Origin of the sequence: Methanobrevibacter sp., assembly GCF_017468685.1 — an archaeon.
GTDB lineage: Archaea > Methanobacteriota > Methanobacteria > Methanobacteriales > Methanobacteriaceae > Methanocatella.
This window is the reverse complement of sequence record NZ_JAFUHT010000077.1, coordinates 1-57,671: the sequence shown is the minus strand read 5'-3', so window position 1 is coordinate 57,671 and position 57,671 is coordinate 1. Positions and strand designations below refer to the sequence as shown.

Sequence of the window (57,671 nt, the reverse complement as noted above, 5' to 3'; positions counted from 1 at the left end):
TTAGCGAATGCATCTGCAAGAGCTTTTGCTCCACCCATTTTTGTTACCAATTGGATTATACCTCCAATAAGCAAACATTGAAGGATAATACCTGCGTTCCATGGGTCAGCCATACAAGAGATGATTTGTGAACCCATTTGCAGGAATGCGTTGATTGCTGTAGAAATAATGTTTAAATCATTTGCACACAACATGAATTCCCCAACGAATACACCAATAAACAATGAGAGAATTGTTTCTTTAGTAATGAATGCTAATGCAATAGCAATAAGAGGTGGCAGTAAAGTTAAGATACCAAATCTTACTGAATTGTCAGCATCCGCTGGTGTTGTGGAAATCCATAAGGATAAAACAAAAAGGGCTATAATTGAAACAGCTGCAATTAAACCTAATTTCATTTTGTCATTCATTTATTATCACACCATTTTCCTATACATCTATTAAAATAAATAAATTATTTTAAATTAATAAGTCAATTGAGATTAACTTAATATGTACATAATTATATTGATTTTAATAATATAAAAAGATTATAATTTAAAATAAACGACAATTATTGAATGATATATAATAATTAGTTTGGAAAATGAATAATTATCCAAAATATGATTATTTAAATTAATAAAAATAATTATAATGATTTATCATTTTAAATCATTGTTAATTTCATCAATTATCTCCGAAACAAACTCCTCATCAGAGAATTTTTTTAAATAATTCAAACAAATTTCCAGTGGATTTAAATCTAAATGCTGGTAAAAGTAATTCTCAAAATCAGTGTAATCAACAATGTCCATATGATACTTCTCCCAGAAATGTAGAGGATGATTATTTAAAAAATCATAGCCTTCAGAAGTTATCTTATCATCTGAAAAATAATTGTTTTTTGTAAGAAAACTTCTTAAAACATCCCAGCCAATATTATATGTATTTTCAATAGTAAAAATTGAGTATTCAAGTTCAATTTTTTCTTCAATCAGTTTAAGAAACTTATATGCAATGAATCTGATGTCTTCATCAAAATCACTTCTGCCAGTATCAATAGCGTCAAACAGGCTGTTCTGCATTTCATGAGCATCATAATCAAGGTTAATGCCACAGAAATGACAGTACTTATCATGGTCATCAATCGGCATGCTGCAGTAAGGACATGTCTCAACATGAGATGTGATAGTCGGAGCAGAATTTTCATTGAAAAGATAAGCCAATCTGATCAATAATGATTCATTTAGAATCATTCCTGCCTCATACTCTTCAATAATCTGCTGTTTGATTTCCAAAGCCTTGGCATGAGTGATATGGGCATCATCAATCAGTGATTCAATATAAAATGAGAAATTATCCTCATCACCGATTACATCCTCAAGAGTATAGTTTTTAATCGGAAGATTGTCCTCCAACTTTAAGATTGTTTCCATTAGCCTGACATCATTACTCTGATAAAATTCCATCAAATCATCTACATAATCATCATCAACTTCACCAATATCATCAAAATGAATAATGTCATAGTTTAGAGGAGCACTATATGCAATGTGTCTTTTAGTAAAGTCCAGAATGTGAATACAGCTGCAGATGCTTAAGTCATAATAATGTGTGGACAGCTCATCGTCGCCATATTCCTGATTGGAAAGGACATGATTTCCAGGAACAACGAATTCAATTGCGCTTGCAACAATATTGTCACTGATTTTAGAAGCAAATCCGTATTTGATTAGTATTTCCACTACCAGTCGTGTAGGCTCCATGATGCTAGGCTTGTTGTGCTCAAGCATTGTCTTTTCAAGTTCCTTTAAGAATATCCCTTTTCCTCTGAATTCTGGAAGGATGTAAATATTATTTAATGCTGCTGTGATGAATTCCCTTGAATGGTCATATGAACAGAAACCGACAACTTTATTTTCAAAAATCAATTCCTTAAACAGATTACATTTCCCATATTTTAATATGAAACCTTCTTCAAGGATAGAATCATAAATGTAGCCGTAATATGTCTTTAATGTATCAATAACATCAATGTCATTTTCACTTAGAAAAATCTTTTGAATGTTATTTTCTCTTATTAAGTAGTCCATATGAATTCACCTGTCTCAATTAGATGAATATTGGAATTAACTTATATTTAAATTAATCGATTTTAACAGCTTTTTTAGGTTAAACTAATTATAAAAATTTAATATTGCAAAAAATAAATATTTTAGGAAGACCTAATTTATTTTCCTTTGTTTACATTGGTTTTGTTATAATCAGTGTTGCCGTTGGTTTGGCGTGAAATGATTTGCCTTGCAACACCAAAAATAGTCTTTAAAAGAATCAGACCATCCTGAGAAACCTGTCTTGCTAGATAATTTGGCCTCAGGTAGAATTTTAAAAAAGCTTTTTTCTGGATGCTCCTAAGCTCATTACTTGAACAGTCAATTGTTTCCAAAACAGGATCAATAAGAGTGTACTTTGACCAATCCTTGATACTGATTAGATTTTTCTTGAATGTCTCATTGTAAAAGCGGGTGCCCGGATATGGGGTGGCCAGACTGTAAAGTGCATAATTAGGATTCAGTTTTTTAACAAAATTAATTGTTTTTTCCATATTTTCACGAGTGTCTTCAGGCATTCCAATAACACATGATGCAATTGACCTGATGCCAACTTTTCTTAAAAGCCTGAATGCATTCTCTGTTTTTGAAACCGTGATGTTTTTGTTCATCTTCTCAAGCATCTGCTGGTCAGCACTTTCAACACCGATAAATACTGTAATGCATCCGGCATCCTTCATAGTTTGAAGCAAATCCTCATCCAATGTGTCAACCCTTGAAGTGCATCCCCACCAGAAATTAAGATTTCTACGTTTGATTTCAGCGCAGAAATCATAAACGAAACGCTTGTTTAAAGTAAATGTATCATCCATAAATGCAATGGTGTCAATGTTCTGCTCTTTAAGGCGCATTTCAACCTCATCAACAACATTTGTATATGACCTTCTTCTCAATTTGTGACCATGCAGTGCAGCTGATGAGCAAAATGAGCATTGCATCGGACAACCACGGGTTGTAATGATTGTTGCGACATTAGTTGTGATATTTAAAATTCTATATTTCTCCATAGGGAATAAATGGAATGCAGGGAATGGCAGTTCATCCAAGTCATGAATTACTTCCCTGTCAGGTGTTAAAACCAATGAACCATCTGTTTCATCATGAAAAGCAAGGCCTTTGACATTTGCCAAATCACCCTTTGACTCAATAGTCTGAACCAGTTCAAGTAAGGTGTATTCCCCTTCACCTCTCACAACAATATCCACGCTGGGTTCGGCCAGAACACTTTCAAATTCAAATGTCGGATGATATCCTCCCAAAACTACAATGGTGTCTGGTTTTACTTGCTTAATTTTATCTGCTGAATCCAAGGCAACGCCAATTGTCGGTGTAAGTGCACTGATAGATACAATGTCAGGATTTCTCCTTAAAATCTCATCACCAATCTCTTCATAGGTCAGCTCCAATCTGAAGCGTCCAACACGTCAACATCATAGCCGTGCTGTTCTAAGACTGCAGCCATGTAACCAATGCCTAATGACGGTGCAACAACACCTAGAAACTTATATTTTGAATTTGTTTGTGGAGGGTTAAGGAATGTAACTTTCATTCTATCATCAATTTTGATTTATCATAAAATATTAAATTAATTTAGGTATATAAAACTTTTGAATGAATATGGTTAGCAATAGCTAATGAGTATATATAATGTTAAAAAAATAGAAAAAAATTGGAAAAATTAATAGTAATACACGATTACTTTTTAACAGTAATCTTATTGCTAATCTTAACTTTTCCATAACTGGTCTGGATTTTATACTTTCCGACCTTTAGATTTTTGATTTTAATGGTTGCAATACCTTTCCTGTTGGTTTTAGCAGAGTATTTTTTACCTTTAATTTTAAAAGTAATTTTTTTACCCTTGACTGGCTTGCCTTTGGTGTTGACAAGCTTTGCAGTGAATTTTAAGACCTTACCTTTCTTAATGGATTTGTTTTTAGCAGTTAAAGTAGATTTAACAGTGATTTTATTTGAGACCTTAAATCCCTTATATTCTGCTGTTACAGTGTATTTATTAATTTTAAATTTATTTAATTTTACATTAGCAAACCCATCATTTCCAGTTTTAACTAGATAAATTTTTTTACCTATAATTATTCTTACAACCTCACCAACAATAATTTTACCAGAATTATCAGTTAGTTTAACCTTATAAATTTTATTAGCACCATAATACATTACTATATCTTTATTATCTATTAATTGAGCAGTTAATTGAAGAATATTTGGATTAACACTCTCCTGATTGATTCTTTCATTTTTATAATCAATAATCATATGATTATAAGAACTATTATAATTGTCACATCCATATTCAACAAAAACATCATAACTGCCGTCTGCTAAACTTAATGGAATAATTAACTTATCCTCTTTTAAATCAAAAGTCTGTGACTTATTATCAATATTTATAGTTATTCTGCCTGTTTTAACAGTATTATTAAATTGATCAACGATTCTTACAGAAATCTGATTTTTATCAAAACTAATTGAAATAGTTGTATTATAGTTAGCCAATACTGTAAATGCCTTAATACATGCTACTTGAGATTTATAAGTATGTAATGCATAAGTTTTTGATAAGTAAAATAAATCCTGCCAGTTTTCACCATCATAACTCACATAGGATATTCCAGGATAGTAAATTGCCTTATTTAAAGATTCAATTTCAGAAATCGGAACACTTGATAACTTATCAGATGTAGTGTTAAATACAATTTCAAAAACATCTCCCTTATATAACGGCACTATATCATCTAATTGGAATGTATAATAACCTGCCTGTGAAATTCCACTTTTAGTTGATTTTAAAACGTTGTTAACATATACATTAAATGTCCAGTTAGTTAATTTCTCAAAGTATGTTGAAACACCCTTTAAAATTTCATTATCTGTTGCTGTGAACTTATTTTTATACCAAACCTCATTTCGATTATCATGCAGATAGTCAGTTTTACCGGCAATATCATACTGATAGTTTTTATCATATTTTACAGTGTCATTTAAAATAAAAGTATAAGCTATTCCTTCAACACCCGGTTTTGCAAAGGATTCATCATAATATGATACATAAAAGTATCCATCATCTCCCCAGCTTTCGCCCCAACTGTTTTTTACAATCCAAGCACCATCACCATCAGCATAACTTCCAAAATAGAAATTTTCTCTTGAATAATTGTCATCCCATCCGACAATTGTTACTGCATGATTAGACGGATATAATGCCCATGTGTAATAATCAGTACCATTTTTCAAATAATAACTATCAAAGTAAATTGAAGTTCCAACAGCACCGTATTTCATTATTGCAGTTTTTATTGCATCATTATCAGTATAATTATCTCTTTTTAAGAATAATATATTTTGAATATGTAAAATACTATTTAAAATAGGTGACAATACAGATTTGTCATCAAATAAATCTGACATTTCATCAACAGGCCCTAGCCAACTTGCAAAATAACCAAACGGCATAGCGTCATAGCCTCCTTCATTGGTAACCATGTTCCAACCGTAATCTGAATATAATGCAATGAGGTTTTTCATGTTTTCTTCTGATAAATCAAATTCATGCCCTGTTGCTTTTTTAAGACAGGATTCCAATACTGCAATGGCTGTAAATGCCCAACAGTTACCGCTTGATTGCTGGTCTTTAACTTGTGTTACAAAACCATCATCAACCAAACTATAATAACTTGGAAGATCAGTGACTTCTATATCTTCAATTGTATAAATGGAATAATTACCTGTTCCTATATTAATATTTAAATTCTTTGTATCAAAATAATCCTTATATTCTGGTGCATTATTATTCTTAAATGTATTGACTGATAAACTGTACCTTAAATTGTTTAAAATTGAAAATATTGCTCCTGCTGAAACATTTGCATTATTGTTTTCAAATATGTTTGAAACCATGAATAGATAAGATGAATTATCAATAAAGATTGCCCCTCCATTTCGTGCAGAGTTATTGTTGAAGTTTCCATATGTTGAATAAAATTTTCCAAACATGTGATAAATTGCTCCACCATCCCATTTAGCACTGTTATCATATGCATTCACATAATTTAAGGTAACTTCACTGTTTAATGTAGTGATTGCACCACCAAATGTTGCAGAACCATTTATAAAATCACTGCGTTCAACATTAAGCAGGGATGCTTTAACATATATTGCTCCACCGGCATCATCAATACAATAGTTTTTTATGAATTTAGATTTAGAAATTTTAACACTTTCAGTATTTTCACATGCAATAGCCCCACCGAAATTATAAGCACAATTATTAATGAATTGTGAATTAGATATATCCAAATAACCTGCAGCCATATAGATTGCTCCAACATATACTGCATAATTGTCCAGGAATGTGCAATTTTTTATTGTTACATGAGAATTAGAATTTAAATCTGTAGTATATACTGCCCCACCATAATTATTTCCGTAATCATCTGCTTTACTGCCATAACCATAACTGAAAATGGCATTGGTTGCATTGAAATTACCATTGTTTGTAATGGATAAGTCAACTAATGTAACATTAGTTAATGTTAAATGGGAATTGACATTAAAAGCAACACCATCATATTTAATTATAGTTTTTTGGGGATTTAATCCAATTATATTAACTTTTTCGATAGTTTTTGAATTATCCAGTTCATACTCGCCATCAGACAAATAGATATTACAATATCCTTTAATTCTATCTGAAGTTAAGTATTTATATGGATTATTGTATGATCCATCTCCATTATCGTTTTCCAGAGATGAATTGAAATAATAATCATTATCTGCTTGTAAAACATCATCATTCGTAACTGATATTTGAGATTGTGACTCTTCAATTTCAATCAGTTCCAATGTTTGATTATCCATTGCATAAGTTGACGGAATTATAAATATCACAAGTAATAATGATATGAATATTAAATTATGATATTTAGCCAATTTCATTCCTCCAAAAAATAAAAAAAGAAAATAGAGATTATCTAATCCCTATTTTTTTACTTTTAATGTTTTTTTAACAGTATCTTTACCATAAGTTACTGTGTATTTGTATTTTTTACCAGCTTTGAGTTTTTTAAGTATACTCTTTTTAATTTTAAAGGTTGCAACTCCTTTTTTATTGGTTTTTGCTTTGATTTTTTTACCTTTAATCTTAAGAATTACTTTTTTACCTTTAATTGCTTTTTTACCAGCTTTTAAGGTTACTTTAATCTTAAGTTTTTTAGCTGATTTTTTAACTTTAATGTTTTTAGCTTTAATAACATTTTTAACTGTTACTTTATATTTTTGAGAAATTCCATTATATGTTACAGTAGCAGTATATGCTTTAGGTTTTACAGCTAAATTAAATGTAGCATAACCATTAGCATTTGTAGTAGCTTTTAAAGTTTTTCCAGCTATTTTAAGAGTAACTTGTTTTCCAGCTCCAACTGATTTGCCGTCCAGAGTTACACGAATGGTATATCCATTTCCATAGTACACTTTTGCATTGTTTGTTGCAGTGATTTTAACTACAGGTTGTGTTGGAGTTGTTTCAGCAGGTTTTTTGTATGCTTCAGTGTTTCCAGATGAGGCAACATTTGAATTTATATTGGATATTGTGTTTTCACCGGTTGTGCCGTTAGCAGTTAAACCATTGTCTTTAATTGTTGCATTAGTATTTATTGCATCAATAGTGGAATTGCTTGTTGAAACAATATTGTTGTTTGTTATTAAGGCACTGCCTTCACTTGCAACGATACCTGTTGAATTTACATTAACACCACTTTGTTGAGATACAATACTTCCAATATCCTTACCATTTACTGTAATGTTATTTCCATCAATGATTGCATCTGTTTGATGGGTTATAATACCATATACATGATTTCCATCAACTTTTATATCATTGTTTGAAATAGTGGTTTTGTTTTCTTCAACATAAACACCGTATACAGTATCGGATTCACCTTTAATTTTATTATTGGTAAGGTTGACCTCTTTATCATTGCCCCAATCATCAAAGTAAACCGGATAAGTCACATTAACTGCTTTAGCAAGAATATTGTTATTCACTACGTTTCCAGTTGAAGAACCTGCTACCTGTACACCATCAGCATAATTACCTTCTGAAATTGCATTAATAGTGTTTCCTGAAATGATTATATTATCACAATCATTAGTTATTAATCCATATGCATATTCATGACCATTTACATTAATTTCATTATCAGTGACTTTTGAATCATCACATCCGTCAACATAAACACCATAAATTGAATCAAAACTACCAACAAATCCATTATAATTCACTGTTATGTCGTTTTTATTAACAGATACTTCATCACTGTCTTTAATGAATACACCAACAGAGTAATATATCATATTATCTTGAACAAAACCATTTGGAACAGATGAAATGTTAGCATTTAACTTGTTGTCTTCAAATATTAAGTTATCTGCTTCATCTGCATTAATTGCCATAGTTTTAACATCACCATTGGATTTAGCAGTGTAGGTAATATTGTTACCGGTGATTTTTACATCACTTGCCACATCAATTCTAATGACATAACTTTCTACATTATCAGGAGCATTGTAGATAATTTCATTATCTTCAACAACAGCATTGCCTGCTCCGATGTATATTAATGAATTGTCATTGCCAATAAATTCTTCATCAGCAATGAATTTAATACCTTTAACTTTAACATCATATGCAGTAATTGCAACTGAAGTATTGTTGAATATCGCACCATCACCTTTAATTGAAATGGAATCGTCCAATACAATTCTTAAGTTTTTAAACTCACCTTTGAATATTAATTCATCAAATGGCACATCATATCTTAAAACACCGTTTTCATCAAAGAAATTACTAAATGTTTCAGGTGTAACAATATCATTGTTGCCGGTAACATTTAAAGCTGCAGTGCCACTGCTTTCACCATATTCCTCACTGCCATCTATATATATAGCGGTAATTACAGATTCACCAATGTCTTTTGCAATTGTAATGGTGTCTTTTGCTTCACCATTAATTACATCAATAATTTTAACTAAATCATCATCAAAGTATAATTCAACATTACCCTTATTGATAATGGTACCATCACTGGAAGTTACTTTTATTGTGTATTCTACCCTGTCACCTTTATTTGCAGTAATATTTTCAATTGCTACAGTTGTAGATGTTGTTATAACAAACAATACTTCATCTTCATCATCAACTGATGCAGAAATGAATTTCAATCCTTCAGGAACAGTATAATCATAGGTAAACTCACCATTTGTTAAAACACCATTAATCGGACCTAAGTTAGTGGTAATTGTAATTGGTGTTTCAATATTTATTGGATTTGCTAATGTAGATCCATCATTTAAAGTGTTTATTGTAGCAGTTAAAGTTACAGTTTCTCCCACTTTAATTTCAGAAGAATTGGAAACAGTCAATACTGCCCATGTTGAAACAGAAGGAGTGAATCTGTATCCTCCTACAGCTGACTCAGGACCTTCATTAGTACCCCACCAGTTGGTGTTTACATTAACTGAAGGGTTAATTTGTTCTGTACCGTAACCATAAATTGCATAACCGTTTTCATCAGAATTGTTAATTAAAACTGAACTTGAGATTTTAAGGTTGGTTGCTCTAACATAGACTGCACCACCATTTGTATCAGCAGTGTTTTCCTCAAATAAAGTGTTGGAAATGGTTAATGAACCTTTTCTTTCATAATTTGAAGTACCTGCCATGTAGATTGCTCCACCACCATAATCCTCTTTGGAATTAGCATGGTTTTTAATGAATCTTGAATTTTCAATATTGATATTGGCGTCTGATAATGAAACAAAGATTGCTCCACCACTGGCTGTGGTTTGAGCCTGATTGTTTTCGAATGTTGTGTTTTTAACATCAATACCTGTAATTTGTTGAGCAAATATTGCTCCACCACCGTTAGCTTCATTACCGGATGCAATATTATTTTCAATTATTGAATTTTCAATTGTAATAGTAGGCGATTTTGCTAAACCTGAACCACTATATATTGCTCCACCGACTTTAGCAGTATTGTTTGCAATTGTGGAGTTGATAATTGTCAATGATGCAACATTATAGATTGCTCCACCATTATTTTCACCAGCACTGGAGTTAGCTAGTGTACAGTTAATGATTGTTAATTTATTTGAGTTTCCTAAAAGTGCACCGCTTTCATCAGCACCAAATCCATTAATCATTATTAAGTTTTTAAGTACAACATTTGCTTCCTGACCAACATATAAAATTCTATTGGAGTTTTCAGCATCAATGATTACTTTACCTTCACCAGTAATGTTTAAATCATCTGAGATAATTCCTAAATCACCGGTTTTATAATTGCCTTCACGAATGATAATTTGTCCATTTTTGGCTAATTTAATTGCTTGATCAATAGTTGCTACAGGAGTATCAACATCACCATCATTATTATCATCAGCGTTTTCGCCACCAACGTAAATAATATCCAAAGTCTTATTAACTTTCAGTGAATGAGTTGCATCATTTGAACTAGCAGTTAAATATTTATCTTTTTCATCAACAGTGTAGGTCACTTCAGCCTTTTTGTCTTTAACTGTTTTGACTTCATTTAAGTTTCCACTTGTTGAAGTGAAAGTAACATCAAATACTTCAGGTAAGTCACCAGTGTATGATTCCCCATCATTGGTTTTGTCAAATGAAGCTGTTAATGTAATTTCATCTCCTACTTCAATGTTAGTGTCATTTGAGGATACTGTCATTACAATCCATTTATTTACAGTTACTGGAGTATTTGGTGTGTTTGCTCCCCACCAGTTATTTTCTGCAGTTACACTAGCGGAAGATTCTTTTTCAATTGAGTAACCGTTAGTGTTTAGTAATACTGAATCAGAAATAGTTAATTCACCAGATGATACATAAATGTCTTTTCCTAAATCATCAGCATTATTATTCATAAATACTGAAGTTTCGACATTTACCTTTTCACCATTTACATATATTGCAGATCCTTCACCATTAGCAGTACTGGATTTTTTAACAACATTGTTGGTAAATGTTGAATCCTTAATATTGGTGTTTGATTTTTCTGAGTAGATAACTCCATATCTTACTAATTGGTTATTTTCAAAGGTACAATTAGTTACTGTTAAAGTGTTTACTGCAGATGAGTCAAGAGAACTTTTTCCTACAAAATTAATTACGGAAAACATTCCTTCATTTTGATAAAATTTAGTATTTTCTACAACAGCATTACCATATCTTGAATATAATCCAATTCCATATAAAGTATTGGTATCATCAGTTAAACCATTATTATAGAATTCGGTATTATTTATTAATACTTCTCCACCATTATTATAAACATTACCATAACTTGCATTGTTTTGATAGAATTTAGAATTATCAATTACAATTTTTTTATTGTTATTAATTATTGCTGCATTAGCTCTGCTATTAATAATGTTTAAATAGACTGAAATTCTGTTAAGTGTTAAATTTCCATAATTATAGATAACTCCACCGTTATCAAACCCATTTGTGAATTGGACATTAGTAATGTTTAAATTAGCACGATTTGTTAAAAATCTTTTATTATTACCATCAATGATGACAGTACCTTCACCAGTAATGTCTAAATCTTTAGTAATTTCTAAAGTATTGTCAATAGTGTAAGTACCGGCAAGGATAACGATTTTACCTTTTTGAGCTAATTCAATTGCTCTGTCAATTGTTTTTACAGGATGAGCTTCATCACCATCATTAGTGTTTATACCATTTTCCCAATCTACATAAATGACATCAGGAGCTTCGTATAATTTCAATGGTAATTTTACACTTTCAGATTCTGAAGTGATTGTTGCTTCATCATCTGAATTTACAGTGTATTTGACTGTTGCCTTATTGTTTTTAATGGTAGCGATTTCATTTAAGTTATTTGCACTAACAGTTACATTGAATTCAGGTAATGTACCTTCATAAGCACTACCAGAATTGGTTTTTTCGAATGAAACAGTGATTGTTACCTCATCACCAGGATTAATTCTTTCTAAATCGATACTTGCATCCATTACAATCCATGAATCAACACTAGCATTAGTGTTTGCAGCATCGTTTTTACCCCACCAATTATTGTTTGCTGTAATTGTAGCAGGAGTGCTTGATACAGTTAAAGCATAACCAGTTGGGTTTAACAATACGGAGTTTTGAATGTTTACGTTTCCTCCATCAACACTGATAGCACTTACATCAGCACCATCAACTTCAAAAGTACATTTTTCAACAGTTAAAGTTCCAGCATTATTATTGATAATAATACCATTATCATTTGTGAATTTAATATTTTCTAATGATAAACTTGCAGAATTATCAAACATTTGAGAAGCAGTGCCTTTTATTGTTGCTAAACCACTTTCGCATTTAATGGTTAAATCTTTTGAGATTGATAATGTTTCAGCAATAGTATAATCACCAGCGATAACTATAATGTTACCACCATTTTCTGCTAATTCAATTGCATGTTTAATTGATTGAACTGCATTGTCTGGAGTGGAACCATCTTTAGCATCATCCCCTGTTGATGATACATATATATCACCCGCTGCAGGAGTTGCAGATGGAGTTGGTATTGATTCAGCTAAAGCATTACCAGATTGGTCAACAAAAGTATCTCCATTTTTATTAACCCAAGTAGTTTGGTCAATATTGGTTGCTGTTTTTACAGCATCAGTATTATCATAATTTGCACCCCAATAATTATAATTAGCTGTTGCTGTTACAACTTTAGTAACATCATTATAACTATAAATTTTATCAACTGTATTATCTGCAATATTATTATAATTTAAAGTTAAATTTGATTTAACAGAAGTTGATCCAACATCACTAATTAATACTGAATTAGAACCAGTAGCAACATTATTAGAAAAAATTGTCTGCTCAATTGTTAAAGTTCCAGCATTATGTATAATTTTAGTTGATTCAACAGTATTATCTAATATATTAGAATTTCTGATTGATACCTTACCAGCACAATATATCAAAGATGTTTTTATTCCAGCACTGTTTTTAATTGTTAAATCATCAAATGTTGCTTTTACATTATTATTTGATAAATAAATTACTCCCTTAGCAGTAGCACCAGTAAGTGAATATTTAGGCGAATCTATTAAAACTTTTTCCACATTAACTGTAGAAGCTCTAGTGAAAGTTAAAGCAGTAGCAGCTGCTTTATTTGCAGTTTGTTCACAATTTAAAATATTTACTCCACTAATTGTATTTGCTCCAGCGCTTGAAGAACGAATAGTTCCCCATCCGAGTTTACAATTTTCGAAATTACAGTCAACAATATTCAAATTTGCAGATGAACTAGTGAAAACAACACTAGAACCTGAAACTGTAATATCCTTAAAATTTAAATTTTGTAATTTTAAATTATAATTGTCTGTAGCTTGGAAAATAGCATAATCCCCGTGAGAGATTATAGTAACCCCATTTTTAGTTTGCCCTTTAAATGTTAGAGATTTAGCATAATTTCCACTACCTGTAGAGGATGTTAAATATATTGATCCACTACTTTCTGGAAATTCATAAGTTCCATCATTCAATATTATTGTATCACCATCAGCAGCTTCAGTACAAGCTGTTACAAGTTCATTATAATTATTAACAGTGCGTTCAGCACCTAATTTCTCCCCGCTATCCGAAACTTCAAGAGCTTCAAGAGATGAATCATCTCCTATCACCCCTTCACCAGTATCGGACTCAGTTAAATTTTTATCTATTGTATCCTGTGCACTTACTCCATTAATACATAACAGTATCATTAATGCAAGAAGTGCACAAATAAAAATTTTTTTATCCGTATTCATTCAATCACTTCGTTTAATAAATTTATAAAGTTAAGATTAAAAAAAATAAATCAACTTTACATTATTATTTATTCATACTAGTAATATATAAAACTTCAAGTTAATTGAATAAAAATAAAATATAATTTAATTTTAATTGATAAAAAAGTAAAGTAAAAATGATTTAAGAAAATTTAAAAATATTAAGCAATATAAATATAAATGGTGAATAAAATGAACATATTATTAATCGGTGCCGGAGGAGTAGGAATCGGAATTGCAACATCAGTTGCTTCCCAGGGAGCAAATGTATCAATTTATGCAACTGGTGAAACCGCAAAATCAATTAAAGAAAACGGAATCAGAAGAACAGGACTTTTCACACACTATGAAATTAAAGACATTCCTGTTTATGAAACTTATGAAAGTATACCAAAGGACACTTTTGACTATATTTTCATTGCATCCAAGACAACCGCTAATGAAAATATTGCACAAAACCTAAACAATCACAGGGAAATATTAAAAAGTGATACAAAAATAATCATATTCCAGAATGGTTTTGGAAACGATGAACCCTACCTAAAATACTTCTTAAAAAATCAGGTATATTGCGCACGTGTCATCACCGGCTTCACCAGACCTGAAAGATACATCAGCGAAGTGACTGTATACACCGAACCAATACTATTGGGATCTCTTCAAAATGAAGACCCTTCTCATTTACAAGAAATTGCAGATTTAATTACAAAATCCGGAATCAAATGTGAAGTAACAGATGAAGTTGACAAGTACCTGTGGGCCAAGATGCTTTACAACTGCACATTAAATCCTTTAGGTGCAATCTTAAACAAGACTTACGGCGAACTTACAGAAAACCCCTACACTCTTGAAATCATGAATGATATTATCGATGAAATCTTTGAAGTGATTAAATCATCCCCATACACAACGTTTTGGGACTCATCAGATGACTACAAAGATATATTCTACTCAAAGCTTGTTCCAGACACTTATAATCATTATTCTTCAACCCAACAGGATATTCAAAAGCACATAAAAACCGAGATTGATTCTTTAACAGGCAAGGTAATTCAACTGGGTGAAGTCAATAATATCAATGTAAGTACAAATAAAATTATCTATAACATGATTAAAGCTATTGAAAGTACCTTCTAGAAACTAAAACTTTATATATGTTAAAAATCTAAATAGTATTGTTCATATTGTTATGTACTATTTTTTTATAATATGAACAATGGTGATGGTTGAAATGAGCATTCGTTTGTATTCCTTTAGTGGTGTTTAGGAAGAGAATGTTCATTTGTTTTAAAAAACTTATTTTTACAAGAATTATTTTTAGTGATACTATGAGTGAACTTAAAGAATTAATAGAAAAATATATTGAACTTGAAGACAATTTTGATGAAGATTCAGAAGAACAGGCTGAAGAATTACACGAATTAGGTCATGAAATCGACCATGCAGTATATCATGAGGAATTCACTATTGTTTACAATGCTGATACTGAAGATGAAGAAGTTGTTGCTTTAATCGTCAGCGGTGAAGATGATGAACATGAAGAGTTCTTCATACCTGTTTACACCTCAGAAGAGGAAGCTAAAAAAGCTATTGAAACTTTCGTTGAAGAATCCGGTGAAAGCAATTTCGCATTCGATAAGGCTGTCGGAAATGCAATTGTACAGGCATATGCTGAAGATGAAGAATTTTTAGGTCTTGCAATTGACGCTCCACAATGTGACTTTGTAATATTTTCTGAAAACGTTCATGATTGCAGTGAATAGGCATGAAACTTAAGGATTACCAGGACTATCAGGAAAATAATGTTAAGGCATCTGTTAGTCAGCTGAAAGAGTATATTCAGATATATGCGGATATGGCAAAAAAACTTAAAAGCGAGGATGCAATTGAGCTTGAAGCCGTTAAAAAAAATATTCGAAACACATATCCTACTGAAATTTACTTTACTCTTGTTGATGAGGCAGAAAAACCCGTTAAATTAACATTAACAGAATCCAGTAAAGAGTATATTATCCTAGTTTTTACTGATATGAGAGAGTATGCTGTTGGAAGCGCTAAAATTTCCAAACTGTTCCTGGACAGGCTTGACTTGAAAGTAATTACTCCAGCTGACATTAGTCAATTAGCTGAAGAGGATGAATTCTTCCAGGGCTTTGTGATTAATCCTCATTCACAGAATTTCAATATGGATAGGAATGGTGATTTTTAATGTATATATGCCCTACAATCGGCAAGGATCATGAAAAGGATTTTCTGGTAACAGGATCTTTGGATGATTTTAAGATTATTGTTTTTTCAAGTCTTGATGAATATGAAAAGGGTTTTGAATATTTAGAATTAGTCGATTACGAACCTACTGAAGTGTCCGATGAATTGTTTCATAAACTTGCTTTAAATGATGATGCTTTCAGCGGTCTGATTTTAGATATTCACTCAAAAAATAAAATAATATCTAAAGAAGAATTACTCTAATTCTTCTTCATTTTCTTCTTCTTGATTATCATTTTGATAATATTTATATCGGTAAGACATTTTAAAGCCTTCAACCACTTCTCTTTTTGGCCTTCTTTTACGTTTTATTTGAGGACCGTTCATATCCCTGAATTTCTTTTGATATGGTTTGGCTGCATTTCTGTTCTCACGATAATATTGAGAGTTTCTATGTCGAGAATGAGGTGAGTTATACATTCTCTTTTTTAGCAGCCGTCTTGTTGATGTGACTCTTCTTATCACTAAAATCACTTATCTTCTGTTTAAGTTTTTAGTAGCTGATTTATCAAGAGTTGCTTGAATTTCATCGATTCTTTCAACTACAACTTTAATTGCTTGTTCACCTTGACGAGTTGGATTGATTCCTTGTTCAACAAGTAATGCATCCCTAATATCTCTTAATCTGTCAATTGAATCAATTTTCATAATAGTGCTGTAAAACATTAGTTTTTCCTCCGTATAATATTTTATATTTATTTTATAATTAAAAAGATTTTTGTTGAAATATTTTAAATAATTTGAAATAATTATTAATTATTATGTTTACAAAACAAAATGTCATTTATCTTGCAGGAGGTTGCTTCTGGGGTGTTGAAGCATTCATCTCAAGACTTAAAGGAGTGAATAATACTGAAGTCGGTTATGCTAACGGCAATGATTTGGCTCCAACTTATGAAAAGGTCTGCACAGGTAAAACCATGCATGCTGAAACAGTTAAGGTTACATTTAATCCTGAAATCATATCTCTGGAGGAGATCTTGGAGAATTTCTTTAAAATTATTGACCCTTACGTTAAAAACCGTCAGGGCCCCGATAGAGGTACCCAGTATCGGACAGGCATTTACTGGCAGAACCCGAATGATGAAAAAGCAGTAATTGATTTTTTAAAATCAAAGCAGAAGTCATCTTCTAAAAGGATTATGGTTGAATCTCATGAGATTTATAACTTCTATCCTGCTGAGGACTATCATCAGAAATACCTTGAAAAAAACCCGCAGGGTTATTGTCATGTTGATTTAAATTTAATAGATAATGAAGAATTTAATCACCTGACTCGTGAAGAGTATGAAATAACACAGCTTTCTTTAACAGAAGCACCTTTTAGTGGAAAGTATAATAATTTTTTTGAAGATGGTATATATGTAGATGTTGTAGATGGTGAAGTTTTGTTTTCTTCTGATGACAAATTTGACTCAGGTTGCGGCTGGCCTGCATTTACAAAACCTATATCTGAAGATGTGATAACAAAAAATCGTGATTTCTCACACGGCACTACACGCATAGAGGTTAGAAGTGCAAAGGCAAATTCACATTTGGGCCATGTATTCAATGACGGTCCCGGCGGAAGTAAACGCTATTGTATAAATTCTGCCGCTTTAAAATTCATTCCACGTGATGAAGTAGAAGATTATTTGAAAAAAAGAAAAGAGAAATAGGATTAAAATTTAATCCTATCTTTTAATTTTAATTTTTTTAGTCACAGTATCTTTTCCATAAGTAACTTTATATTTGTAGGTTTTTCCAACTTTAAGTTTTTTAAGAATATTCTTTTTAACTTTAAATGTTGCAACACCTTTTTTATTTATTTTAGCTTTTAAGGTTTTACCTTTAATTTTTAATTTAAGTTTTTTGCCTTTAAGGAATTTACCGTTAACCTTATTGGTTTTGATTTTAATTTTTAAAACTTTTCTAGGCTTTTTAACTTTTAAATTTTTAGCTTTAAATAAATGTTTAACAGTTACAGTGTTTGATACTTTAACTCCTTTAAACTCTGCAGTTATTGTGTATTTTTTAACTTTAATCTTAGTTGGTAATTTTAAGGTTGCATAACCGTTATTGTTTGTGGTTACCTGATATTTTTTACCATTGAATGTAATGGTTACCTTTTCACCAACTACTGCCTTACCATTAGCTATTACTAAAACCCTATAATATGCATTAGCTGAGTAGATTACATTGACGTTTTTATTATTTGACAATACCGGAGTTGGAATAGTGATTGCAGTTGTTTTATTCATTGGTGAATAATTCTTATCACCTGAATAGCTTACAGTCACATTATGTGCTCCAGGAGCTAAATCATCAATAGTTATGGATGCTGAACCATTAACTAATTCCTTAGTATAGTTTTTACCGTCAACAGTTACTGTGAAGTTTCCTGTTGCACCAGGTAAGTTGATGCTGAACACAGGATTTGTAGATCCTTCAGGAACATTAACATCAAATGTTTTGTTAGCGTCAGGAGTCTGTTTGTCCTCAACTTTAAAGCTTGCAGGTACAGAAGTAGGATTATGGGTCTCATCACCAGTGTAAGTTACAGTTGCAGTGTAATCACCAGCAGGTAAATCAGTAATTTCCACAGTAGCCTTACCGTCAACCAACTCTTTAGTATAGTTTTTACCATCTACTTCAACAGTCAAATTACCACCAGCACCAGGCAAATCAATACTGAAAGTAGGAGCAGTACCATTCACAACACTCAAAACAGTGTCATTTAAAACAACATCCTCTTTAGCAGTAGTTTTTTCCTCAACTTTAAAGCTTGCAGGTACTGAAGTAGGATTATGGGTCTCATCACCAGTGTAAGTTACAGTTGCAGTGTAATCACCTGCAGGTAAATCAGTAATTTCCACAGTAGCCTTACCGTCAACCAACTCTTTAGTGTAGTTTTTACCATCTACTTCAACAGTCAGATTACCGCCAGCACCAGGCAAATCAATACTGAAAGTAGGAGCAGTACCATTCACAACACTTAAAACAGTGCCATTTAGAACTGTTTCTTTGGATTTAACAGTGAATGTCGGCAAGGTATTTTGACCATCAACATCGGATTCTCCGAATTCATAATGGACCATGTCTTCATATTTTATGCTTGACACAGTATATGTTCCAGCAGGCAATTGTTTAATGTCAAAGAAGACATAGTCTTCATCTTCATCCCAAATATAATCAACAGTGTAATCAGTGCCGTTTATGGTTATTGTATATTTACCGTCAACGTCTTCACCGCTGAATTTACCAACAGCATGGTCAGGATAAGTTACATTATCTATTTCCAGTTCGTACCATATTATTTTCTTATCTACATTAAGGGTGAATGTATAACTAGCTTCGTTATAATCTTCATTACCTTCCAATGTAGCAGTTATGGTATGTTCACCTAATCCTAAATCATTAGGATCAATTTCAAATACATCACCTATTTGTGCTCTTCCAAGCACTTTGTCTCCTTCTTTATAAATGATTTCTGCATCAATATCTTCAGAAGCTGTAGTTACAACTTCAAATGCAGGATCTCCCCAATCAAGAGTATAGTAATCATCTTCATCTTTCTCTTCATCCACTTCAACATCTAATGAGATGTCTTTAGCTTGAGGAAAGATTGTTACAGAATAGGTTAATGTGTTTTCAGCATCTACATAGAGTTCACCAGTACTGAATGAATATACTTTATATTTTGCATTAACAGTGAATTCACCTGTTTCATTTACAACAAAGGTTACTGGTGTGTAAACTCCATTTACAGCATTAACTTGCTTTTTAACGCCCCCATCAAATATGATTTCAGGCATCACAGGATCTTTAACTGAACTTTCAAGGTAATATTCAATAGTGATTGTTACATTTCCTTTACCTGAAAGTACAATAGTGGCATTTTCAGGATAATTAGCATCTCTAATAAATAATTCAGCTATTTTTGGTTCAGGTGAAACAGTAAATACTGCATTAGTAATTATTGCACCTTCCTGACCGGTTACATTAGCATAATAATCACCAGCAGCTAAACTTACAAATTTACTGCCACTTCCACCATCAACATTTACATTAACTTCAGTTCCGTTAACATCGATTGTGTATTCACCATCTACTGTTGCAGTTACTTTAACTTCTGCTTTGTCCGGCAATGTTACACTTTCAACGGTGACTATAATTTCATTTTTAACATTTTCAACAACATGAACAGTTACAGTATTACTAACTGCTGAGTCATAATAACCTGATTGTCTTGTGTATTTAGCATAAATTGTATAATCGCCAACAGGTAAAGTCATTTGAGTTGCAGTGTTTTTAAATAATGTGCTATTAGCCTTATCGTTAATGTATAATGTGATTTCATCTTCACCGCCGGTTAAGGTAGCTAATATATCAAAACTTACACCATCATTAACGGTTATTTCACTACCTGAATTAACAGTTAAATCCAATTTATTTGAATACAATAAAGTGTATTTAGCACCTGCTGAAACTGGACTTCTGTTATATGTTCTGTCAGATGGAACGTAAACTGCATATAAATATCCAGTATATCCAGGGTAATTTATGCTATCTGAAAAGTTTCCGGTTTCACCCGCATTGATTACTGCAACAGGATCAGAATTCATATTGGCATCAGTGTAAATTCTAACAACACCAGTTGTTAATACATTACCCTCGGAATCTTTTACTGTAGGAGTAATAGTTATGTTTTTATTAGGTAGGACTGCATCAGGATTTAATTCAATAGATACTGTAGTGTCTAATGCTTTTACAACATTAACTGTAACTTTATTACTTTCAGTTGCTTCAAAATCATCATTTCCTAAGAATTTGATGAAAACATCATTTTCACCAACATTAGATGGATCAAAAGTCACTGAAGTTGAACTGGAACCATCTTCACCACCTAAGTTAATATCATTAACCCATAATTCAAGATTGTCAGTTACTGAATCTGAAAATGTGATTGTAAAGTAAACTGTATCGCCAACAACAACAATTGCATCATCATTTCGAGCTAATGTAATTGTTAATGTTGATTTGATTTTATAATCTTTCTTATCTGAACTGGATTCAGCATATAAGTCGTTTGCAACATATTTTGCCCAAATACTGTGACTTCCAGATTCACCGGTTACAGTGTATTCAAATGAGGTTTTTTCATTTAAATCGATTGCACCAATTTTATCATCATTTTCATTGTAAAACTCAACAGTACCTTCGCTAATTTCTTCACCATCAACTAAAACAGTTGGAGTGACTGTGATTGTTTCACCATTAGATAATGAAGTTTTATCCACATCAATATCTATTGTTGTATCTTTTATTTCCGGTGATTCAATCCAATAAGATTCATAATCCTCATCACTTGAATTATAATTTAATTCATCATATCCCAAGTATTTAACATAAATATAAATTGAATCTTCACTTGCTGAATAGGATGGAGTGAAAGTATAATTATTGGTTTTACTTAAATCAATAATTGCGATTTCAGGATTACTGTCATCATAAATTAAAACATTACCCACAGTTATTTCTTCCATATTTATATCGTTTCCAACAGAAACAGTAAGTACAATTGATTCGCCTTTTTTAATAGAGTTTTTATCTAATTCAACATAAATTGAAGTAGGAACTTTGTCATATACTTCAAATGATGGAAGGTCATTCATTTCTTCATCATCAAAATCAATTTGATAATTTTCCATATCCTCAAATGCTACATCTGAAACCTCGTAAGTGCCAACAGGCAATTGATCGATATTGAATTCAGCAGATTCTTCATATTCTTCATCATAATTTACGGTGTATTCTTTACCGTTAATGGTTATGGTATAAACACCGATTACATTGGATGAAAAACTTCCGATGGCATGATCAGGATATACAACATCATCAATGTCTAAGTTAAAATAAATATTTTTTTCAAGAATAACTACATTGAAAACGTATTCAGCAGGATTGTAATCATCGTTTCCTGCCCAGTAAGCAGTAATGGTATGAGTTCCTTTTGTTAAAGTGGAAATGTCAAAGTCTTCACCAAAATCAGCACGGCCTAACTCAACATCACCCTCTTTATATATGATTTCTTCAGAAATATCGCTTTCAGAAGTGGTTATGAAAGTCATGATGTCATTATATTGATTATAATAAACTCCATCCTCATTGTAATATGAACTAACTTCACCATTTAGATTTACATCTTTTTTAGTAAGACCTGCAGAAGAAGGAACATAAAAACTTATTTGATTACTATCTGCTGCACCATAAATCCAATTTTGATAAGCATTTGATGTCTTGTCTTTATGAGCAGTGATATTCCACCATCCTTCACTATCCAATGTTATTTCAAAGTCTGCTGTAAAATATGCAGTTCCCTGATAATAATCTAAAGTAGTGTAGGTACCTGTTTTAGATGTTAACAACACACCATTTTTCATTAAATCAATGTTTCTATTTGATTCAGCAGGAGTTCCCTGTAGAAAATTCTTATCATTTGATTTCCATTCAACATGAATGGCAACAGTGTTTCCCAATTCTACATTATTTACAGAAGCAGTATTGCCTGTGCTGGATATTGTTAATGTTGTTAATTCATCACAATATTGATTATATGAATCATAAGCATTCAAGGCATCATCTTCTTCATTTGCTAAACTAACAATATCTTCATCACTTGCAACAATATCATCAGAGTAGCTCTCCTCATTTAATTCATCAATATCAACTGATTGATCTTGAGAATTATCTATAACTGTTAGATTTCCATCCTGAATTTCATCAGTTGCACTAACAGAACCAATACATATTAAGACCAACGCTATTAAAGCGATAGCCATAGCTAGCTTATTGTATTTTTTAATAATTTCACCTCAAGTACGCATGAATATAATATATAAATTATATTCTAATTATTATTTAGGTACAACTAAATATTTAAATATTGTTAAAAACAATTAAAATTAAAAAATAATTACATTAATTTGATAAATTGAATTTAGTTCAAAAAATAGATGGAATTTAAATAAATGAATTAACAGTATTCAATTGAATCCTATTTCAATCGAAAAAAAGAAAATAATAAGGTAATTATTACCTTATCTTTTTATAGCAATAGTTTTCTTAATACTTGTTTTAAGGTATTTAATGGTTATTTTATATTTTCCGATTTTATATAAACCCTTAATTTTAATGGTAGCTACACCTTTCTTGTTGGTTTTTGCATTATAGGTTTTACCTTTAATTTTAAAGGTTATTTTTTTACCCTTTAATGGCTTACCGTTGACTTTTAAAGTTGCAGTGTATTTTTTAACTTTATAACGTTTGTATTTTTTATTGGCAGCCTTTAAAACCTGATTAACTACAACCTTATTGGAAACAACAACTCCCTTATATTCAGCAGTAATAGTGTATGTTTTAGGAGTTAAACCGGATAATTTAAGTACTGCAAAACCATCCTTATCTGTTAAAACAGTGCTTGATTTACCATTGACTTTAATGATGACTTTTTCACCAGCACTTGCCGGCTGACCATTATCAGCATAAACCTTTACCCTATATGTTCCAGAAGTGGTATAATCAAATTTCACATCTTTATTATCACTAATTCTTTTGGAAATAACAAGTTTTTTGGTTGCTTTTTCACCAGTTGCAGGATTTTCAACTACAACATTAAATTCACCGTCAGACAAAGTGTTTCTTAAATATGCATAACCATATTCATCTGTTTTTAAATTGTAATCATTACCATTTATCACAATGGTTACCTGCTTGTTTTTCAGTGGATTTGCATTTTTATCCAATAATCTGACTTTAAAATCATACTCACTATTATATGCACGGGTTAAATCTTCAGCAATTATTGATGAAATTGAACTGGAAGGATTTACCTTGATGATTTGTGGTGAACTGGACACTGTTTTTCCAACAACTTCCACCCCAACATTATATTCACCTGCAACGTTTTTTTCAGGTTTGATATTGGCAATTCCCTTATCATCAGTTGTTGCTAAATAAGTTACACCATTAATTGTAAGCTTAACCTCTGCATTTGGCACTGCACGATTATATTCATCTTTAACTTCAACATTTATTGTACCATCATCATTATATGAGTAATCAACAGTAACTTCATCAGTTATTGGAACTTCAGTCTTGTTTACTACAGTTATTGTTGGCTGGGAATTGTCTATTATTTTTCCAGGTACATTAACAATAATAGTATGTTGCCCTTCATCCAAACTTGGTGCTATTGTTGCAATACCATTAATGTCAGTAGTTGCAGTGTAATTTTCACCATCAACTGTTACTGTAACTTCTTTATTGGATACTGCACGGTTATACTCATCAATGATTTTAATATTCAATGATCCGTCATCATTAAATGAATATGATACATTAGCATTTAAATCCTCACCACCGACAATGAATAATGAAGAGGATTGTGTGAAAGTATACCTGTTGGAGTTTGAGTCACGACCGATTAAAACTGCAGTATAATTTCCAACTTTCAGATTAACCAATTCCAACTGATTGTTTCTTAAGTCATATTCCTGTTTGTTCACAAATATTGTGTATTTTGGGTTTAATAAATTATTTGTACCGTCATCAACAGTGACTTTAATAGTTTCGGTTTCACCATAATCTACATCTGAAGTTTGAATTGTTGATTTAACCTCAAAATCAGAATTGATAATGGTTAACATTGAAGCATACTTAGCACTGTAGATATTTGCGCCATATTCGGCAGCATTATCCTTAAATGTACAGTTATCAATGGTTATTGAAGCTGATGAGTCGATGTATAAAACTCCCCCGTAACCTTTTGCTGAACAGTTGGTAAACACTGAGTTTTTAATCACAACATTATATGCATCTTTTTCAACAACTATCACTCCACCGTCACCGGAACCGTACTCATCATGGAACCATAGTTTAGTTCCTGTAGAGGATATTTTATCAAATATACAATTGTCAATCTCAACAGTACTTTCCTTGTCAATGTTTATTACTCCAGCTGAATCCACTGCTTTTGAATTGTAAAAATATGAATCATAGAAATAGACTGTACTTTTTTTAACATAGAACAAACCATTTTTGGCAGAGGAATCACGAACAGTACAGTTATGGATTTCAACATATGCCTCTTTTGCATGAAGTGCACTGCCCTCTTTTGAAACACATCTCTGAATCAGAGAATCATAAACATACAACCTTGAATTCTTATCACTGTATATTGCACCGCCTTTTTTACCGCCATTGCCGTAAAAAGTTGAATCATAAATATAGCAGGTTTGCTTGTTATGAATTGCTCCTCCTTCAGTTCCGATTCCCTGATTTGAAGCAAAATAACAATCTTTAACAGTCAAATATCCATTGTTTACAATTGCACCTTCACCATTATATCCAGTTTTTGGACCGTCAGGATTTCCCTGTTTTTCACCGGTGTATGCATTTATAAATGATAATTTATTTAATGTTACACTGCCATAAGTTGCAAAAAATCCTCCGGCATTATTTGCATCAATAATGGTGCTGCCACTGCCTCTTAATTCAACATTTCCAATATAATCTCCCTTGATATCCTTGTATGTACCATTAGCAAACTGTATGATATCACCGGAACTTGCTTTATCGATTGCACTGCTCCATGATGTTGGATTATCTGGACTTGAACCTGTTCCGGTCCCGTCAGGAGAAATATAAATCGTATTTCCACTACTTAGTTCATCCTGCAGGTCTTCACTTACAATGCTTTCCTCTTCAATTGCCAGGGAATCATCAAAACTTATACCATCATCAGATATTTCATCTGCAGACACTACAGAAAACGATAATATCAATATTAAAGAGAACAAAGCAGTGATTAAAATATTTCTTTTCAATTTCATTTTATCACTTAAAAAAAAGTTGATAAGGGGTTTATAACCCTTTATCTTTTGATTTTAATAGTTTTTTGAATGGTGCTTTTAAGATAAGTTATTTTTATCTTATAACTGCCCACTTTTGTTAAGCCTTTAATTTTAATACTTGCAACACCTTTTTTATTGGTTTTAGCCTTATAGGTTTTACCTTTAATTTTAAAGGTTATTTTTTTACCTTTAACTGCCTTACCATTTATTTTTAATGTTGCAGTATATTTTTTTACTTTGAAACGTTTATACTTTTTATTTTTAGCTTTTAAAACATGTTTTACAACAATATTATTAGCTACTTTAACTCCTTTATATTCAGCAGTAATTGTGTATGTTTTAGGAGTTAAACCTGAAATAATAAATTTAGCATATCCATTTGCATCGGTTTTAACATTAAAAGCCTTACCATTAAGAGTAATAACTACATTTTCACCTGCACCTACAATCTGACCATTATCTGCATATACACGTACTTTATAAGTAGCTTTGCTTGTATAATCCAGTTTGATATTTTGATTTTCAACAATTCTAGCCACGATAGTTGCAGTTTTATTTGCAGTTGCTCCTGTTGCAGGATTTATCATTGAGATTTGATAAGTTCCCTCAACTAAATTAGCATTTAATTTTGCAACACCATATTCATCTGTTTTTACAAAGTAATCATTACCATTGATGATGAAGTTAATTTCCTTTTCAGCTAACGGATTGCCGTTACGGTCATAAAATGTTGCTTTAAAATCATATGCACTGCCCTGTGCCCTGATTGTATTTTCACAAACTATAGTATCATCAATACTGACCTGATTGTTAACTACCTTAACACTTTGTGGAGTGTTGGAGGATACAGTTTTACCATTAACAATAATGATTGATGAATAATCACCTGTTTGTAAATCAACTTTAAATACAACAATTCCCTTATCATTGGTTGAAGAAGAGTAGGTTTTACCTGCTATTGTCAGATTTACTTCAGTATCAGTTACAGCATTTCCATTGCTGTCTGTTATTGTAGCTATGATTGATCCATCATCACCGTATGAATAAATGACATTTACCTCATCTGAAACAATTGGAGAAGCGGATAATACTCTAATTGTCAATGTATTACTTGATTTTAAGTATTCGGAGTCTCCTTTAAATTCAACTGTTGATGAATATGTTCCAGCTGCAATATTATTCAATCCAAACACCGCAACACCATTTGAATTGGTATTTACAGTGAGAGAATATGAGTTGACTGTTAATTTAACTTCCTTATTTGCAATTGTATTGCCGGATTCATCTGTTAAGGTTACATACAATAGTCCCCTTTCACCATAATTATATGACAAATCGTCAGCAGATAATTTAGTTGAAATTAATGTTGTTGTTTTATCCAAAACATTAACTGTTAAAGTACCAGTTGATTTTAAATAAGCGTCATTGCCTGTAAATTCAACACTTCCCTCATAAGTTCCGACATTTAAATTTACATTAAATGTTGCCACACCATTATTATTGGTTTTTTGAGTATCTACATTACCATTAATAGTAAGTTTCAAATCAACATTTGAAACTGCTTTACCATCCATATCAGTTAATGTTACTTTAACAATTCCAGTTTGACCAGTTATGAATTCAACATTAGGAACTGTGATTTTTGTTGCTTTTGCAGGTGCTTTAGTTACAGTTACTGTTGAAATGGCATTTGAATCTTCATATCCTACACCAGAATATGATGATTTAATATCGTATGATCCCGCATTATCAAATATTGTTTCCAATACTGCATAACCATTTGTTACTTTAACGCTCTGTTTAACATTATTAACATCAAATGTAACATAACCGGTGTTTACCAAATTACCTTTTTCATCTTTAACAGTAGCGGTGATTCTAGCAGTTTCACCAGTTTCTGCTTCAACATTGCCTACTGCAAGAGTTGTTTTTAATATTTCACCACTTGATTTTGTAAATGCTTTAATACATGCTACCTGTGAAGCGTATCTGTGTTCAATATCAGGTCTGTCTAATGTGAATGTGTATAAGTCATTCCATGTATTGCCGTTAGTAGAAAAGAATGAAATTCCTTCAGAATAGGTTAATCTTGTTGCTGTAACCACTTCACAAATTGGAATTGATGCTCCACCTTTTTTAGATATTTTAAATTGAATGGTAAATTTATCACCTGAATTCAATTGATACTCTGTTGTTAATGGAATAGTATTATAACCTGCAAATGAATGACCAGTTTGAGTGTGTTTTAATACATCATTAATGTAAACTGATAATTCATAATCAATTGCATCCTCAAAAATAGTTGATGCTGCAGTTAAAATATCATTTCCAATAGCTGTGAAAGTATTTTTATAGTATAATGTTTGATTATTTCCTGTTGGATATAAATAATCAGTCATTCCACCAATATCATATTGATAGTTCCTGTTATATCTTTGAGTATCGTTTAAAATGAATGTGTATGCTACATTCTTTTCTCCTACTTCACACATTACCATATCATAATATGATACATAGAAATATCCTTCATCTCCCCAATCTGTATTCCAACTGTTTTTAACAATCCATGCTCCATCACCAAGATCAGGATAAAACTTTTGAGCAAAATTCTCTTTTGAATAAGTGTCATCCCAACCTACAATTGTTACAGCATGATTTGCGTATGCCCCTTTCAACCATGAAAAATATGCATTGGTATCAGAGTTCCAGTATAAAGGATTGTCGAACTCAGAATACATCAATACACTTACTGCACCATAATCCATTATTGCTTTTTTAATTGCATCATTATCAGTTGCACTTGTACGTGCAGGCAAATAATATACATTTTGAACGTGCATAAATGCATCCATTAAAGTAGATAATGTTGAATAATCATCATATGGGTCATCTTTTTCAAGAACCGGACCTAACCAACTGATTAAGTTACCCCAAGTCATTTCGGAGTGTCCACCATCATTTGTATCCATTTTCCATCCATATGCTGAATACAATTCTATTAAATTTTTAACACTTTCTTCAGATAAATCTATGGACTGACCTGTTGCTTTATAAATACATGACTCCAAAGCGGCAATTCCTGCAAATGCCCAGCAGTTACCTCCACCTTCCTGGTCACGTATTGGTGTTACATAACCTTCTTCACGCAAATCGTAACGAGAAGGCAATACTCCATTATATGAAGAGTTATATTTCATCATCTGATAATCTGAATTATATCCGATATCATAATCATACTTATCCTGATGATAAATTACCTGACCTATTGGAGCAGCACTTTCTCCTAATGTAACATCTTCTAAATCAACTGTTTTTCCATTAGAAAAGATGGTTCCACCATATCTTGTTGCTTTACTTTTATCAAAACTTGATTTTGAAATGGTTATTGCAGTACAATTGTCTTCAAATATTGCTCCACCGTCAAGTGCAGAACTTTTTACAAATTCACAATCATTTATTGATACATTACCATACATCACATAAACTGCTCCACCTTCATATTTGGCAGTGTTATTGTTGAATTTACAATTATCAATAATCAGATTAGAGTTTAGGTTACATATTGCTCCTCCAAAGTCACCATAACCATTTGAAAAATTAGTATTCTTTACAGTTAAATCTGTCACTTTTGAATATATCGCTCCGCCAGCATCTGCACCAGCACGACAATTTTCAAATTCACAATTTTCAATAATTATTGTTCCGCCATCTGTTGCTAGAACTCCACCATAAAGACTTGCAAAACTATCATAGAATTTAGTATTACGGATAATTGTATCTCCATATTTATGATAGATTGATCCACCATAAACAGCGGAATTATTTATAAATAAACAGTCCTCTAATGTCAAATAAGATTTCATTCCATAACCTAAGTAAAAATTTGAACCCGGAGAGTATATTGCTCCTCCAAATGCGTTGTTACGTGTTGGATAATATGAAGCAGTTGTATCTACTGCCACCCCATTTTTAAATACACATCCATATGCTTCAAATCTACCGTTGTTTTGAACGATTGCATTATCAAAAGTTAGATTGTAAGCATAAAATCGTGAATTATCATTAACGATGAAAGCAACAGAACTTGAATTAACACCTTTAAATATTACTCCATCTGTACTTGCACCATAAAATATTACCTGACTAGGATTATCAGAATCTCCATTATTTGAAAATAAGTCACAAGCACCATTTATTTCATAAACTCCATTTGCAAAGTAAGCAGTTACACCATAAGGCAATCTGCCATCAGTAACATATTTGTATGGACGGTCATGTGATCCAACCCCATCTACTGCTGCATTAGCATCAAAGTACATGGTTTGAGCATATATGTCATCGCCCTCACCTACTTCACTATCTTGACTATCGAAAGATGACACTTCCTCAATATCCGATGCGGACTCCACATCATAAGTATCATCTGTGCTTTGAATAATTTCATCAATATTGTTGTCAATATCTGTTAAATTATCATCTGCAGTAGTCTCAGCACTAACTGCTGATACAGACACTAAAAACAATATCAATGTTAAAAATAATATTATTTTTTTAACATTCATATAAAAACCTCAAGTACGAATATATTTTTATTTGAGGTTATTAATAATATTTTGGTAAACCTAAACGTGTTTAAAAAAAAGAAAAAAGAAGATAAATAAATTATCTTCTAACAGTAATTGTTTTTTTGATGGAAGTTTTAAGATATCTGATTGTTGCTTTAAACTTGCCCACTTTTTTCAAGTTTTTAATCTTGAAGGTTGCAACTCCCTTCTTGTTGGTTTTAGCCTTATAGGTTTTTCCTTTTACTTTTAAAGTAATCTTTTTACCTTTTATGGCTTTGCCTGAAGAAGTCTTTAAAGTCACCTTGTACTTTTTAACCTTTTTGGATTTTTTAAACTTGGCATTTTTGGCTTTTAGGATTTGTTTTACAGCAACCTTATTTGATACTTTAACTCCCTTATATTCGGCAGTGATAGTATAAGTTCCAGGCAATAAACCACTGACTTTAAAGCTGACATCACCGTTTTTATCAGTCATTACTGAGTATTTAACATTATTTAATGTTATTATGACTCTTTCATTAGCGCCAACTGCCTGTCCATTATCTGCATATAATCTGATTTTATAATTTGCTGAATAAGAGTAATCAACATTAATATCTCTATTTTGAGTAATCCTATCAACAATTGTTGCTTTTTTGGTTAATGTTTCACCAGAAGCCAAATTCCTGATTTCAATGGAATATGTACCGCTGACAAGACAATTTACTAATTTAGCAACACCAAATTCATCAGTTTTGACAATATGATCATTACCATTGACAATAAAGTTAACTTCACTATCTTTTAATAATTGACCATTTTTGTCATAGAATGTGGCTTTAAAATCATATGGACTGTTAACTGCTCTTTTTAAATCACCAGCTTCGACAGTAGGTCCTGTATAATCTGCACTGCCATTTTGATTATTATTGGTTTCATTACTTATAATTACAATATTGTTTTTAACAATCAATACTGTTGTTTTTGTAATGGATTGGTAATTATTATCTCCTGAGTAACTGATAACGACGCTGTGATTTCCTTCATTTAAACCATCAAGGGTTATTGATGCCTTACCGTTTTCGAGTTCTTTTGTTTGATAATCGTTGCCATCAACATTAACGGTGAATGTTCCGGTAGCACCATCCAAATCTATTGAAAATGTTGGAGAATTTGAATCATCTGCAATACTAATGTTTAATGCTTCATCATCTTTTATGTTTGCTTTTAAAACTTTAAATGAGGTTGCGTTTTTGAATGAAGAATCTGTTTTAGACATTACGTTTGCAGTATAGTTATTTGGAGCTAAAGTAAAAGTTTCACTTCCGACTCCTCCAGACACTTTCACAACTTTTGAATTTTCACCAATAGTTACTATATAATCACCATCAACATCAGATTTGACAATTACTTTTACCTGTGCAGGATATTCAACATCATCAACTGCAATTGTTAATCTTTGAGATACAGGATTAACATTTTCATCCTCAATTGTGAATGTTTTGGTAATGCTTGCATCATTATACCTGTCGTTTCCAGCATAACTAATGGTGTATGAGTAATCCCCATCATTTAAATTATCAAAATCAACAGTTGCAATACCATTATTCAGTATAGCTTCTTTGGAATTTTGACCGTTTAAACTAACAGTTATTTTCTCATTATTAATATCATTCGGTAAGTTAACAGTTATTGTAGCTTTATTATTACTGACAACAACATTTGAGTTAATTGCAGGTGTTGTTTTGGAAATACTTTTTACTGTAAAAGTTGTTGAATTTTTAATGGATGAATCAGTTTTGGATTCTACTGTTGCAGTATATGTTTTTGCAGGTAAAGCAAAATTAACACTTCCGCTTCCTCCGCTTACAGTGACCTCTTTTTGATTACCATCAATTTTTACAATATAAATTCCATCAATATTTGATTTAACAACAGCTGTAACTTCATTTGGATAATTCACATCATCAACATTTATGGATAAAGCCGGTTTGACCACAGGATCAATGTCATCAGAAATTGTTACATGATAAGTAATTGAATTACTGTAAATGTCACCATGCACATCAGATAACCATACCACATACTTATATTGAGCTGTGAATACATAATCACCAGTTTCATTAAGCAGGAATGTACCTCCAATTGTAGTATAGGTTCTATCTGAAGGATTTTGAATTGTAGTTATTGCTTCACCATTGCATAAAATTATTATTTCATTTGTTGCAATATAACCTGATGGAACAGTTACATAATACTGGATTAAAGCATTATACTTATCATTTAATGAAATGACTGAATTATTTGGATAATTTGCATCCCTAATTATTATTTGCATTTCGCCACTAGGCTGAGGATTATCTCCACCATTTCCACCGCTTGTTCCTGTTGTTATAAATGTTAATTCATTACTTTCTGCAGTAATTGTTTTACCATTTACAGTTGCAGTGTAAATAACTTTTAAAGTCCATGTATTATCCTCATCAAATGTGAGATTACCTAAACGATTATAAGAATTAGGAGTAGTTGAACCAATACTTTGACCGTTAATAATCAATTCCAAACTTTCATCACTGAAACCATCACCGGATTTGGTAATAGAATAAGCAATATCACTAACATAATCCCCATTAGAAGTAATAGTAGACTGAGAAGGATAAGCCATATCATAAATAAAAATTGATGCAGAACCATCTTCTGTAGAACTTCCATTACCTCCGCCACTAGTATTTCTGGTGACAAATGTTAAAGTATTACTTGTAGCAGTAACAGTTTTACCATTATATAAAGCAGAATAGACAATCTGCAAAGTCCATTCATTATCTTCAGTAAAAGTCAAATTACCTAAACGATTATAAGAATTAGGAGTAGTTGAACCAATACTTTGACCGTTAATAATCAATTCCAAACTTTCATCACTGAAACCATCACCGGATTTAGTAATAGTATACGCAATATCACTAACATAATCCCCATTAGAAGTAATAGTAGACTGAGAAGGATAAACCATATCATAAATGGAAATTGTAGCAGAACCATCTCCTACAGGAATATCTGATCCTCCACCAGTTACTGTAACTGTGACTGTATCGGATGTTAATGACCATATTCCTGATGCTGTAAATGAACAATAAATGGAATTGCTTCCACTTTGAGCAGCGCTTAATGGTATTGTATAACCAGAAGTCGTTATGATCTTATAGGTTGTTGTTGCAATATTTTTATTATTCAGATAAACTGATACCTGATCACTACCTGATGCCATACTGTAAGTTCCCATTTTAACAGTTACGCTATCAGATTTTGAATAAGATGATTTTTGATTTACAACTGACAGACTAACTCCATCTGCCTGTAAAGCATCATCTGATTCATCAGAAACTGCCAATATTTCATCATTAGTTGATTCAAAATCAATATCAGTTATTTGTAGGTTTTCTTCAATATCCATTACTGTTGAGTTGATATCTTCTAAATTTTCAGCAGATACGCTTCCTAAACAAATAGATATTATACTTATTGTTAAAATCAACATGAAAATTAGCTTCACGCTTTTATTAATTATTTCACCTCCAAGTACACACGCGATATAAAATATTTTATATCAAGTTTATTTATGGAGATTAAAATATATAAATTTAGTTGTACCTAAATAAAACAATTTTAAAAAAAGAAATTGATAAGGCTGGTAACCTTATCGTTTAATTTTAATGGTTTTTTTAATGCTGGTTTTAAGATAACTAATGGTAATCTTATATTTACCGAGTTTGGTTAAATTTTTTATCTTAATAGTAGCAATTCCCTTCTTATTGGTTTTAGCCTTATAGGTTTTACCTTTAATCTTAAATTTGATAATTTTTCCCTTAATGGCCTTACCAGTTGAAGTTTTTAAAGTGGCTGAGTATTTTTTAACCTTAAAACGCTTAAAATTCTTATTTTTTGCTTTTAAGATTTGCTTAACGATGACTGTGTTATGAACACTCACGCCCTTATATTCAGTAGTAATTGAATATGTTTTTGGAGTTAAATCCTTAATCAATAAGCTTGCATAACCGTTGCTGTCAGTTTTTGCTGAATACTCCTTATTATTAATCTTAAACTTGACAATTTCACCTGAACCTACAGGATTACCATTATCCCCATAAACCCTAACTTTAAATATTGAAGAATAAGAGTAGTCTAATGTAACATCATTATTCTCAACAATCCTATCTACAATTGTCATGGTTTTAGTAACATTTTGCCCTGTTGCAGGGTTTTCAATCAATACTGAATAGGTTCCGACCATAAAGTTGTTTTTTAGTTTTCCGACACCATATGAATCAGTTAAAGTAACATATTCATTTCCATTAACAATGAATGTGACCTGCTTATTTACAAGCAGGTTGCCGTATTGGTCTGTGAATGTTGCCTGGAAATCATTTCCACTGAAATATGCTCTAACCATGTTTTCTGCATTAATGGTTGATTCAACATTATTTTTTACATTAACAGTTAAGGAACCGTCAAAAGAAGCTGATTTGAACTTATCATTTTCATTAAAGTAAACCCTATAATCATAAACTCCATTTTCAAGATTATTCATTTCAAATACTGCTTTACCATTAACAATTTGTTTTGATAAATCCTGATGATTAAATGTCAGATAGACCTCACCATCTACGTTATTGTCAAGTTCAACGTTAATTACAGCTGAATTTTTATTTATAACATGACTGACCTTTAATCCTGGATCTGCTTTTTGATTAACTGTTAATGATTTTTTTACATCTCCTGATTTATAATTCACGTCTCCTTCAAATATTACAGTATAATTATATACATTATTTTCCAGATTATTGATTTTAAATGAGGTTTTTCCATTGACTGGTGTTTTAACAAATACCAATGAATCAAAATTAAGTGTTACACTACCAGTCACATCAACTGGCAATTCCACATTAATTAAAATAGAGCTACCCATTAATGAATCAGTTACTGTTAAGTTCACTTGTTTTTTGGCTTTTTCAAGTACTTCAATTGAATCAGATACTGATTGTGAATTATATTTTGAATTGCCCTCAAAGCTTACTGTATAATCATATTTGCCTAAAGTCAATCCGTTAACTGTGAAATTAACTTCACCGTTTGAGGCTTTAGACTTAATGCTTTGTGAATTAATTGTTAAGACCAATTCATCTCCAATATCTTTAGGCAGATATACTTTAATAACGGCAGTTTCTCCTTCAACAATATCGTCATCAAGAATTGTTAATGCAGGAGTGATTTTTTTGACATTGAAGGTTTTTTGAGCTGTTGTAACTGAATAATAATCATCACCATCAAATGTTGCAGATGCAATATATGATTTTGCATTTAAATCATTATTGATTAATGCTGTTCCTTCACCATTTTCAACATTGATTTGATGCTTTTCACCATTTATAACCACATTTACTGTTCCTGTAATGTTATTGGACAGTATTGCCTTAACGGTTATTTTTTCTGCGACATTTACATCATTAATTTCCAATTTAAGTGTTGGAGTTAGTTTTGATACAGTTACTGTTTTTGTTAAAGACACTGTATTGAAGTCATCTGTTGATGTTGTCTGCACTTTAATTGTATAATCATTTGGTGATAACTTAGATACGCTGAATTCATTTTTATCATAATTTTTACCATTTATTTCAACATTAAAAGGTATTGTGATAATCTGACCAATTGCATTTGTTAAAGTTATCTTAACTTCCAAATCACTGCCATATTGAATATTATCTGATTCAATAATAATTATTGGATTTTCTTTAGGTAAAGTGACTGTTTGAGATATGCTTGAAGTGTTATAATACTGATTTGGCAAATAATTTACATTAATTGTGTGAGTTCCATGTTTTAAATAGGTGTCCAATACTGCTTTTGAATTAGATACTTTTATTGTCTGTTTAACTCCATCGATAATTATTTCAACTTCACCTGTGTTAATGTTTCCATTTCTTTGGTCTTTAATGCCTACAACAACATTTGTTGAATTAACAGATAATATTTCGCAAGTTGTGTTTAAAAATTCCTTAAGACCTTCTTTTGTAAACGCCTTAATACATGCTACCTGATTGTAATAGTTGTGTCCTGATTCACCGCTTCCAAATGAGGCAGTGTATCCGTAAAAATCAGTCCAGGTCACACCATCGGTACTGAAGAATGACACTCCAGGCTGGAAATACTCCTTAACCATAGTGTATGCCGCACCATATTCAGAAATCGGAATGTCTGCTGTGCTTGTACATTCAATCTTTAATGATATTGTGAACTTATCCCCTAATTTTAATGGTATTTCCTCATTTAAGTTTATAGTCCAGTAACCAGCATCGGATTTGCCTGTTTGGGTTAATTTAAGCTCATCATTTACAAATATCTGTGCCTGCCAGTTTGTCACTTTTCTGAAGTATGTTGAAAATGCTGAGAGAATATCATTTCCTGTTGATGTGAATGTATTCTTATACCACATTACCTTATTATAGGTCGGTGTCAGGAAATAATCGGTAAATGCAGCATCATACTGGTAATTTTTGTTGAATTTGACTGTATCATTGAATACCACAGCAAAGGAATTATATGATTCATCATATACCTTGAACAATGATTTATCATAATATGATACATAGTAGTATCCGCCGTCTCCCCTGTGTGAGCCGTAGCTGTTTTTAATTATCCATGCACCTTTGCCCGGAGCTCCGGAGATTGTCTTTGTATCATCCCATCCAACTACACTGATTGCATGGTTTCTTCCGGAGTCTCCACTGTAATAATAATTATTGCCACTCAAATAACTGCTTGACCAGTATATTTCAGAACATACTGCTCCATAATCCATTATAGCTTTTTTAATGGCATTATTATCTGTGAATGAAGTTCTCTGTAAAAATAAAATATTTTGAACATGAACAGCACTGTTAATAATCGGTGCTATTACATCCCAATCATCTGTCGGATCAAGTGATGCAAGAACAGGTCCTGCCCAGCTGGTCAGATAACCATATACAAACGGATACATTCCACCGTTGTTGGTTTCATATCTCCAGCCGATATCAGAATAAATGTTTGCAAGATTTTTCAGGTTTCCTTCAGATAAGATAACTTTTTTACCGGTTGCCTTAAGAATTGCTGATTCAAGTGTTGCCATTGTTGCAAATGCCCAGCAGTTTCCGCTTCTTCCCTGATCTTTTACAGGTGTGACCTGATTCAATGTTCTTAAATCATATTTTTGCGGCAGTGACCCCTCATAGTCTGATTTGTATTGAATCATTTCATAATCATCGCTTCCAAGGTCTAATTCAATTCTATCGGTTTCATATAAATCATTATACTCATTAGCAGTATTTGATATATATGTAGGATTTGTAATTTTATTCACTTTATTTGTGAATGCAAATATTGCACCTGCTGATGCATTAGCTTTATTTTTTTCAAAGATTCCACCGTTTACTTCAAAGTTTGTTAAATTATCTGCATAGATTGCTCCTCCATGATAAGCTGAATTTTCTAAAAAATCAGAACTTTTAACAGTTAATGATCCATACATTGAAAATACAGCTCCACCAATCCAATTTGCCCTGTTTGAACTGAAATTGGAACCAGTTACAGTAACCGGTGATATTAAGGAAGCTATAGCTCCACCTATTGCAGCATTACAGTTATTGAACTTGGTGTTTTGTATGGATGCTGAAGTAACATTAAACAGATATATTGCACCTCCGGCATCATACATTGAATAATCATTTATAAATTCACAGCCGTTAACTGTTAGAGTAACGCCGTTTAAAGCTGCAATGGCACCTCCACCATTTTCAGCATGATTGTTTTCAAATTTGGAATTAGTAACAGTTATTGTTCCTTTTTCGGAATATATCGCTCCACCATAGGCAGCATAATTGTTTCTGAATATGCAATTGGTAAAAGTCATTGTCTGAGTGGAAGATGATCCTCCTCCAAAAATGCTTCCCCAATCAAGACCGGTTGATGCAGCCTGTTTGATTGCTCCTCCATAGGAGTTTCCATATTTATAATTGTCATCTTCTGTTTCTTCAACTGCAACACCGCTGTCAAAAATAGTGTCTGTTGCAGTTAAGGTTCCACCGGATGTCTGAATGCTTCCGCCTTTAAGAGTGATACCATTGAATGTGATTGAATTGCTTGTTTTGATAAAAGTATCACTGCCCATGTATTGCAGAATGGTGGTGTCCTTGTTTTTGCCTATGAAACTCATCCCTTCATAAGAAGTATATGAAGATAAACTGCTGCTAATCCTGTATGTTCCGGGTGCAAAATGATTGGTTGTACCCAGATTGGAAGAAGTCACAGTATTATATGGTTTTGATTGTGTTCCATCTCCATTTGATGTTGCAGATGCATCAAAATATACATCGCCAGCTCCTAAAATTTCATCATCATCACTAATCGTCAAAGTATCATTAACTACTTCAATTTCTCCGATAACTTCAGCAGTAGCGTTATCACTAGCAAAGCTAACCGGAACAGCAATGATTAATAAAAATAATAGGAATAAAATAAATCTATTCTTATTAATCAATATTTCACCTCAAGTACGTACGAAATATATTTTTGATTCAACTACAATATAAAAGTTTAGTTTAACCTAAATCGAATTATTATATACTAAAAAATATAAATATAATTCCAATGAAACTTGAAGAAATAACCAATCCGGAACTGAAAAACTACATAAACCTTGTCTATATGCAGGGTGAAAACAACAATCAGGAAGCTATTTTAAAATTGGAACAGGAAATTAAAGATTACATCCTCGAAAATCCTCTTATCATATCAGTTGAGGATTCAAAACCTGTCAAAATCCCATACGGCAACCATGATGAATATGTCGTGCCTGTGTTTACAGACAATCGTGAATACACCCTCGGAATGCAGTACTTTTCCCTAAACGTGATGGATGAGAATAAGGAATACATTATTGAAAAATTAGATTATTTTAAAAATTTAAAAGATGATCCTAAATTCTTAGGATATCTTGTAAACATTAGTAGCGTAAGCTATATTATAAACACTAGCTTACTCTAAAAACTCTTTTTTAATATCTTCAACTATCTCTTTGAACCTTTTGGATACTTCATCTTCAGGATCAAGTACTGAAATGGTTGCATCTTTATTTGGTGAGTTGGAAACACTTTCTTTGATAGGCAAATCACCAAGGTAGGTTATCTCCATTTCATCAGCGAATTTCTGACCGTTTCCTTCACCGAAAATGTGCAGTTTTTCATCACAGTGAGGACAAATATAGTAAGCCATATTTTCAATAAGACCGATATTGTCTATATTCATCATTTCAACCATTTTAACACATTTAAGCACATCTTCCTGTGAAACAACGTTTGGTGTGGTAACCATCAATACCAAATCGGTTTCAGGAATTGTCTGAAGTACTGTTAATGGTTCATCCCCAGTGCCCGGCGGGTTATCGATGACCAGAAAGTCAAGTTTTCCCCAATGACAATCGGAAACCAACTGTTTGATTGCACCGGTTTTTTGAGGTCCTCTCCAGATGATTGGCCTGTCAAGACTGTCTATTAAAAATGCCATTGACATTACTTTTAAACCGCTTGTAGTTTCAACCGGGAAAATTGAGTGTTGATATTCTTTTCTCTTCTCTTCTATGAATTCACGTTGTTTTTCATCAGGTAAACTTGTGTCTAAATCTTTTTCAACAATATTTTTAAATGCATCAAACTGATATTGGTTGAATTGTTCCTCAAGCATATCTATACCAAGCATTTTAGGAATGTTTGGTCCGTGAATATCTGCATCCAGGATACCTGTATTATAACCCATTGCCTGCAGGGTTTCTGCAATGTTTGCTGCTACAGTGGACTTTCCAACTCCCCCTTTTCCACTCATTACAACTATTTTATGTTTGATTTGACTAAGATTTTTAGCTAATCTTATTTCCTGTTGCATCATCTGCATTTGCTGTTCAGGAGTCATCTGACCCCCGTGACCATGATGTCCGTGACCGTGACCATGTTCTGGCATAATTATCATCTCCAAAATAATTTATTTAACTGAATTTTTTGCTTACTTCTTCTACAGCAAGGATTAACGGATCTGTTACCATTGATACTGGTGGTGCATAAGCAAATTCCATATTACTTAAATCAAAACAGGTTAAACCTTCAGTAATGGCTAATGTCATTGTATCGATTCTTTCAGCTACACGTTCTTCTGCTATGATTTGACAACCAATAATGGTTCCGTTTCCATCACAAATAACTTTAATGTCCATTGGCTTTGCATTAGGATAGTAACGTGCTCTTGTAAGTGCCTGTACTTTCTGTACAACCGGTCTGATACGGTTTTGTTGAGCAAATCCTGTAGTGTATCCCACAGCACCGAATTCGAGTTTACCTACTTTGGAAACCATAGAATTTAAAACAGGGTTGAATTTGGATTTTTTACCACAGATTGTACGTGCTAATGTTTTTGATTCACGTACAGCAGTAGTACCTAATTGGGAAATAGTATTTGAACCTAAAATTAAGTCTTTTGATTCTACACAGTCCCCTACTGCATATACATCTTCTACTGATGTTTCCATTCTGTCATTTACAAGTATTGCCCATCTTCCGATTTCACAACCTGCCATTTGTGCCAAGTCAAGTTCTGCACGAACACCTGTTGCCATAATTACCATATCTGCATCATACAAGTCCTCATCACCGAAACATGCTTTTTCGACTTTACCATCACCGATTAATTTGGTGATTGGTTTTCCTAAAACAACTTGTATTCCTTCCATTTCAAGATATTTAACCAGAATATCTGACATGTCTTTATCAAGTGATCTTGGAACAATTTGAGGTAACATTTCACTTAAAATAACATTCAATCCCTGTTTTTTAAGTGCAAATGCAATTTCAATACCAATTAAACCTGCACCAGTTACAATTGCACTTTTAGCATCTTTCATTGCTTCCTGTACACGAATACCATCTTCAATGTTTCTGATTCTGAATACTCCATCCAAATCCACTCCCTGCATTGGAGGTACAAATGGATTTCCGCCGGTTGCAAGAACCAATTTATCATAATCAAGGACAGTTTCCTTACCCTCTTTCACGTAAGTTACTGTTTTTTTATCTGAATCAACTGCAGTTACTTCCGCTTCAATGATTACATCAATATTTTTCTGTTTATAATCTTCAGGAGTTCTCATTACAATATCATCAAAAGATTCAATTGTACCGGACAATACATAAGGTATTGCACATGGTGAGTATGCTACTTTATTATCTCTTGTGATAACTGTTATTTCAATTTCTTTATCAAGTTTACGTATATTTGAAGCTGTTGAGATTCCTCCAGCTCCGCCACCTACAATTACTACTTTCATTATAACAAAACCATTTATGATTTATACAAACTAATATTTATTAAAAAAGATATAAATAGATTAAGGTTATTATAATGAGAGAAATTGAATTTGATTTACAAAACAATCCCTTCATTAATTTTCACTCATCACGATATACAATGTCAGCAAGAATTAATGTGGAGAAAATGTGGAACTGGTGCCATGAAAACGACAAGTCATTTTTTATCATGAGTCTGGGGTCCCTTATGAATGCAGTCAATAGTGTTGATGAGTTTAAAAGAAGAATAATTGATGGAAAAGTAATTGAGTATGATTATCTTGATGGAACCACCCCAATCATGAATGAAAAAGCAAAAATATATAGGGAAATGCGTGTTAAAACACCACAGGAATTCGATGATATTTTTAAATGGCATGATTACGTTAAAAAACTATCACAGGATATTTTAAATGGTAAAAATGAAGGTTTTACATTGGAGATGGAAAAAAGGGATGTTGAAAACATTGCCAACTTCTCATGCATTCCATGGGTTGATTTTGACTCAATAACCTCCGCGATAGTTACTGGTAGTCAGATACAGCCATTAATCACTTGGGGAAAAGTCAATGACGATTATGAAATGACTGTATCAATTACCGTGAATCATATTTTTGTAAATGGTCGGGAACTTGGATACTTTTATGAAAGGGCACAAAAGGAATTCAATTCATACGATTAATTTTCATATAGAAGATTTAATCACTTTTTGATTCAATATCTGTTGCTTCAAGTTTCATTATAACCGGCCTTAAACCGTCATTGCATGAAACGATTGCAACTCCCGGCTTTTCAATCCAGTCATGATAATACCACACCTCTTCTACCCCATGGGCTAAGGCAAAAACATACTGATAGACTGCTTTCCAAGCCTCGTCACAAAATCCTTCAGGCTTGGCATAATCAGCGTAATAGATTTCACCTTCATTCATCAAAGGACAGACTGAAAGTCCCTCAACACCATATTCACGAGCAAGATCTTCCTGCAGAGTTGTCTTAAGAACAGTTATCTTTACTTTTTTCATGTTATCATCTCAAAAATAAACCAAGTTAATAGTAATTAAATGTATAATTTTTATGATATATATTTTTAAAAAAAGTTATATATTCTAAAAATATAATTTTCATTATGTCATCTAAAAGAAATTTTGCAATAGGAATATTCAATTCTGACAAAATTACCCAAATCAACAGCATCATAACAGATTATGGAGAAATTACTACAAAATCATCTTCACATATGCTTTTCAACACAGTACCCGTCAATGATAATGATATCACAGAAGACCTTACATTTTTTACATTGAAATCAGAAGATGACGACGGTTTAAACAGTAAATTGGATGAACTGATTGAAAAAATAAATCAGTTAAACACCGAGTAATCATTAATGGATTCCAACACTGAGGAAATGATTGTGTCAGTTAAATATGTTGGTGCAGTTGACATCAAATTTGACCAGATTGAAAGCATTAAAGAAGGCACTTATGAAAAAATTGATGAACTGAAACGATTGAAAAGTGAATACGGAATGTGTAAAGGATATAAACCTAGCTTCCGCCCAGTAGAACAAACATCAATTGAAAACAATAATGTTAAAAAAGAGACAATATATGTATTCTGCAATTCAAAAGAAAATCTGGAGCAATTAAAGGAACTGTTAACCAACAAGGTTAAAGAAATCGATTCCAAGCTGGAACTTGACTTCAGATTATTTACATGAATATTTTTAAAAAAAAGTTATGTAGATGCATAGCATCTACTTAAATCTATTTTTAATTATCTTTTCACTTTCACAGTGACTTTTTTGGTTACTTTACCATAACTTGCCTGATATTTGACTTTTTTACCCACTTTCAGTTTCTTTAAAACCTTTTTTGCAATGGTTATTTTTGCAACACCTTTTTTATTGGTTAATGCACTGTATTTTTTACCATTGAACTTGAATATAATTCTTTTACCTTTAACGGCCTTTTTATTGATTTTTAAAGTTGCTGTTAAAACCAGTTTTTTAGCGGATCTTTTAACCTTAACCTTTTTAAGGGTTAATTTGACTGAATCAGCTTTTTTATCTGGAGTTTTCCTGTATTCATTATTATTAATATTATCATTAATATTAACTGGTTTTTCCTTTACATTCACATAAAACAGATTATAGAATGCATTACTCTGACCTGAGGATTCTTCTCCATATATGACTATCCTATGTTTTCCAGGATTTAAGTTGGATATTATTTCATTAAATGAGTTTGTATATATTTTTGCAGATACAATCCACTCATCAGTAAGAAGAACATAAAGACCTTCTTTTCCATAACCTTCAACAGTTATTTGACCGCCATATTCGATCTCAGTAGAACTCAGATTTATCCGGATATTTTCATTATTCTCCAAAACAATTGTTTCAAATGTTTTATTGTACTTAAAATCTGGAGAATCAAATTTGAAAAAGAAGTTATATGTGCCTATTTCCAATTTTGGAACTAATATCGTCACTATACCCTCTACCGCATTTTCCTGTTTAATCAGGTCTCCAACAGTCCCTTTATTATCATTATATTCATACAAATATCCTGTACCTGTGTATGACTTCGGCATTAAAAATGAAATATAATAATCCTGATTAAGTGAAATAAAATCATAGCTTAACATCAGTTCTTCCACAGTGAAATCAATTTTTCTTGTTTTATTTCCTACCTTAATCTCAAAACTGTAGTTTCCCAAATCCAGATTTGCTGATGGAATGGTGAAATACCCTTCCCCGTTTGAAAAATCAACATCATATGTTTTGCCTAAAAAGACATATGATATTTTTTCAGTTGAATTTTTATTCATTCTTACTTTGAATTTTAAGTCATACTGGGCAAAACTCATTAAATCATCATCAATTTCTCCCCAACCCAAAAATTGCCAACAGTAAATATCAAAATCTTTTATAATAGTTTCCTTTTGAGCGATTATCGGAGTTTGACCTTCAGGCGTAAACTGTACTTTTAAAAGAATATTGCCTGTCGGCAAATCACCTGCATCACTTCTGTATAATGTAAAACAATCATTGGACGGAATTGTAACATCTGCATTAAAATACTCTTTATCATTATGTGAAACAATCAGATTTCCGGTAACATTTTCATTTTCCCAATTATGAATTGTTACAATATCTCCACAATCATCAAATCCAATTTCATCATTAATTTCAATGTTATTTTCGGTAATGGCTAAATTTTCATCTTCACTGTCAGTTGAGATGATTTCATCTGTCGGTGTTTGCTCTATAATATCTTCTTCTGCCGGACACGTCGTTAATTCATCATCACTTATATCCCCGGATGCACAAACTGCACCTATCGTCACAATAGTTAGTATCAAACTAACTAAAATTAAATTTTTTATTTTCATTTTGACCACTTTTTATTTTGAATTATATTCATTTGAATATATTATTATTCTATATTATATAATATATATAATTTTACTTTTTTATGGTATGACTGGATAATTATTTTTTAAAAAAATGAATTAAAAAGTATAAAAATTTAAAAAAGTAATTCAAATATTCATTAAAATTTAGGTTAATAAAAAATATAATATACCATATAATTTCCCAATTAATGTTCAATTAAAAATATTATAGTCTTGAAATATGATTCAATTTCAATACAAAAATTTAACAAATAAATTCACAATAATAATTAAATTATTTTTTAACAGTAATCTTAACTGTTTTTGTTAAAGCGTTATAATATCCATTTCCAGAATATTTGATCTGTGCTTTATATGTTCCTTTTTTGGTTAATTTCTTAATTTTAAAGGTTGCTTTACCTTTAGAATTTGTTTTAGCAGAATAAGTTTTCTTATTGATTTTTAATGTAACCTGAGTATTTTTCAATACCTTATAAACATTATTTTTTAATATAATAGAATATTTTTTGGTTTTCACTTTTGATTTATAAGTCATTTTAGAAGCTATCATTATCGGATTTGCTTTTTTAATAGTGACCTTTGCAGTTGCAGTTGATGAAAAGTAGATATTGCTTCCTGCATAAGTTATTATTGCATTATATACATTTGGAGCCAAACCAACTGTTGACATTAATACCTGCCCATTATTATTTGTCCAATAGGTTTTACTAACGCCGTTAATCTTTATTGAAACAGGAGTGTTTTTAAGAATTACACCTTTTGAATCATGCAAATTAACAATTAATGGATTGTTAATATCATATGTTGCAGTTACACCAACAACATAAATGAATGATGATGTTTTAATTGTAATATGAGAACTTACAGGATCAGCCACATAATTTTCATCATTTAAACGAACAACCGCAGTATATTCACCTAACCCCAAATCTACAAAACAAGAATAACCACTTAAGCATGAATCTGTTTCAACAAGATTATTATGACTGTCATAAATGTCAATAATGGTTTTAATACCTTTAACCTGAGTATTAAGAGAATCTGACAGTTTTACATTAAGTTCTCCACCAAAACCATATATTGCTTCAAAACCTGAAAGAGACAATTTGTATTTTGGCAGATTACCTGCAAGATTACAGTTAACAATAGATGCCTGATAGTTTGCACCACCGGAAATAATAGCTATGTTGTCTGTAAAGTTACAGTTTGATGCTGAACAATCTCCTGCAATTGCTCCTCCAAAATTAGCCTGATTATCCTCAAAATCACATTGTATTGCAGAACCTCCATACATTGCACCACCAGTTTTAGCAGAATTTCCCTCAAAACTACATAAAAATGCTGAAGTGGATAATAATGCACCTCCATTTTCACTTGCCGAATTTCTTTCAAAAGTTGAACTCCTAGTAGAACCTAAAGATATTGCTCCTCCATTTTTTGCAGAATTGGAGATGAATTTACATGATTCAGAAGATACATGATATAATGCTCCACCTTCATTTGCATTATTGCTTACAAAAATACACATTTCAGCAGAGTTATCATACATTGCTCCTCCCTGATAAGCAGAATTACCAGTGAAATTACAGTATTTTGCATATACATTACAAAGCGCACCACCATAATTATCTGCATTATTATAATTGAAAACACAGTTTATAGCAGATCCACCTTCCATTGCACCAGCAATAATCGCATGATTATTGATAAAAGTACAGTTTTCTGCTTTACTATCCCTCATTGCTCCAGCTTCATTTAATGCATAATTTTCCCTGAAAATACAGTATTCTGCTTCACCTTTTAATGCACCGACATTATAAGCAGAATTTTCAATAAAAATACAATTTTTAGCATAGAACTCGCCGGCACCATATGAATTTTTAGCCTGATTTCTAATATAAGTACAGTTTAGTGCAGATCCACCACTCATTGCACCACAAACAGAATTTGCATAATTGGAATTAAAAACAGAATATTCAGCATAAGAATTGAATAATGCTCCTCCATCATTTGCAACATTAGAAATAAAAGTGGAATGTTGAGATACACCATTGTAAATTGCTCCTCCACGACTTGCAGAATTACTTTCAAATTTACAATTGCTAGCTGTACCTCCATACATTGCACCACCATTTAATGTTGCCTTATTATTTGTAAAATTACATGAAATTAGTCCTGGATTAAACTGACTATTGATTGCAGCACCATTATCCGCATTAGCGTTAATGAAACTAATATTACTTATAAAGACATCTGATGCAGTGATATTAAATATTCTGGCAACACCCGCACCATCAATAGTATGCCCATTACCTATAATATTCACTGAACGATTAATTACAATTCCACTCTTGAAATTATTGTCAATGTTTAAATCGAATTTATAATCTTCATTTAATGTAACACTTGATTCATTATTGGAATTTATTTTATAATTTAAACTAGAAAAAGAGAAGTAATTAACTTCTAGTTGATTATCAAGATTGTCAGGATAAGAAATAATTTCTGAAGTATTTGTTAAATTTTCATTTGCAAATACCACTGATGATGAAAAAAAACATGCAATAATTATCATCAATAGTAAAATTTTTTTATTTAACAAAACCTCAACTCCAAAAAATATTATTCTAATGTATTTATTATGTTTAAAATAATATTTAAAGTTAGGCACAAAATTGAATCATTATTTACAAGAAAAACTAATTTCATCAATGATTTTTTGCAGATATTTCTTTTTAAGGACAAATTCACGTTTATTTGCTAATATGTCACTATGAGGTTGAGGCACTTTTTCATTTAGTCTTGAAGCACCAAGATATTTAGTATCTCCTTCAGTTAGTTTATGAGCCAATCCATTATCTATTGCTTTTTTAATGATATAATAATCATTAAAAAGAATATCAAAGTCATTGCTTAAATAATATATCTCCAAATCAGTAATAATATCCATATTATACCATACTATTAAAATCGCTTCTTTTTTAAATAATTGAGAAAATGAGATTAAATCATAATAGTCCATATCTGCTAATTTGTACTTGGATGATGGATATCTTTTTCCACAGTGCTTTGTATCATATTCAAGGAGAGCTATAAAAAAAGTTTTTGATTCATTTAAATCAACTTCATTAATGTTTTTACCTATGAGCTGTTCAAATGAATCCATGTAAATCTAATCTTTATCGAGTGCTGGAATTCCAGTGATTCTCAGACCGCCATAATGGGATTTGTATTTGATGTTCAATCCAATTAATAATGGAGTGATTTTTTCAATGATTCGGGATTTTTCTAAAATTCCGCAGTCAATAGTTTTAATTCCAGGTATTTTATCAATGATTTCAGCGGCAGTTGCCTTAGCATCATTGTCATCCCCTGCTATAAGACAGTCACAGTCTATTTCTTCAGGGATATTAGCCAAGTGTGAATTTGAAATGTTACAGAATGCACAGATTACTTTTGCACCGGTTCCTTCCAATATTTTAGCTGTTCTTTCAGCAGCAGATCCTTCCATAAGGTCAATGAACCTGAACGGTTTTCCACCGATTGCAGTTTCAAGTGGTACTGTCGCATCCATTACAATTTTATCTTTACAGAACTCTTTTATTCCTTCAATTGTTGGTTTTTGAGCAGCCAATGGCACTGTAATAATCAGCACATCACCGTTTTTGGCGGCATCTTCATTTGCCATTCCAACCATATTGGACAAGTCATAATCAGCAAGTTCCTCTTTTGCTTTTGCAACTACATCCAATGCTTTTTCTTCTTTTCTTGAACCGACTATTACATCCACTCCTGCAATAGCCAATCTTTCTGCGATACCTAATCCCTGTGGACCTGTTCCGCCAATTATACTTACTTTCATATTATCACCTATTTTCTCTCATATAATAATCCGCCAACGAATATCAAGTATTCCGGAAGCTTGCCGTCTTTAGCATATTGTATTTTATAACCGAATATGTCTTCAACTGTTCTGTCAACATCTGCACCCAGCGCTTCCAGAGGATAGCGCATCTTAAACGGCATTTTGCATGGCATTCCAAATTCTCTGGTGCATTTCATGCATAATGCGCATTTTCCCAAAAACAGCCCTTGTGAATCTTCATTTTCCAATACGTAAATGTCATTCATCAATCGAGTCTTGAACCTTTCAAATCTTTTGAGGACATAATCAAGTTCTGTGTCTGTAAACTCTGATTCCAGTTCCTCTTTGGAAAATTCGATTTTGAAAGCTATGAGTTTGAGTTTGTTGAATGATTTCCATAACTCATCAACATCAAAGTCAAATGGAGGATAGCTCCAATTGTATCCGAGCATTTCCTGCTCTTCAATGCAGAGCTTTGAAAACTTTTCAAAATCAACATACTTTTCATAGTACTCGTCGACATCAACATCTGCAGTGAGTTTTTTAATCTCAGACATAATTAATACTCTAAAAATTGAATATAATAAAACTTTCTATAAAATTTATCCATCAATGGCGCGATTAATCTTGATTTTTTTAGAATTATAACCTGCTGCCTTATTAACATTTATTAGTGATTGCCTTAAAGTTGAAACTATTGCATTTAGAAGCTCTTCATCAAAATCAATTGTGGTTTCTCCTTTAAATTCACAGTATTTAGAGATTTTATTATCTTCAAGATAATTGATAAAATCGGTCCAATCATAATCAATTTCTTCTAAAAGAGTCTTTACATCAATTAATTTATCATTCAGCTCAACTGCCTTTTTGAATGTATACTTTTCAATTGACGTATAGTCTGATAAATCCTCATTTTCAAAATCATATAATGTCTTATCCATTCTATCACTTTTCGCCTTAAAATCAATATTATCTTTAAATCTTGGAATATATTAAAGTTATGTGTTAAACTAAAAATTGATTAAAACGTGTAAAATTATAATAAAACAACAATATTGCTTTAAAATCATATATAAAAATTTATTAACTACTTAAATCAATTATAATTTGTAATTAAATTTTAATTTAAAAAAAGATGTGTTTTTATGAAACGTAAAATCCATAAAATATATGATATAATTTTAAAAATTATAATGGCTGCATATGCCTATGAATTTTTAAAACTGATTGGTGAGGAAAGACAGATCAAAAAAGTGCTAAAAACAGAATTTGTAACAAAAAAAGGTAGGAATTTATATCTGGACTTTTTATGTATGCTGGAAGATGATACATTATTAAATATTGAATTTCAGTTTAAACCTACAACTTCTAATGATTTAAACAGGTTTTTTAATTATAACATACTTTCCCAAACAACCTATGACAGCCTTTGTGAAACTGTCGTAGTAAGTTTTAGAACTCAAAAACTAGGAGTTAAACAAATAAAAATCGGTAAAACAAAAAGCACTCACCCTGATTTCAAATATTTAGGAGATATTAACTTCAAAAAAACTTTAAATAACATTAGAAACAAAATCAAAAATAACTCCAAATTAGATAATATCGATGAGATATTATTGATGTTAATGTGTCTTGTTCCTAAAAATCACAACAAAGCAGAAATTCTTACTGAAATTTGTAGGATGCTTAAAAAAGAACATTTGTTTGATTTGGAAAAAATTGACACATTTAAAGCAGTTATGAGCTTAGAAATTGAAAATTTGATTACTCGTGAAGAAAGAGAAAAACTTAAAGGAAAGATTCAAATGACTCCCGAAGCACAAGAAATTATGAGCAAAGCAATCAGCGAAGTAGGAAGAAAATACGAATACCTAGAAAAACAAGATTTAATAAATAAAGGAAAAAAAGAAGGAATAAAAGAAGGTAAAAAAGAAGGAAAAAAAGAGGCAAGTGAAAGCATTGCCAAAAATCTCAAAAACATCCTACCAGATGAAGAAATATCAAAACACACTGGCCTCGATTTAAAAACAATCAGCCAATTATAAGTTAATAATCATCTGACTACATCTTGTATGAATAAAAAGAAAAACTTAAAGAAAAGATTCAAATGAACCCGGAAACACAAAGAATCATAATTCAATCAATCGAAGAAGTGGGAAGAAAATACGAATACCTAGAAAAACAAGATTTAATAAATGAAGCAATAAAAGAAGGAAAAAAAGAGGCAAGTGAAAGCATTGCCAAAAATCTCAAAAACATCCTACCGGATGAAGAAATATCAAAACACACTGGCCTCGATTTAAAAACAATCAGACAACTATGATCTGACAATATACTGACCAGGATTTATGAAATCATCCACAAATTCCAAATCAACCTCATCAATATCTATAATCTCATAGGTCTCAATGATATTCTTTTTAAGATTTTTTCCAACTTTTATAAGGCCAATATGATTTTCTGTAAATATATGATTTATCAAATCGACGGCATTTGTAAATTCCCTTTTTTGGGTATGCACTAAAAAGTCATCTTCAATGTAGCAGTTTTCACGTCCATATTTTGCAACAAAATTCTCACAGGCTCTGGTAATGAATACTTTAGGCCCCTTGTTGACTTTTACATTATTTAATTTTGAAGATGCCATTTCAAGTAATATTATGCAGTTTTTTATCTCATCACTCCAATAATCCGCCTTGAAAACATTGAACTCTTCATGGTTCAGTTTATTTTCAAGCGCCTCACAGGTCTTTTTCAGCTGAGGGTGAAGAGTGTCAAGTGGAATGTCAGGAATATCAAATCTAAGTGCAATTAAATCACTGTTTCTTTGGTGAAGTTCATCTAAAATATCAGTTTTATTTAAATTTTTATTCAATGGGTAAAAATAATCCTTTTTGTTATCTGAGAATATATAGTTACGGGCAGATTGTATGAATTCTGCCATCTTATTCAATCTTAAAGCTGCACCTACATTTCTATTCTTATCGGTTGGATCGATAACTATCAATGGATCCTTGAAGTTATGTGCAGTGCCATAATTTTCCAAATCAATTGCATGACCATATTTCCAGTTGATTGCATTTTTTAAAGTATTTTCAAAATTATCGTAATAAATGATAAGCAATTCACATAAATAACCTGCAAATCCACCAACCTTAAATTCAGAACCATATGTTCCAGTCATAGCCATGAACCTTTTTAAAAGAAGAACCTCATCTTCCTGTGATTTGTCGAGATGGGCTTTAACGTATCTGGTGTGAAGAATGGTTCTGTCCACTGCTGATTTAAGCTCGCTTCCATCATTAATTGCATAACATGGAACAATATCCACTTCACATCCCTCAATGTCTGTTGTTACATAAGGGTGTGATGCAAAATGATGCTGTGCTTGGCTTTCAAACTCATCACAGCACTTATGAGCCAAATCAAGTCCTGTTTCCTTTAGGTATTTTTTATCAGTATCCAATGGAAAAGCTATGAAAATATCAATGTCGGATTTGCCTTTAAGTGCAGTGTTTTTGGCAACAGAACCTACCAATGTGACCTTGGCATCAATGCCCTCGCTGTCACATGTTTTCTGTAAAAAATTCATAATATCTGAAGAAACATCATCAATATGCTTTTTTTCTTCAGCTGTAGGTTTAATATCCATTAAGATATCTTCATAATCCATGTTCATCACAATTCAAATATTTCAACATCACTGTATATTGGCCCTGCAGGAGTAAGCTTGGATTTTTTAAGTGAAATTCTGGAAACTTCCATTTCGCCAATTTCAAAGTCCTCAAAGTCCTCAATTGTTGATTTGACCTGATTTTTATTTTTAGCTGATTTCATACGGCCAATTGTCAGGTGTGTTGAGAATTTTTTATCCCTGTCAAAGCCTAGACGATTGAATTCATTATCCAACTTGTCATGAAGGTCTTTAAGGATTGTATCATCTTCAATTCCAACCCAAATCACTTTTATATGATTGTTGTTTGGAAATGCTCCACATCCTTTGATGTTAATTTTAAATGGCTCGAATTCACTTACAACATTGGAAATTGCATCCACCAGTAAATCCAAACCGTTAGTGTCAATATCTCCAAAGAATTTAAGGGTCAAATGCAGATTGGCCAATTCCACATATTTTATTTTTGTATCGATTCCTTTAAATTCCTTTATTATCCTGTTTATTTTTGGTTTTAAATCATCGTCCAAATCAATTGCAAGAAATGCTCTTATTTCAGACATAATCCACCTATTGTTCAATAATGGTTTCGTCAATAGCTATTCCAAAGTGACGTGCATTGGATTCAATGTAAACTTTTACCTTGTCTCCAGGTTTGACGTCCGCTACAGATAAAGCTTCATCATTTTCATCTACAATACGGATAGTTTCTGCATTTTGAAGTAATGTTCTGATAGTCTGACCTTCATATTCTGCTTCAAGCAATATCAATGGTCTTCTTTCGATTTTGCTTCTTCCAACATCAGCAGTTCTTGTTTCACCTTTATTATTGACGATTAACACTTCGTCTCCAGCCACTAATTCTGATAGGTATCTTGTTTTGTTTCCAGGAACCATAACATATGCCTGAACAGGTCCGGCATTTACTCTGAATGGCCTTGATGCAACATATTCACTTTCTAAACTTTCAGAATGCACTAAAAACATTGATTTTGAATATGAACCGATTAGCATTCCTTCACCAGGCTTCATCATGTCTGTTGTATCGACACATACCCTGTCGCCTGAACCTAAAGGTTTTACGTTAGTTATTGTTGCAATTTTCAAATCGTATTTTGCCTGTGACGCTTCAACGACTTCCTGAGCGATTTTTTTGGTTTTGTTGAAATCGTTTGCTTCAAATATTACACCATCGGTTCCATGTTCAAGGGTTTCCAATGCTACACGTGCACCGTCAAGGTCACGTACTGCTGCAATAATTTCAACATCAGTCTTTTGCAGGTCTGCAATGATATTTTCAAGAGGGATGATTGTCCAGTCTGTTCCCACAAGAATTATATAATCCACGATTGAACCTAATTTCACTGCTAACTGTTCATGTGCCTATCAGTGATTACTATATATGCACATACTGTTTTTTCTTCGCTTTTTGCTTTTTTTGCATTTGCAATATCAACTGAATCTGTAAAATCTTCATTCAAATCTACAAATCCGTCACCTTCTCCATTTATTCCGACAAGATATATATCTGCATCTTCACTGTTAGCAATTACTTTAACATTACCAAGCTTTTTGATGTTTTCGATATCATCAAGGTCAAGAACATGGTCGATTCCGGATTCCAATGCGGTGGTAATCATTTCTTTTTTGTCATCCCACACTTCATCAGGAGTTGAAATCCAAGCGAATTTGTTTTGCATCTAATCACCTATTTTAAGAATTCTAAAGCTTCTTCAACTTCAAGGTCATGGTGAACTACTTCAGAGATTGCTCTTGTGATTTTTCCAGGGTTGTCAGCTTGGAAAAGGTTACGTCCGAATGCAACACCTGCTCCACCAACTTCAAGTGAATCTTTAACCATTTGTAATAATTCCTCATCGGTTTCAACTTTAGGACCGCCTGCAATTACAACAGGTACGATTGCTCCTTCAACAACTTCCTTGAATGAATCAGGATCTCCTGTGTAGTTGGTTTTAACAATGTCAACACCAAGTTCGGATCCGACACGTGCAGCATGTTTTACAAATTCCACATCATGTTCGTTTTCGACTTTTTGGCCTCTTGGGTACATCATTGCTAAAAGCGGCATTCCCCAGTAGTCACAGGTTTCTGCGATTTCACCGAGTTCCTGTAACATTTGGCTTTCTGTATCTGAACCTAAGTTTACATGAACTGAAACTGCATCTGCACCTAACTGGATTGCTTTTTCAACGCTTGTTACTGTAACTTTGTCATTTGGGTCAGGTGCAAGTGATGTGCTTGCTGACAAGTGGACGATTAATCCAATATCTTCACCGTAACCACGGTGCCCTTGTTTAACGATTCCTTTATGCATTAATATTGCATCAGCTCCTCCCTGGGAGATGCTTTCTACGGTTTCATCCATATCAATGATTCCAGGAATTGGGCCGCTTGATACACCATGATCCATAGGTGCGATTACTGTTCTTCCAGTGTTTCTGTTTATGATTCTTTCTAAACGGATTTTTTTACCTATCATTTTTAATACCTCAGTTTATAATATCTTTATAATGATATATAATATTAATTGTACAAAAACATAACAATCAATTAATTAATTTAAAAAAATTATTAACAACAAATATTGAAATTTAAACATAAGTTGTTAAAACTGATACATTAACTATACTCTTTTAAAAACATCTATAATTTTTTTATTAAAAATTAAACAATACATTTAAGTGAGATTCAATATAATCTTAAAAAACTGATTAGATAAACTTCAGCTATTTCTTAAGTGATGGTGTCCACAGGTCAAATTCCTTAATCAGCGGAGGTATGCCTGAGTCGTGATATGAATCGAGAAATCCTTCATTTGAAACATATTCCTTTTCACTGCTTTTAGCACTGTTGAAAAATTCCAAAATTCCCCTGTTCCTGATTACAGTATGTTTGGGTTTGAATGTTGATGACCAAATATAGAAAACCTTAAAGACAGTGTCCGGATGATATCCTCCACCTAAATCAATTGCTAAAACATCACATGATTGTGTAATACTGAACACTTCTGCTAAAACATCATGCAATCTAACATCACCTTTTATGAAATTCACGTGAGGCAATTTTTTCATTTCCTCAGTTGATTCCGGTGAATTGTCTATTGCTATGATATTTGATGATTTCGGAAGCAGTCGGGTTGTGTTTCCTACATGACATCCCAATTCTATGATTGTATCACTTGATTTTGCCAGTTCAAGGATGTCTTTTCTGTAATTTTCAACATCATAACTTAATTTAATCATAAACTATCCCAATGTTATTAAGTTTATCTATATGTAAGTTTTCAATATCTAAGTTTTTGAAGTCATCTTCATTTTGTGCAAATGCAAATACTGTATTTCCAAGCATTGCCATTGAACTACCTAAAATATTAGGCATAGAATTAAAATAATCAACAAGTTCTTTTACTTCATCTGACATCAGTTTTGCCTCATGGGAAAACTTGAAAGAAAAGTCCAAGAAATTTTTCAAGGAGGGTTTTTCTTCAAAATACTCAAGATACTTCAATCCCACATCTGAAATGACCTGTTTGTGATGAGGATTTTCAATGATGCTTGAAGTTTCAATCCCTCCGAATGTTTTCCATGCAACATACACATCATGCTCAAATGATTTTATCTCACCGATACCCGGAGCACCAGGCTCAACTCTTAAAACCATTCCCCTGCCCGTTTGAGCTATAACATCACCTAAACCTGCTCCCAAATTGACCTCAGCCATATGAGCAATCTGTCCGCATAGCTCTTGAGTGTAGTTAAGGTTTAAAAATTCATTTAATGCAAGTGTCAGGCTTAATGCTGAAGCGGCTGATGTTCCAAATCCCGCACCAATCGGAAGCTGAATGTCCTGTGTGACTTTAAAATCAGTGTCAATCTCCAAAATGGACAATACTTCACGAATAACAGTATCATCACCCTGATTAACGTCAACTGTTAGGTTGTCTGCTTCAGAAATTGTGGTTTTGACACCTTTCGAAAGTAAAAAGCCGGCACCGCATGATCCTTTTTTAAGAGATATGTTATGGTTTTCTATAGTGAAAAAACCTGTTATGTGGCCTGGTACGAAAACTGAATTTGACATGATTATACTTATGTTTTTAATTTAATTAAAATTTTTGACCTATTTCATATGCTTTTTTAAGGTCATCTTCTGCCTTATCAGCATCACCAATGAATTTTACACCGGCAACTTCCAATGTCTCGATATATTCAAGTTCAGTGTTGTTTAAAAAAGGCTGTGTTTCAGTAAGTTTAATATAAGGCTGGTAAATGTCCTTATCCGGATATGCATGAGTGAAAATCATAGCTGCTTTGCCGTTGAATTTCTTGTCAGGATTGTTGAAAATGGAATAGAACCTGTCGACAATTGTTTTTGCCTGTGCTGTCATCTGACCAAAGTATATTGGTGAAGCAAGAATCACACCTGCACCTTCTGCTAATTGATTGATGATTTCAGTTCCATCATCATCGAATCTGCAGTCTTTTCCTTTAGCACAGATTTCACAACCACTGCACGGATTAATGTTCAATTTATCCAAAAAGTATTTTTTAACTTCATGGCCGTTGTCTTCGGCACCTTT

Annotated in this window: 37 protein-coding genes and 2 pseudogenes (1 of these 39 running past the window's edge); 11 read left to right on the top strand and 28 right to left on the bottom strand. The window is 32.1% G+C overall.

Annotation, left to right across the window (positions count from 1 at the left end):
- The 5 genes and pseudogenes from IJ258_RS09925 to IJ258_RS09905 all read right to left on the bottom strand — a co-directional run.
- Nucleotides 1-410, bottom strand: the beginning of a protein-coding gene (locus IJ258_RS09925; RefSeq protein WP_292806446.1) for a Na+/H+ antiporter NhaC family protein. It extends 1,327 nt beyond the left edge of the window; 410 of the gene's 1,737 nt are visible here — the first part of the coding sequence; its start codon is at nucleotides 408-410; its stop codon lies beyond the left edge, outside the window.
- 234 nt (nucleotides 411-644) lie between these two features.
- Nucleotides 645-2,075 carry a GNAT family N-acetyltransferase gene (locus tag IJ258_RS09920; RefSeq protein WP_292806444.1) on the bottom strand — a complete coding sequence of 477 codons (1,431 nt, stop codon included), beginning with the start codon at nucleotides 2,073-2,075 and terminating at the stop codon, nucleotides 645-647.
- 137 nt (nucleotides 2,076-2,212) lie between these two features.
- Nucleotides 2,213-3,642: pseudogene (locus IJ258_RS09915) on the bottom strand (B12-binding domain-containing radical SAM protein).
- Between the two features lie 146 nt (nucleotides 3,643-3,788).
- A complete protein-coding gene (locus tag IJ258_RS09910) occupies nucleotides 3,789-7,049 on the bottom strand; it encodes a C1 family peptidase (RefSeq protein ID WP_292806442.1) in 3,261 nt (1,086 codons plus the stop codon).
- A gap of 42 nt (nucleotides 7,050-7,091) precedes the next feature.
- Complete coding sequence (locus tag IJ258_RS09905; RefSeq protein WP_292806440.1) at nucleotides 7,092-13,964, bottom strand: right-handed parallel beta-helix repeat-containing protein; 6,873 nt, start codon at nucleotides 13,962-13,964, stop codon at nucleotides 7,092-7,094.
- A gap of 213 nt (nucleotides 13,965-14,177) precedes the next feature.
- Between IJ258_RS09905 and IJ258_RS09900 the strand changes: the two genes are divergently transcribed.
- The 4 genes from IJ258_RS09900 (at nucleotide 14,178) to IJ258_RS09885 (ending at nucleotide 16,457) form a co-directional block, all read left to right on the top strand.
- Entirely contained in the window at nucleotides 14,178-15,122 is a 945-nt protein-coding gene (locus IJ258_RS09900; protein ID WP_292806438.1) for a ketopantoate reductase family protein, read from the top strand.
- Between the two features lie 191 nt (nucleotides 15,123-15,313).
- Nucleotides 15,314-15,748, top strand: coding sequence for a hypothetical protein (locus IJ258_RS09895; RefSeq protein ID WP_292806436.1), 435 nt, complete (start codon nucleotides 15,314-15,316; stop codon nucleotides 15,746-15,748).
- 2 nt (nucleotides 15,749-15,750) lie between these two features.
- The gene (locus IJ258_RS09890; RefSeq protein ID WP_292806434.1) at nucleotides 15,751-16,194 is read left to right on the top strand and encodes a hypothetical protein; all 444 of its coding nucleotides are present in this window, start codon (nucleotides 15,751-15,753) and stop codon (nucleotides 16,192-16,194) included.
- Nucleotides 16,194-16,457 carry a hypothetical protein gene (locus IJ258_RS09885; RefSeq protein ID WP_292806432.1) on the top strand — a complete coding sequence of 88 codons (264 nt, stop codon included), beginning with the start codon at nucleotides 16,194-16,196 and terminating at the stop codon, nucleotides 16,455-16,457. The genes IJ258_RS09890 and IJ258_RS09885 overlap by 1 nt, the downstream gene beginning before the upstream one ends.
- On the opposite strand, the gene IJ258_RS09880 is transcribed toward IJ258_RS09885, so the two are convergent.
- Nucleotides 16,449-16,718 carry a hypothetical protein gene (locus tag IJ258_RS09880; RefSeq protein WP_292806430.1) on the bottom strand — a complete coding sequence of 90 codons (270 nt, stop codon included), beginning with the start codon at nucleotides 16,716-16,718 and terminating at the stop codon, nucleotides 16,449-16,451. The genes IJ258_RS09885 and IJ258_RS09880 overlap by 9 nt on opposite strands.
- A gap of 9 nt (nucleotides 16,719-16,727) precedes the next feature.
- A complete protein-coding gene (locus IJ258_RS09875) occupies nucleotides 16,728-16,919 on the bottom strand; it encodes a hypothetical protein (protein ID WP_292601247.1) in 192 nt (63 codons plus the stop codon).
- A 95-nt stretch (nucleotides 16,920-17,014) separates the two neighbouring features.
- Between IJ258_RS09875 and msrA the strand changes: the two genes are divergently transcribed.
- Entirely contained in the window at nucleotides 17,015-17,911 is an 897-nt protein-coding gene (gene msrA / locus IJ258_RS09870) for a peptide-methionine (S)-S-oxide reductase MsrA (RefSeq protein ID WP_292806428.1), read from the top strand.
- A 15-nt stretch (nucleotides 17,912-17,926) separates the two neighbouring features.
- Here the strand turns inward: msrA and IJ258_RS09865 are convergent, their stop codons facing one another.
- From IJ258_RS09865 to IJ258_RS09845, 5 genes are all read right to left on the bottom strand, one after another.
- The gene (locus IJ258_RS09865; RefSeq protein ID WP_292806426.1) at nucleotides 17,927-23,074 is read right to left on the bottom strand and encodes an Ig-like domain repeat protein; all 5,148 of its coding nucleotides are present in this window, start codon (nucleotides 23,072-23,074) and stop codon (nucleotides 17,927-17,929) included.
- A gap of 258 nt (nucleotides 23,075-23,332) precedes the next feature.
- On the bottom strand, nucleotides 23,333-26,125 hold the full coding sequence (locus IJ258_RS09860; protein WP_292806424.1) for a hypothetical protein: 2,793 nt from the start codon (nucleotides 26,123-26,125) through the stop codon (nucleotides 23,333-23,335).
- Between the two features lie 41 nt (nucleotides 26,126-26,166).
- Nucleotides 26,167-30,708, bottom strand: a complete 4,542-nt coding sequence (locus IJ258_RS09855; protein ID WP_292806422.1) for a C1 family peptidase — start codon at nucleotides 30,706-30,708, stop codon at nucleotides 26,167-26,169.
- Nucleotides 30,709-30,808: 100 nt separating this feature from the next.
- Nucleotides 30,809-34,225, bottom strand: a complete 3,417-nt coding sequence (locus IJ258_RS09850) for an Ig-like domain repeat protein (RefSeq protein ID WP_292806420.1) — start codon at nucleotides 34,223-34,225, stop codon at nucleotides 30,809-30,811.
- Between the two features lie 159 nt (nucleotides 34,226-34,384).
- Nucleotides 34,385-39,259 carry a C1 family peptidase gene (locus IJ258_RS09845; protein ID WP_292806419.1) on the bottom strand — a complete coding sequence of 1,625 codons (4,875 nt, stop codon included), beginning with the start codon at nucleotides 39,257-39,259 and terminating at the stop codon, nucleotides 34,385-34,387.
- A gap of 110 nt (nucleotides 39,260-39,369) precedes the next feature.
- Between IJ258_RS09845 and IJ258_RS09840 the strand changes: the two genes are divergently transcribed.
- Nucleotides 39,370-39,765 (top strand): hypothetical protein, encoded by a 396-nt coding sequence (locus IJ258_RS09840; protein WP_292806418.1) that lies wholly within the window; start codon nucleotides 39,370-39,372, stop codon nucleotides 39,763-39,765.
- Here IJ258_RS09840 and IJ258_RS09835 read toward each other — a convergent pair.
- Nucleotides 39,757-40,734 carry an Mrp/NBP35 family ATP-binding protein gene (locus tag IJ258_RS09835; RefSeq protein WP_292806417.1) on the bottom strand — a complete coding sequence of 326 codons (978 nt, stop codon included), beginning with the start codon at nucleotides 40,732-40,734 and terminating at the stop codon, nucleotides 39,757-39,759. The genes IJ258_RS09840 and IJ258_RS09835 overlap by 9 nt on opposite strands.
- 25 nt (nucleotides 40,735-40,759) lie before the next feature.
- Entirely contained in the window at nucleotides 40,760-42,091 is a 1,332-nt protein-coding gene (locus IJ258_RS09830; protein ID WP_292806416.1) for an FAD-dependent oxidoreductase, read from the bottom strand.
- 74 nt (nucleotides 42,092-42,165) lie between these two features.
- On the opposite strand from IJ258_RS09830, the gene IJ258_RS09825 reads away from it, so the two are divergent.
- Entirely contained in the window at nucleotides 42,166-42,792 is a 627-nt protein-coding gene (locus tag IJ258_RS09825; RefSeq protein ID WP_292806415.1) for a CatA-like O-acetyltransferase, read from the top strand.
- Between the two features lie 16 nt (nucleotides 42,793-42,808).
- On the opposite strand, the gene IJ258_RS09820 is transcribed toward IJ258_RS09825, so the two are convergent.
- Nucleotides 42,809-43,135 (bottom strand): TIGR04076 family protein, encoded by a 327-nt coding sequence (locus IJ258_RS09820; protein WP_292806414.1) that lies wholly within the window; start codon nucleotides 43,133-43,135, stop codon nucleotides 42,809-42,811.
- Between the two features lie 104 nt (nucleotides 43,136-43,239).
- Between IJ258_RS09820 and IJ258_RS09815 the strand changes: the two genes are divergently transcribed.
- Complete coding sequence (locus tag IJ258_RS09815; RefSeq protein WP_292806413.1) at nucleotides 43,240-43,494, top strand: hypothetical protein; 255 nt, start codon at nucleotides 43,240-43,242, stop codon at nucleotides 43,492-43,494.
- A 6-nt stretch (nucleotides 43,495-43,500) separates the two neighbouring features.
- Nucleotides 43,501-43,833: a hypothetical protein gene (locus tag IJ258_RS09810; protein WP_292806412.1), complete on the top strand. Its 333-nt coding sequence runs from the start codon at nucleotides 43,501-43,503 to the stop codon at nucleotides 43,831-43,833.
- 56 nt (nucleotides 43,834-43,889) lie between these two features.
- On the opposite strand, the gene IJ258_RS09805 is transcribed toward IJ258_RS09810, so the two are convergent.
- From IJ258_RS09805 to IJ258_RS09780, 6 genes are all read right to left on the bottom strand, one after another.
- On the bottom strand, nucleotides 43,890-45,509 hold the full coding sequence (locus IJ258_RS09805; protein WP_292806411.1) for a hypothetical protein: 1,620 nt from the start codon (nucleotides 45,507-45,509) through the stop codon (nucleotides 43,890-43,892).
- A 298-nt stretch (nucleotides 45,510-45,807) separates the two neighbouring features.
- On the bottom strand, nucleotides 45,808-48,135 hold the full coding sequence (locus IJ258_RS09800; protein WP_292806410.1) for a hypothetical protein: 2,328 nt from the start codon (nucleotides 48,133-48,135) through the stop codon (nucleotides 45,808-45,810).
- An 81-nt stretch (nucleotides 48,136-48,216) separates the two neighbouring features.
- Nucleotides 48,217-48,699 (bottom strand): hypothetical protein, encoded by a 483-nt coding sequence (locus tag IJ258_RS09795; protein ID WP_292806408.1) that lies wholly within the window; start codon nucleotides 48,697-48,699, stop codon nucleotides 48,217-48,219.
- A 6-nt stretch (nucleotides 48,700-48,705) separates the two neighbouring features.
- On the bottom strand, nucleotides 48,706-49,395 hold the full coding sequence (gene npdG, locus IJ258_RS09790; protein WP_292806406.1) for an NADPH-dependent F420 reductase: 690 nt from the start codon (nucleotides 49,393-49,395) through the stop codon (nucleotides 48,706-48,708).
- A gap of 8 nt (nucleotides 49,396-49,403) precedes the next feature.
- Nucleotides 49,404-49,955, bottom strand: a complete 552-nt coding sequence (locus IJ258_RS09785; RefSeq protein WP_292806405.1) for a DUF2284 domain-containing protein — start codon at nucleotides 49,953-49,955, stop codon at nucleotides 49,404-49,406.
- Nucleotides 49,956-50,000: 45 nt separating this feature from the next.
- On the bottom strand, nucleotides 50,001-50,339 hold the full coding sequence (locus IJ258_RS09780; RefSeq protein WP_292806403.1) for a hypothetical protein: 339 nt from the start codon (nucleotides 50,337-50,339) through the stop codon (nucleotides 50,001-50,003).
- A gap of 204 nt (nucleotides 50,340-50,543) precedes the next feature.
- Between IJ258_RS09780 and IJ258_RS09775 the strand changes: the two genes are divergently transcribed.
- Both IJ258_RS09775 and IJ258_RS09770 read left to right on the top strand, forming a co-directional pair.
- Nucleotides 50,544-51,443 carry a hypothetical protein gene (locus tag IJ258_RS09775; RefSeq protein ID WP_292806401.1) on the top strand — a complete coding sequence of 300 codons (900 nt, stop codon included), beginning with the start codon at nucleotides 50,544-50,546 and terminating at the stop codon, nucleotides 51,441-51,443.
- 62 nt (nucleotides 51,444-51,505) lie between these two features.
- On the top strand, nucleotides 51,506-51,721 hold the full coding sequence (locus tag IJ258_RS09770; protein ID WP_292806399.1) for a hypothetical protein: 216 nt from the start codon (nucleotides 51,506-51,508) through the stop codon (nucleotides 51,719-51,721).
- On the opposite strand, the gene cca is transcribed toward IJ258_RS09770, so the two are convergent.
- From cca to IJ258_RS09735, 7 genes and pseudogenes are all read right to left on the bottom strand, one after another.
- Entirely contained in the window at nucleotides 51,716-53,071 is a 1,356-nt protein-coding gene (gene cca, locus IJ258_RS09765) for a CCA tRNA nucleotidyltransferase (protein WP_292806397.1), read from the bottom strand. The two genes, IJ258_RS09770 and cca, sit on opposite strands and share 6 nt — an antisense overlap.
- 5 nt (nucleotides 53,072-53,076) lie before the next feature.
- Nucleotides 53,077-53,634 (bottom strand): RNA 2',3'-cyclic phosphodiesterase, encoded by a 558-nt coding sequence (thpR, locus tag IJ258_RS09760; protein ID WP_292806395.1) that lies wholly within the window; start codon nucleotides 53,632-53,634, stop codon nucleotides 53,077-53,079.
- Nucleotides 53,635-53,641: 7 nt separating this feature from the next.
- Nucleotides 53,642-54,771 (bottom strand): annotated as a pseudogene (locus tag IJ258_RS09755) (3-dehydroquinate synthase II).
- An 8-nt stretch (nucleotides 54,772-54,779) separates the two neighbouring features.
- The gene (locus IJ258_RS09750; RefSeq protein WP_292806393.1) at nucleotides 54,780-55,571 is read right to left on the bottom strand and encodes a 2-amino-3,7-dideoxy-D-threo-hept-6-ulosonate synthase; all 792 of its coding nucleotides are present in this window, start codon (nucleotides 55,569-55,571) and stop codon (nucleotides 54,780-54,782) included.
- 247 nt (nucleotides 55,572-55,818) lie between these two features.
- Nucleotides 55,819-56,334 carry an SAM-dependent methyltransferase gene (locus IJ258_RS09745; protein WP_292806391.1) on the bottom strand — a complete coding sequence of 172 codons (516 nt, stop codon included), beginning with the start codon at nucleotides 56,332-56,334 and terminating at the stop codon, nucleotides 55,819-55,821.
- Nucleotides 56,327-57,172: a pantoate kinase gene (locus IJ258_RS09740; RefSeq protein ID WP_292806389.1), complete on the bottom strand. Its 846-nt coding sequence runs from the start codon at nucleotides 57,170-57,172 to the stop codon at nucleotides 56,327-56,329. Before IJ258_RS09740 ends, IJ258_RS09745 begins: the two co-directional genes overlap by 8 nt.
- Before the next feature lie 25 nt (nucleotides 57,173-57,197).
- Nucleotides 57,198-57,671: flavodoxin family protein (locus IJ258_RS09735; RefSeq protein ID WP_292806387.1), on the bottom strand; the 474-nt coding region annotated here is incomplete at its 5' end.

Coding starts and splice junctions, on each gene's coding strand:
- IJ258_RS09775 (WP_292806401.1), top strand. CDS start 50,544: ATGAAACGTAAAATCCATAAAATATATGATATAATTTTAAAAATTATA.
- cca (WP_292806397.1), bottom strand. CDS start 53,071: ATGGATTATGAAGATATCTTAATGGATATTAAACCTACAGCTGAAGAA.
- IJ258_RS09835 (WP_292806417.1), bottom strand. CDS start 40,734: ATGCCAGAACATGGTCACGGTCACGGACATCATGGTCACGGGGGTCAG.
- IJ258_RS09815 (WP_292806413.1), top strand. CDS start 43,240: ATGTCATCTAAAAGAAATTTTGCAATAGGAATATTCAATTCTGACAAA.
- npdG (WP_292806406.1), bottom strand. CDS start 49,395: ATGAAAGTAAGTATAATTGGCGGAACAGGTCCACAGGGATTAGGTATC.
- IJ258_RS09900 (WP_292806438.1), top strand. CDS start 14,178: ATGAACATATTATTAATCGGTGCCGGAGGAGTAGGAATCGGAATTGCA.
- msrA (WP_292806428.1), top strand. CDS start 17,015: ATGTTTACAAAACAAAATGTCATTTATCTTGCAGGAGGTTGCTTCTGG.
- IJ258_RS09905 (WP_292806440.1), bottom strand. CDS start 13,964: ATGAATACGGATAAAAAAATTTTTATTTGTGCACTTCTTGCATTAATG.
- IJ258_RS09795 (WP_292806408.1), bottom strand. CDS start 48,699: ATGGATTCATTTGAACAGCTCATAGGTAAAAACATTAATGAAGTTGAT.
- IJ258_RS09920 (WP_292806444.1), bottom strand. CDS start 2,075: ATGGACTACTTAATAAGAGAAAATAACATTCAAAAGATTTTTCTAAGT.
- IJ258_RS09785 (WP_292806405.1), bottom strand. CDS start 49,955: ATGTCTGAGATTAAAAAACTCACTGCAGATGTTGATGTCGACGAGTAC.
- IJ258_RS09895 (WP_292806436.1), top strand. CDS start 15,314: ATGAGTGAACTTAAAGAATTAATAGAAAAATATATTGAACTTGAAGAC.
- IJ258_RS09740 (WP_292806389.1), bottom strand. CDS start 57,172: ATGTCAAATTCAGTTTTCGTACCAGGCCACATAACAGGTTTTTTCACT.
- IJ258_RS09910 (WP_292806442.1), bottom strand. CDS start 7,049: ATGAAATTGGCTAAATATCATAATTTAATATTCATATCATTATTACTT.
- IJ258_RS09860 (WP_292806424.1), bottom strand. CDS start 26,125: ATGAAATTGAAAAGAAATATTTTAATCACTGCTTTGTTCTCTTTAATA.
- IJ258_RS09890 (WP_292806434.1), top strand. CDS start 15,751: ATGAAACTTAAGGATTACCAGGACTATCAGGAAAATAATGTTAAGGCA.
- IJ258_RS09820 (WP_292806414.1), bottom strand. CDS start 43,135: ATGAAAAAAGTAAAGATAACTGTTCTTAAGACAACTCTGCAGGAAGAT.
- IJ258_RS09745 (WP_292806391.1), bottom strand. CDS start 56,334: ATGATTAAATTAAGTTATGATGTTGAAAATTACAGAAAAGACATCCTT.
- IJ258_RS09825 (WP_292806415.1), top strand. CDS start 42,166: ATGAGAGAAATTGAATTTGATTTACAAAACAATCCCTTCATTAATTTT.
- IJ258_RS09830 (WP_292806416.1), bottom strand. CDS start 42,091: ATGAAAGTAGTAATTGTAGGTGGCGGAGCTGGAGGAATCTCAACAGCT.
- IJ258_RS09810 (WP_292806412.1), top strand. CDS start 43,501: ATGGATTCCAACACTGAGGAAATGATTGTGTCAGTTAAATATGTTGGT.
- IJ258_RS09855 (WP_292806422.1), bottom strand. CDS start 30,708: ATGAATGTTAAAAAAATAATATTATTTTTAACATTGATATTGTTTTTA.
- IJ258_RS09875 (WP_292601247.1), bottom strand. CDS start 16,919: ATGTTTTACAGCACTATTATGAAAATTGATTCAATTGACAGATTAAGA.
- IJ258_RS09805 (WP_292806411.1), bottom strand. CDS start 45,509: ATGAAAATAAAAAATTTAATTTTAGTTAGTTTGATACTAACTATTGTG.
- IJ258_RS09770 (WP_292806399.1), top strand. CDS start 51,506: ATGAACCCGGAAACACAAAGAATCATAATTCAATCAATCGAAGAAGTG.
- IJ258_RS09865 (WP_292806426.1), bottom strand. CDS start 23,074: ATGGCTATCGCTTTAATAGCGTTGGTCTTAATATGTATTGGTTCTGTT.
- IJ258_RS09750 (WP_292806393.1), bottom strand. CDS start 55,571: ATGATAGGTAAAAAAATCCGTTTAGAAAGAATCATAAACAGAAACACT.
- thpR (WP_292806395.1), bottom strand. CDS start 53,634: ATGTCTGAAATAAGAGCATTTCTTGCAATTGATTTGGACGATGATTTA.
- IJ258_RS09780 (WP_292806403.1), bottom strand. CDS start 50,339: ATGGATAAGACATTATATGATTTTGAAAATGAGGATTTATCAGACTAT.
- IJ258_RS09850 (WP_292806420.1), bottom strand. CDS start 34,225: ATGTTGATTTTAACAATAAGTATAATATCTATTTGTTTAGGAAGCGTA.
- IJ258_RS09885 (WP_292806432.1), top strand. CDS start 16,194: ATGTATATATGCCCTACAATCGGCAAGGATCATGAAAAGGATTTTCTG.
- IJ258_RS09840 (WP_292806418.1), top strand. CDS start 39,370: ATGAAACTTGAAGAAATAACCAATCCGGAACTGAAAAACTACATAAAC.